The sequence below is a fragment of the Litorimonas haliclonae genome (genome assembly GCF_965138505.1).
In the GTDB taxonomy this organism is placed as follows: Bacteria; Pseudomonadota; Alphaproteobacteria; order Caulobacterales; family Maricaulaceae; genus Litorimonas; species Litorimonas haliclonae.
This window is the reverse complement of the sequence record NZ_CBCSCO010000003.1, coordinates 167,619-225,289: the sequence shown is the minus strand read 5'-3', so window position 1 is coordinate 225,289 and position 57,671 is coordinate 167,619. Positions and strand designations below refer to the sequence as shown.

At 50.2% G+C, this 57,671-nt stretch carries 50 protein-coding genes (2 of these 50 cut by a window edge); 19 read left to right on the top strand and 31 right to left on the bottom strand.

The window, feature by feature from the left end; translation table 11 throughout:
• Positions 1–888: the 5' portion of an alpha-2-macroglobulin family protein gene (locus ACNA05_RS08430; protein WP_415811010.1), read on the bottom strand. 4,050 nt of this gene lie to the left of the window's left edge; the window shows 888 of its 4,938 coding nt (coding positions 1–888); its start codon is at positions 886–888; its stop codon lies off the left edge, out of view.
• A 137-nt stretch (positions 889–1,025) separates the two neighbouring features.
• A complete protein-coding gene (locus tag ACNA05_RS08425) occupies positions 1,026–1,409 on the bottom strand; it encodes an Hpt domain-containing protein (RefSeq protein ID WP_415811009.1) in 384 nt (127 codons plus the stop codon).
• A gap of 53 nt (positions 1,410–1,462) precedes the next feature.
• Here ACNA05_RS08425 and ACNA05_RS08420 point away from each other — a divergent pair, with 53 nt between their 5' ends.
• On the top strand, positions 1,463–2,602 hold the full coding sequence (locus tag ACNA05_RS08420) for a CPBP family intramembrane glutamic endopeptidase (RefSeq protein WP_415811008.1): 1,140 nt from the start codon (positions 1,463–1,465) through the stop codon (positions 2,600–2,602).
• Here the strand turns inward: ACNA05_RS08420 and ACNA05_RS08415 are convergent.
• Positions 2,553–2,825, bottom strand: a complete 273-nt coding sequence (locus ACNA05_RS08415) for a hypothetical protein (protein WP_415811007.1) — start codon at positions 2,823–2,825, stop codon at positions 2,553–2,555. The two genes, ACNA05_RS08420 and ACNA05_RS08415, sit on opposite strands and share 50 nt — an antisense overlap.
• Positions 2,826–2,943: 118 nt before the next feature.
• Between ACNA05_RS08415 and ACNA05_RS08410 the strand changes: the two genes are divergently transcribed.
• Positions 2,944–4,977 (top strand): coiled-coil domain-containing protein, encoded by a 2,034-nt coding sequence (locus tag ACNA05_RS08410; protein ID WP_415811006.1) that lies wholly within the window; start codon positions 2,944–2,946, stop codon positions 4,975–4,977.
• 108 nt (positions 4,978–5,085) lie between these two features.
• Here the strand turns inward: ACNA05_RS08410 and ACNA05_RS08405 are convergent, their stop codons facing one another.
• The gene (locus ACNA05_RS08405; protein WP_415811005.1) at positions 5,086–7,710 is read right to left on the bottom strand and encodes a TonB-dependent receptor; all 2,625 of its coding nucleotides are present in this window, start codon (positions 7,708–7,710) and stop codon (positions 5,086–5,088) included.
• Positions 7,711–7,863: 153 nt separating this feature from the next.
• Between ACNA05_RS08405 and ACNA05_RS08400 the strand changes: the two genes are divergently transcribed.
• The 3 genes from ACNA05_RS08400 to ACNA05_RS08390 all read left to right on the top strand — a co-directional run bounded on the left by ACNA05_RS08400 (position 7,864) and on the right by ACNA05_RS08390 (position 10,532).
• Entirely contained in the window at positions 7,864–8,928 is a 1,065-nt protein-coding gene (locus ACNA05_RS08400) for an RluA family pseudouridine synthase (RefSeq protein WP_415811004.1), read from the top strand.
• Positions 8,929–9,032: 104 nt separating this feature from the next.
• On the top strand, positions 9,033–9,998 hold the full coding sequence (gene rpoH / locus ACNA05_RS08395) for an RNA polymerase sigma factor RpoH (protein WP_415811003.1): 966 nt from the start codon (positions 9,033–9,035) through the stop codon (positions 9,996–9,998).
• Positions 9,999–10,076: 78 nt separating this feature from the next.
• Entirely contained in the window at positions 10,077–10,532 is a 456-nt protein-coding gene (locus ACNA05_RS08390) for a hemerythrin domain-containing protein (RefSeq protein WP_415811002.1), read from the top strand.
• A 63-nt stretch (positions 10,533–10,595) separates the two neighbouring features.
• Here the strand turns inward: ACNA05_RS08390 and ACNA05_RS08385 are convergent, their stop codons facing one another.
• From ACNA05_RS08385 to ACNA05_RS08320, 14 genes are all read right to left on the bottom strand, one after another.
• Entirely contained in the window at positions 10,596–10,805 is a 210-nt protein-coding gene (locus tag ACNA05_RS08385; RefSeq protein WP_415811001.1) for a helix-turn-helix transcriptional regulator, read from the bottom strand.
• On the bottom strand, positions 10,798–11,247 hold the full coding sequence (locus ACNA05_RS08380) for a hypothetical protein (protein WP_415811000.1): 450 nt from the start codon (positions 11,245–11,247) through the stop codon (positions 10,798–10,800). The genes ACNA05_RS08385 and ACNA05_RS08380 overlap by 8 nt, the downstream gene beginning before the upstream one ends.
• A 115-nt stretch (positions 11,248–11,362) precedes the next feature.
• The gene (locus ACNA05_RS08375; RefSeq protein WP_415810999.1) at positions 11,363–12,253 is read right to left on the bottom strand and encodes a fatty acid desaturase family protein; all 891 of its coding nucleotides are present in this window, start codon (positions 12,251–12,253) and stop codon (positions 11,363–11,365) included.
• 547 nt (positions 12,254–12,800) lie between these two features.
• Entirely contained in the window at positions 12,801–13,181 is a 381-nt protein-coding gene (locus ACNA05_RS08370) for a HesB/IscA family protein (protein ID WP_415810998.1), read from the bottom strand.
• A complete protein-coding gene (locus ACNA05_RS08365; protein WP_415811268.1) occupies positions 13,178–13,528 on the bottom strand; it encodes an SUF system Fe-S cluster assembly protein in 351 nt (116 codons plus the stop codon). Before ACNA05_RS08365 ends, ACNA05_RS08370 begins: the two co-directional genes overlap by 4 nt.
• A 149-nt stretch (positions 13,529–13,677) precedes the next feature.
• Positions 13,678–14,895: an aminotransferase class V-fold PLP-dependent enzyme gene (locus ACNA05_RS08360; protein ID WP_415810997.1), complete on the bottom strand. Its 1,218-nt coding sequence runs from the start codon at positions 14,893–14,895 to the stop codon at positions 13,678–13,680.
• Between the two features lie 611 nt (positions 14,896–15,506).
• Entirely contained in the window at positions 15,507–16,553 is a 1,047-nt protein-coding gene (gene sufD, locus ACNA05_RS08355; protein WP_415810996.1) for a Fe-S cluster assembly protein SufD, read from the bottom strand.
• A complete protein-coding gene (gene sufC / locus ACNA05_RS08350) occupies positions 16,534–17,280 on the bottom strand; it encodes a Fe-S cluster assembly ATPase SufC (protein ID WP_415810995.1) in 747 nt (248 codons plus the stop codon). Before sufC ends, sufD begins: the two co-directional genes overlap by 20 nt.
• An 87-nt stretch (positions 17,281–17,367) precedes the next feature.
• A complete protein-coding gene (locus ACNA05_RS08345) occupies positions 17,368–17,766 on the bottom strand; it encodes a RidA family protein (RefSeq protein WP_415810994.1) in 399 nt (132 codons plus the stop codon).
• Between the two features lie 14 nt (positions 17,767–17,780).
• Positions 17,781–18,311, bottom strand: a complete 531-nt coding sequence (locus tag ACNA05_RS08340) for a hypothetical protein (protein WP_415810993.1) — start codon at positions 18,309–18,311, stop codon at positions 17,781–17,783.
• A complete protein-coding gene (locus ACNA05_RS08335) occupies positions 18,311–18,850 on the bottom strand; it encodes a hypothetical protein (protein ID WP_415810992.1) in 540 nt (179 codons plus the stop codon). The genes ACNA05_RS08340 and ACNA05_RS08335 overlap by 1 nt, the downstream gene beginning before the upstream one ends.
• The gene (gene sufB / locus ACNA05_RS08330) at positions 18,850–20,346 is read right to left on the bottom strand and encodes a Fe-S cluster assembly protein SufB (protein WP_415810991.1); all 1,497 of its coding nucleotides are present in this window, start codon (positions 20,344–20,346) and stop codon (positions 18,850–18,852) included. Before sufB ends, ACNA05_RS08335 begins: the two co-directional genes overlap by 1 nt.
• Positions 20,343–21,551, bottom strand: coding sequence for a cysteine desulfurase family protein (locus ACNA05_RS08325; RefSeq protein WP_415810990.1), 1,209 nt, complete (start codon positions 21,549–21,551; stop codon positions 20,343–20,345). The genes sufB and ACNA05_RS08325 overlap by 4 nt, the downstream gene beginning before the upstream one ends.
• On the bottom strand, positions 21,548–22,003 hold the full coding sequence (locus ACNA05_RS08320) for an Rrf2 family transcriptional regulator (RefSeq protein WP_415810989.1): 456 nt from the start codon (positions 22,001–22,003) through the stop codon (positions 21,548–21,550). Before ACNA05_RS08320 ends, ACNA05_RS08325 begins: the two co-directional genes overlap by 4 nt.
• 200 nt (positions 22,004–22,203) lie before the next feature.
• Here ACNA05_RS08320 and ACNA05_RS08315 point away from each other — a divergent pair, with 200 nt between their 5' ends.
• A complete protein-coding gene (locus ACNA05_RS08315; protein WP_415810988.1) occupies positions 22,204–22,881 on the top strand; it encodes an alpha/beta hydrolase in 678 nt (225 codons plus the stop codon).
• A gap of 67 nt (positions 22,882–22,948) precedes the next feature.
• On the opposite strand, the gene ACNA05_RS08310 is transcribed toward ACNA05_RS08315, so the two are convergent.
• Positions 22,949–24,874: a M1 family metallopeptidase gene (locus ACNA05_RS08310; protein ID WP_415810987.1), complete on the bottom strand. Its 1,926-nt coding sequence runs from the start codon at positions 24,872–24,874 to the stop codon at positions 22,949–22,951.
• Between the two features lie 36 nt (positions 24,875–24,910).
• On the bottom strand, positions 24,911–26,026 hold the full coding sequence (locus ACNA05_RS08305) for an anhydro-N-acetylmuramic acid kinase (RefSeq protein WP_415810986.1): 1,116 nt from the start codon (positions 26,024–26,026) through the stop codon (positions 24,911–24,913).
• 50 nt (positions 26,027–26,076) lie between these two features.
• Between ACNA05_RS08305 and tyrS the strand changes: the two genes are divergently transcribed.
• Positions 26,077–27,342 (top strand): tyrosine--tRNA ligase, encoded by a 1,266-nt coding sequence (gene tyrS, locus ACNA05_RS08300; protein ID WP_415810985.1) that lies wholly within the window; start codon positions 26,077–26,079, stop codon positions 27,340–27,342.
• On the opposite strand, the gene ACNA05_RS08295 is transcribed toward tyrS, so the two are convergent.
• The gene (locus tag ACNA05_RS08295) at positions 27,325–30,795 is read right to left on the bottom strand and encodes a YhdP family protein (RefSeq protein WP_415810984.1); all 3,471 of its coding nucleotides are present in this window, start codon (positions 30,793–30,795) and stop codon (positions 27,325–27,327) included. The two genes, tyrS and ACNA05_RS08295, sit on opposite strands and share 18 nt — an antisense overlap.
• Positions 30,796–30,877: 82 nt before the next feature.
• Here ACNA05_RS08295 and bcp point away from each other — a divergent pair, with 82 nt between their 5' ends.
• The 4 genes from bcp (at position 30,878) to ACNA05_RS08275 (ending at position 33,944) form a co-directional block, all read left to right on the top strand.
• Positions 30,878–31,345 (top strand): thioredoxin-dependent thiol peroxidase, encoded by a 468-nt coding sequence (gene bcp, locus ACNA05_RS08290; protein WP_415810983.1) that lies wholly within the window; start codon positions 30,878–30,880, stop codon positions 31,343–31,345.
• 15 nt (positions 31,346–31,360) lie between these two features.
• Positions 31,361–32,176 (top strand): ferritin-like domain-containing protein, encoded by an 816-nt coding sequence (locus tag ACNA05_RS08285; protein ID WP_415810982.1) that lies wholly within the window; start codon positions 31,361–31,363, stop codon positions 32,174–32,176.
• A gap of 114 nt (positions 32,177–32,290) precedes the next feature.
• Positions 32,291–33,505 (top strand): M23 family metallopeptidase, encoded by a 1,215-nt coding sequence (locus ACNA05_RS08280; protein WP_415810981.1) that lies wholly within the window; start codon positions 32,291–32,293, stop codon positions 33,503–33,505.
• On the top strand, positions 33,495–33,944 hold the full coding sequence (locus ACNA05_RS08275) for a bactofilin family protein (protein ID WP_415810980.1): 450 nt from the start codon (positions 33,495–33,497) through the stop codon (positions 33,942–33,944). The genes ACNA05_RS08280 and ACNA05_RS08275 overlap by 11 nt, the downstream gene beginning before the upstream one ends.
• Positions 33,945–33,999: 55 nt before the next feature.
• Here the strand turns inward: ACNA05_RS08275 and prfB are convergent.
• The 3 genes from prfB to ACNA05_RS08260 all read right to left on the bottom strand — a co-directional run bounded on the left by prfB (position 34,000) and on the right by ACNA05_RS08260 (position 38,941).
• Positions 34,000–35,113 (bottom strand): peptide chain release factor 2 gene (gene prfB, locus ACNA05_RS08270; RefSeq protein WP_415810979.1). Its coding sequence is split into 2 segments (ribosomal slippage): positions 34,000–35,043 and positions 35,045–35,113, totalling 1,113 coding nucleotides; the frame shifts between segments, so codons are not numbered across the junction.
• Positions 35,114–35,127: 14 nt separating this feature from the next.
• Complete coding sequence (locus ACNA05_RS08265) at positions 35,128–37,875, bottom strand: penicillin-binding protein 1A (protein ID WP_415810978.1); 2,748 nt, start codon at positions 37,873–37,875, stop codon at positions 35,128–35,130.
• A 145-nt stretch (positions 37,876–38,020) separates the two neighbouring features.
• The gene (locus ACNA05_RS08260) at positions 38,021–38,941 is read right to left on the bottom strand and encodes an N-acetylmuramoyl-L-alanine amidase family protein (protein WP_415810977.1); all 921 of its coding nucleotides are present in this window, start codon (positions 38,939–38,941) and stop codon (positions 38,021–38,023) included.
• Between the two features lie 423 nt (positions 38,942–39,364).
• Between ACNA05_RS08260 and ACNA05_RS08255 the strand changes: the two genes are divergently transcribed.
• The 7 genes from ACNA05_RS08255 to ACNA05_RS08225 all read left to right on the top strand — a co-directional run bounded on the left by ACNA05_RS08255 (position 39,365) and on the right by ACNA05_RS08225 (position 49,171).
• A complete protein-coding gene (locus ACNA05_RS08255; protein WP_415810976.1) occupies positions 39,365–42,373 on the top strand; it encodes an Rne/Rng family ribonuclease in 3,009 nt (1,002 codons plus the stop codon).
• 107 nt (positions 42,374–42,480) lie between these two features.
• Complete coding sequence (locus ACNA05_RS08250) at positions 42,481–43,905, top strand: M48 family metalloprotease (RefSeq protein ID WP_415810975.1); 1,425 nt, start codon at positions 42,481–42,483, stop codon at positions 43,903–43,905.
• 63 nt (positions 43,906–43,968) lie between these two features.
• The gene (locus tag ACNA05_RS08245; protein ID WP_415810974.1) at positions 43,969–44,694 is read left to right on the top strand and encodes a DsbA family protein; all 726 of its coding nucleotides are present in this window, start codon (positions 43,969–43,971) and stop codon (positions 44,692–44,694) included.
• Between the two features lie 144 nt (positions 44,695–44,838).
• The gene (gene radA, locus ACNA05_RS08240) at positions 44,839–46,260 is read left to right on the top strand and encodes a DNA repair protein RadA (RefSeq protein ID WP_415810973.1); all 1,422 of its coding nucleotides are present in this window, start codon (positions 44,839–44,841) and stop codon (positions 46,258–46,260) included.
• A 20-nt stretch (positions 46,261–46,280) separates the two neighbouring features.
• Positions 46,281–46,955 carry a CvpA family protein gene (locus ACNA05_RS08235; protein ID WP_415810972.1) on the top strand — a complete coding sequence of 225 codons (675 nt, stop codon included), beginning with the start codon at positions 46,281–46,283 and terminating at the stop codon, positions 46,953–46,955.
• Positions 46,952–48,445 (top strand): amidophosphoribosyltransferase, encoded by a 1,494-nt coding sequence (gene purF / locus ACNA05_RS08230; protein WP_415810971.1) that lies wholly within the window; start codon positions 46,952–46,954, stop codon positions 48,443–48,445. Before ACNA05_RS08235 ends, purF begins: the two co-directional genes overlap by 4 nt.
• 9 nt (positions 48,446–48,454) lie before the next feature.
• Positions 48,455–49,171 (top strand): SDR family NAD(P)-dependent oxidoreductase, encoded by a 717-nt coding sequence (locus tag ACNA05_RS08225; RefSeq protein ID WP_415810970.1) that lies wholly within the window; start codon positions 48,455–48,457, stop codon positions 49,169–49,171.
• Positions 49,172–49,208: 37 nt separating this feature from the next.
• Here ACNA05_RS08225 and ahr read toward each other — a convergent pair whose 3' ends face one another.
• The 3 genes from ahr to ACNA05_RS08210 are packed head-to-tail and all read right to left on the bottom strand — an operon-like array spanning position 49,209 to position 50,937.
• Positions 49,209–50,213, bottom strand: a complete 1,005-nt coding sequence (gene ahr / locus ACNA05_RS08220) for an NADPH-dependent aldehyde reductase Ahr (protein WP_415810969.1) — start codon at positions 50,211–50,213, stop codon at positions 49,209–49,211.
• Between the two features lie 17 nt (positions 50,214–50,230).
• The gene (locus ACNA05_RS08215) at positions 50,231–50,458 is read right to left on the bottom strand and encodes a helix-turn-helix transcriptional regulator (RefSeq protein WP_415810968.1); all 228 of its coding nucleotides are present in this window, start codon (positions 50,456–50,458) and stop codon (positions 50,231–50,233) included.
• 2 nt (positions 50,459–50,460) lie between these two features.
• A complete protein-coding gene (locus ACNA05_RS08210; protein WP_415810967.1) occupies positions 50,461–50,937 on the bottom strand; it encodes a DUF2178 domain-containing protein in 477 nt (158 codons plus the stop codon).
• A gap of 129 nt (positions 50,938–51,066) precedes the next feature.
• Between ACNA05_RS08210 and ACNA05_RS08205 the strand changes: the two genes are divergently transcribed.
• Positions 51,067–53,037, top strand: a complete 1,971-nt coding sequence (locus tag ACNA05_RS08205; RefSeq protein ID WP_415810966.1) for an alpha/beta fold hydrolase — start codon at positions 51,067–51,069, stop codon at positions 53,035–53,037.
• A gap of 23 nt (positions 53,038–53,060) precedes the next feature.
• On the opposite strand, the gene der is transcribed toward ACNA05_RS08205, so the two are convergent.
• The 4 genes from der to panB all read right to left on the bottom strand — a co-directional run.
• Positions 53,061–54,512, bottom strand: coding sequence for a ribosome biogenesis GTPase Der (gene der / locus ACNA05_RS08200; protein WP_415810965.1), 1,452 nt, complete (start codon positions 54,510–54,512; stop codon positions 53,061–53,063).
• 12 nt (positions 54,513–54,524) lie between these two features.
• Positions 54,525–55,988, bottom strand: a complete 1,464-nt coding sequence (locus tag ACNA05_RS08195; protein WP_415810964.1) for an outer membrane protein assembly factor BamB family protein — start codon at positions 55,986–55,988, stop codon at positions 54,525–54,527.
• Positions 55,985–56,797, bottom strand: a complete 813-nt coding sequence (locus tag ACNA05_RS08190) for a tetratricopeptide repeat protein (protein WP_415810962.1) — start codon at positions 56,795–56,797, stop codon at positions 55,985–55,987. The genes ACNA05_RS08195 and ACNA05_RS08190 overlap by 4 nt, the downstream gene beginning before the upstream one ends.
• Positions 56,798–56,946: 149 nt before the next feature.
• Positions 56,947–57,671, bottom strand: the 3' portion of a protein-coding gene (gene panB / locus ACNA05_RS08185) for a 3-methyl-2-oxobutanoate hydroxymethyltransferase (RefSeq protein WP_415810961.1). It continues 94 nt past the right edge of the window; the window shows 725 of its 819 coding nt (coding positions 95–819); its start codon lies off the right edge, out of view; the stop codon is at positions 56,947–56,949.

The window sequence follows — 57,671 nt, the reverse complement described above, 5'->3', positions numbered from 1 at the left end:
CCAAGCTTGGGCAACGCGGTTGTCATTTTCCTTTTCCGTCGCGCGCTTGGCCGTAACAATATAGGCCCCATAATCTAAGTCTTTGGTAATTTGCTGGAGCGGGAAAATGGTTTTTACGGCAGTATTGGACTCGTTCGCTACGTCCAGTTCGCCCGACCAAACCTCAACCTTTTCATCCCAAGCCTCATAGCCATAGCTATACTCCCCTTCCAGAGATTGAGACCCGGCATTTGGTTCTGTCTGGCTCAGGATGCGGTGGTTGACCCGCTCAACAGTTATGTCGAGTGTATCAATATTAACCGTTTCTATGGAAAGGCCGCCTGTGTTGGTTTTAGGCAGAATAATTCCGTTGTCGGTAAAGCCGATAAAGGCGGGTTTATCCCCAAATGACACGGTCACATTTTGATCTGCCCCGAGAACGAGATCCGACTTATTCGACGGCAAACCCTCCTTCAGGGTCAAATTATATTCGGTATCAAACGACAGTCCCCCGACACAGAGCGATTTTCCGCGAACAGACAGCGCTACCGCGGTCTCCGGAGCAATATCGATATAAGGGCGGAGTTCGACTTCTTGTTCTTGGGCAACTGGGCGATTGAATTCCAGACAGGCATTTAATCGGCCATTGGCGGTTTCATCGGGATACCAACGCATATACCGAAAAATCGAGGTCGTGGGATCATCGGTTTGCGCCTCAATTTCTGACTGCGGTTTGCCATCTGTAACGGGTTGAACTTCAATCCCAGCAGAGCTTGATCTCGTGCTTGATGCAGGAATGTCTCCGCCTATTCCGCCTGCAGGGTAAAATACATAGCCTGCCCATCCTGCCAGAGCGAAAGCCCCGATCCCAGCCAGTGTCGCGAAAATCCCTAATAACTTGCTTTGCATGAGGCACCCTTTGTTAGTTGTCTTTAATTAACGAGAGTTCATGTCTGAACTGTGTCACGTGTTTGACAATTTACGGGTTTTTTAACGGAAGTTTTGCGCCAAGGCGAGGCGGATTTCGCCCGAAGAAATTATTAAGCCTAACTTCGCCGCATATCGTTCAAAGTTTGACGATATTCCCAGCGTTGAATTTCTGCCAAGGTTCTTGATATTCGAAACTCGATATCTTGAACTGCGACTTGGCGCGCCCCAGCCGTCTTAGTTTCGCCTGTCAATGTTTCTGCGCGCTCGCACCTTTCGGCCAAGGCTCGCGCCCCGACCGCACGCGCGGACCCTTTTAAAGAGTGTACAACCGACGCCCATGTGTCATCATCAGCGCCTGGAGTAAGCGCTCTGCCCCACATTTCAGTCTGGTGTTTGAACAACCCAAAAACCTCACGCGTGAGGTCTATATCCCCCTGAACATAAAGGTTCAGATGGTCGAAATCGATTTCCGCTTCCATCTCTGAAGGAGTGTTTGTCATTTCGGCAGTTTAACGGCATATAAGATTCGAAACAGCTATTTTTCGAGTCCTTCATGCAATATTTTAGAAACACCCGACTTCATGGTGTCTCCAACTGGTGGAGCTGGATTTTTGTTTTCTGGCTGACGCTTTTGGGCTGGATTCTCGCCCAGCTCTTTCTAACCAGCCCGCTACTTCCGATCGCCCAAGAAATCGACCCGGAATTGGGCCAGGCTTTTCTTGAAGCTTCGGCCACTGCTTTCGATGACGTCAACATGGCGGTTATTGGGCTCGCCGCTTTGGGGTTTCTTGTCACAACGGCATTCGGTCTTATATTTTCTCTCATTGCCCTGACTACCAAGAATAATAGTTCAAAAGGGTTTGGCATTGCAGGCGGGATCGCCATAGCCGGATCGTTTTTATGTTTATTCCTTTTGTCTCCTCTGGCGTCCTCCCCAGAAAGCACAGATGTGCTGAACCGCTTACTCGCGCTAAGCCCTTTGTCTTATGCCTTGATTTTATTGACCTTTCCTGCATCTCTGGTAATGCTTTATATTGGGCAAAAGTTCATCCACAAACGAACCATCCTGTCCTTGCATACCGCATTTTCTAAATTTCGGTTCGCCCGGGCGTTTCAAGCCATTGTTGTCACTTGGGTTGTTTTGGGCGTTTTGGCATTTGGTTTGAACGCCTTTGGGATAACGCCGCTCACCTTTACCTTTGATGCGACGCGTTTCTTTGTTTACGCGGCGATCTCTCTTGCCTTTATCCCCCTTCAGTCCGCTACAGAAGAAATTGTCTTTCGAGGGTATTTGAATCAGGCCGTTGAAAATCTGACCCGTAATAAATGGGTGGCTTTTATCCTGACCAGCCTGCTCTTTATGGCCATGCACCTTGCAAACCCTGAAGCTTTGTCAGGCGCAGAAGCCGGCATTTTGCCAATTGTGATGAGCAGCTATTTCTTTTTCGGATTTGCGGCTTGTTTATTAGTCTGGATGGATGATGGTTTGGAATCAGCCATTGGCGTTCATGCCGCAAACAACACGTTTGCCGCCGTTTTTGTTAATTATGAAAATTCGGTTCTGCCGACACCGTCGATTTTTCAAATTCAGGCCAGTCCGGGTCTCGACAGCGTTTTCACGATTTTAACCTTGGCGATCATCCTTATCGCGCTTTACGCCCTTCGGCCAAAACCTGTCGTCCGAGCGGCGTAAGCCGGCACACCATCCAATCCGGCCGCATTGGATTGGCAAACCAGCCTTCGGCCCATCCCTGAGCAATCGCAGCTCTTTGAATAGACGCGCTGACACGCTGCCCTGTGCCGTCAAACAGGGCCAATCGCCCGTCTTTCTGCTCCAGGCCTGATTGCAGCCAAGCGAGTACCTCACGCCGAAGCGCGGAATTATTTCGTTTTTCGGAGAGCACAGCCCACCCCATTTTTCACTTTGGGGCGTATCGGTCTTCGCCGCTTTCCCCTGACAAGGGAAACTGATACAGTTTTTCACTCTATATTCCGTTAAGACGATATTCGGACAATTTTAATAAAGAGGTGTGCGTGTCAGACATTTCAAAAAAAATTCTGAGTATTGATCCGGACGAGCAGGATTCGGCCTCAAAAACATCTCCGTCCTCGCCTGCTACCTCAGGCGCAGAGACATACCCGGCTTTTGTTCACCGCACTTCCCCAATGCCTACACCTCAGAAAGATCAACAAAGTAGACGTTGGATTATTTGGATCGGAATTATACTAGCTATTCTATGGAGCGGGCTTAGCGCTTCATTTCTATTTTTGCAGCCTTCGAACACGGTGGGTTTGTTCACGCCGATTGGCCTTACAATTAGCGGGCTTATCATTCTCTTTCCTGCTTTGGCTTTGCTAATGTTTTGCATGGCGGTCTCTAAATTAGGTCAAGTGAGCGCCAGAGCCGATAGTCTCTCTTATGCGAGTGAGAGGCTGTTACAGGCCGACCAATCATCAGCAGAGCAAGCAAAAACTCTCGCCGAAGCCATTCGCGGGCAAATAAATAGCCTTGATAACGAAATGACTGTTTTGGCGGATCGATTTGAAGCTACTCGCGATATGGCTCAGGCTCATTCAATAACCTTAAATGAAGCGTCCTCCTCTCTCCTCTCCACAAACCAGACACTTGAGCAAAGTCTGATAGAACAACGGAGGGCGCTAGAGTCGATGATGAAGATTGCCGAAGAAAAATTTCAGCAAACGGAAAAAACCTTAGAAGAGCAAAAACACTCCCTCTCCGAAATAATGGATCACGCTACGCTTAGTCTGAACGAAGCCGGTCAGAAATTGGAAGATAAAAGTCGTGCTTTTGATAGTTTCATTTCGGAGTCCGAAGCTCGTTTGACGTCAATGACCGAAAAATTCTCTGATACGGAAGAAAGGTCTATCGTTATTTCAGACAAGCTCAAAGGTCATGTCGAAGCTTTGACACAAAAAATTTCAAATTTGCAGTCGCAAAACGTTCGCCTATCTGAAACTTTAGAATCCCGAATGCCCCTGCTGTCTTCCCTCTCGGACTCAGCAGATGCTGCGAAAGACGAACTCTTTGGCGTTATCAGCAAAAGTGTAGATGCAACCGACGCGCTGCGCGCAGAAGTTAAATCCGCTAGCGACCTACTTTCAGAAAAGTTTCAAGACCTCAATTCAGGTCTGACCGAACGTCAAAACTCCACCCGCGAAATCATAAAGCAGGCAGAAGACTCTGTCTCGGCAAGTCAGGAAAAGGCAGAAAAAACTCTTCAAGAAATCGAAGCGCGCTTAAAACGTCTCCAAGAAATTTCGGCCGGTATTGAGGCGGTTCAGACCCTCAAAGGAAAAGTAGAGAATAATAATCCTGTAGCCTCTACCAAACCCTCGGAAAAACTTTCCTCCGAACGATTGCATCTGCGACCACTTGAAGAAGACCTTCCTAACGCCCCGGACTCCTCTTCTTACCCATATGATTTGGAACTAGACCCGTTGGATTTAGAGGCTGATATGTCTATTCCACTTCCAGAGGTCGAAGCACATGACGCGCAGTCTGGGGATGCGGACGTTGTTAAGCCCGTGACGGAATCCGCTCCTTTATTCGGCCGCGCAAAGCCAAAAGAGAAATCACCTTGGCGTTGGCGCGATATGATGGGCGGGTTCGATAGTCCTGACAGCGCCGAAGATTTAAACAAAGACGGTTTGAACAAAAGAGGTTTGAACCCAGACGATATACATCACGATGTTTCCGCGCCGGATGCCGCAGCGTATCCGGAGGCGCCCCGGCCCTTCGATCTCTGGATAGGTCACCTTGGCATTGATCTTGATGATGGCCTTAATCACGGAACGGTTCTCGACGCAGCGAATGCTATCGTCATGAAGTCAGAAACTATTTCAACCGTTCTTTGGCGGCGCGTCCCTCACCTTGCCGAGGAAATTTCAGCCGCAACCCAAACCCATGAAGGGTTCGCGGAAGCGGCCCATCACTATCGGGAACGTCTTTCGGACTCTATTAATCCGGAAATCATGAACCGGGATGCGATTCGAAACCGTCTAAACACGACAGATGGAAAACTCTATCTCCTCAGTTGCTTGGTATAGACATCATTTTAGCTCCGCCGATTACCTAAAAGTAGTTTCTGGTAATAACGTTGAACACAAAAAAACCGGGCACGAGGCCCGGTTTCTCATTCCGTAGAACAGACGTCTTTAGAAGCTGTACCGAGCAGCCACGCCGTAAGTCCGTGGCTGGTTCGGATAAGTATTAACCGTGCCAGCTTGAACTACACCTGGGAAAGCACTTGTGTATGTTTCATGGTTGAACAGATTACGTCCCCAGAAACGAAGTTCTACACCATTATCGAAGTCAAAGCCGAGTGAGCCGTTAAACAATTGCGTATCCCGTGTCAGGCCTGCAATGTTGTCAACGATCTGCACTTCATCTTCATACTGATAGTTACCGCGAATATAGGCTGACATGCCGTTTTCAAATTGGTGCGTGTAAGTCGCTGACGCCGTTAGAGCGATCTCATTAATACCAGCAGGTTTTTCACCAGACAGGTCGACTGTCGTTCCATTCGGCCCTGGCGCACCTACAAATGAGTCATAAACCGGATCTTGAATAACCGCGCCAAGAGTCAATGTTAATGGATCAAAAGGCGTGAAGGTTGAGTCAAACTCGATGCCCTGAGTGGACTGCGCTCCGGCATTAGCCAGAACAAAACCTGTGCCTTGGAAGATTGTTGACTGGAAATTGTCAACTGTTTGATCGAAGAGAGCGATGTTTATGGCGCCTCTTTCAAATCGGGCTTTCAAACCGATTTCAAAGACTTCCACAGTCTCTGGGTTAGAGAAGCGTGTCCCGAAATTACGTCCTGTTGAAGGCACGTAATTATTCGGCAATAACCCAGCCGCCTGTAGCGCTGCGGCATCTTCAATGAATGGACGAGAGTCACGGGTCAGGTTCCAAGACGATGCTTTAAATCCAGTAGCGTAACTACCATAAACATTGAGGTTATCACTGACTTCATATGCTGCCTTCAACGTATAGGTAAAGTCGTCATCCTGCGTACGGCCTTCTTCAACAGAGTTCGGAAAGTCCACGAACTGAGGCTGGAACTGTAATGCAAACAATGGAGCAAGCGGGTTCGTAGCTGGATTAGAAACGGCAGCTTGTGAGAAAGCTTGAACACCAGCATTATACTGACCAAACGCTGCTTGCGCTGCCATACCAGCGCCGCCGCTTGCGATTAAGTTTATATTCTCTGGGGTTGGCGGGAGACCGAAAGCGGCCATAAAGCTTGGAATTCCCCCTGGAAGAACCCCTGGTATAGGCGCTTGACCATTTAAGAAGACAGTTGTTGAGACAACTTGAACGCCGTCAGCACCTTGGAAATCCAGATTACTAAAGACGTCGCCATTAACCGCGCTGGCTGAGACATTTTTTTCATCGTTAGTATAGTTACCGCCTACCGTCAGAGTAAGCCGGTCTGTAACATTAAAGTCAAGCGTACCAAAGGCTGAATAGGCTTTGTCTTCCTGACGGGAGTTCTCAATAATTGCTGTCTCATCTGCAAAGAACGTGCCTGGAGCAAAACCAAGAATTTGCTCTATGCCGCCTAATTGTCCACCTGATAATATATCAAGGTAGCTCCGGAGGTCTTCACCGTAGATTAGTCCAGATTCCTGCTCAATTGTTTCGTCAAAGTAATAGCCGCCGATCATCCACTCCAGACGGTTGCCGCCATTGGATGACAAACGAATTTCTTGGGTAAATGTATCAAGAATGTTTTCTTGGTTCGTATCGGCCAAAAGGTCGAGAGAGTTGAAATCTGAGTCACTTACAAAAGACGAATCCGTCTTCCTAATTGCCGTAATGGATGTCAGCGTCATATTGCCAAAATCATAATCGATTTGACCCGAGAAACCGCTATCCGTGATCTGGTTCAATGTCTCGCTATTCGTAAATGTTTGATAGGAGAATTGGTTATTGGCGGACGGTTGCTGCCCACCTAATGAAGCAATAACTTGTCCGGCAGTCGGTTGACCCGCGCCGAGAGGGCCTTCAATCGCGACGCCTGTGCCGCAGCAATTTTCTGACAAATCACTTAAATCACCAATCAAACGAACAGAAAGCGCGTCGGTCGGCTCCCATAAAATCTGCCCGCGAAGGTTGAAGCGGTCAACATTATTGAGCTCATCGCCGCCGCCGCCAGTGTTGTCAAAGTATCCGTCACGTTTTTGATAACCGCCGCCTAAGCTTACAGCAACGTTCTCAGCAACGGCCCCAGTAATATATCCCTTAGCATAATTCTGGTTGTAATTGCCGTATCCGCCTTCAACATAGCCCTGAGTTTCAAACTGAGGCTTTTCAGTCACAATGCTGACAACACCGGCAGACGCGTTTTTACCAAATAAGGTAGACTGAGGGCCGGAAAGGACTTCAACACGCTCAAGCGCTGGAAGGTCACTAATCTGCGCTGCGGCGCGAGAGCGATATACTCCGTCGATGAAAAGTCCAACTGCCGGCTCGATGCCGTAATTGTTGCCGCCGTTACCGAAACCGCGGATAGTCAGCGTTGTATTGGCCGTATTCTGAAGTTGTGAAACACGAAATGTCGGAACAACGGATTGAAGGTCTTTAACATCAAGAATTTGTGCTTTCTCAATTGTATCAGATGAGGTCACAGTTACTGCAACAGGGGTTTCTTGAAGAGTTTGTGTTCGCTTCGTTGCCGTTACGATAATTTCATCGTCGACTTGCGCGTAAGCTGGCGCGGCAATTGTAGTGGCAAGAAGCGTTGCACCACTGATAAGAAGTGATTTCTTAAACATGTTTCCCGGATCCTTATTGTTGGAACATTATATCGATTCAGATGACCGATAATTAATTTAATTGCTATCGAAAGCTCTGAATCAACGCAAGTCCAATGTTGATTGATTTCAATGGAGTGTTGCGAATTAGCCACAAGCGTATAAACCCTTTTTATGACTGATCGGCCCACTCCTATTTCTTCTGATAAACCCCGCTGGCAATCGCTAGAGGCCACATCGGATGTGGCCGGAGAGCGATTGGATAAATGGCTTAGCAACTGGACAGGCCTTTCCCGTTCTCGCGTCAAAGACCTTCTCCAAGCGGGTCATGTTAGAATAGATGGGGACATACTGACCAGCGGGACACACAAAGTTAAAGCGGAGCACGAATACGCCCTCCTCGTTCCGGCATTGGTGGACGACACGCCGACCCCTGAAGACATCGCTCTTGATATCGTTTTTGAGGATGACCAACTCATAGTTGTCAACAAACCCGCGGGAATGACGGTGCATCCGGCCCCCGGCTCCCGTTCCGCGACCCTAGTGAACGCACTACTTTATCATTGTAAAGATACGCTTTCCGGTATTGGCGGAGTGATGCGTCCCGGGATTGTTCACAGATTGGACAAGGACACATCCGGGCTTTTAGTCGTGGCAAAAACGGATCGGGCGCATCGCTATCTCTCAAAGCAATTTGCTAAACATACGATTGAACGGGTCTATACCTGTTTTGTGAGGGGCGCGCCGAAACCGCGCTCCGGAACGGTTGAGAGTCGCTTGGCAAGGTCTGCTACCGATCGAAAAAAACAAGCCGTTGTTAGGGGGACTCTAGGCGCCATCGATATGTCGGAGCATGGCCGTCATGCAATAACGCACTACAAATATGTAAAAGGATTTGGCCAAAAAGCCCATGCCGCTATTGGCACCCCTAAGGTCAGTCAGCTAGACTGTCAGTTGGAAACGGGACGCACTCATCAAATCCGGGTTCACATGGCCGCCATTAATGCCCCGCTTCTAGGTGACCCATTATATGGAAACCAGCGCGGTTTCCTGACGGCCAACAAACCAGACGAAGCCGCGCTGAGAGAAGCGATCTTCGTATTCAAAAGACAGGCTCTGCACGCCAAACATCTCGGATTTCTTCACCCGCTCACAAAAGAGTTGATGACATTTGATGCTGATCTGCCCCCTGATATGCTAAGCTTATATGAAGCGCTTTCGGGTTTAGAGAGAGGGTAATCCAAGCGAATGGAAAAGCGTTCGTCAATTAATCGCCTTTGAACCTTTAAACGCCATTTGCGTATCTTATATGTAAGCCTCAATTTCTCTACTGGGAGCCCTAAATGGCGGATGCCAAAACCACATTACCAGCCGGCAAAGACACGACCGATCCAAGCAAAGGCGACGCGGCCTATACAGGCAATTTAAGCCTTTCTACGGCTTTGTCTCCAGAACAGGGCCTGAATAGCTATTTACAAGAAATCCGTAAGTTTCCAATGCTAGAGCGCGATGAGGAATTCATGCTCGCTAAGCGCTGGACGGAACGCGGCGACACAGAGGCTGCGGAGAGGATGGTAACCTCCCATCTTAGATTAGTGGCAAAAATTGCTATGGGGTACCGGGGATACGGCCTTCCTATCGGAGAAGTCATTTCCGAAGGCAATGTGGGCCTTATGCAAGCAGTCAAGAAGTTCGATCCGGACAAGGGTTTTCGTCTCTCTACTTATGCAATGTGGTGGATTCGCGCCGCTATTCAGGAATACGTCCTGCGGTCTTGGTCACTTGTTAAAATGGGCACAACCGCCGCGCAGAAAAAATTATTTTTTAATCTCAGACGCTTGAAGGGCGAAATGAAGGCAGTTGAAGACGGTGACCTCACGCCTGAACATGTCGAGAAGATAGCAACAACCCTCAATGTGAAGGTGGATGAGGTTCACTCGATGAACCGTCGTATGTCCGGAGGGGGGGATGCGTCTTTGAATGTAACTATCGGCGGCGATGATGGGACCGCCGAATGGCAGGAATGGTTGCAAGACGAGGCAGATTCCCAAGAAGAAGAATTGGGTCAATCCCAGGAACATGATGAGCGTATGGAGCTTCTCCACGAAGCCATGGCCGACTTAAATGATCGGGAGCGCGACATTATCATGAAGCGAAAACTTTCTGACGAGCCTATGACATTAGAGGATTTAGCCGGGATTTATGACGTCAGCCGAGAACGGATTCGCCAAATCGAAGGGCGTGCTTTTGAGAAGCTTCAAGAAGCCATGCTCGCTGCAACAGAAGCCAAAGGCTATATTGAAGGGTAAGTCTAATATTTCGTGATTTTGGGAACTACGCCCTTCTCTGCCCGTTCTTTTCGCAAGCAGATATTTAGAGGAGTAGACATGTCAATTTATACTAGACTTGAAAAAGATCACGACAAACAACGCGACCTGATAGAGAAAATCAAAAAGACCCAGAACGGGTCGAAGAATCGTTCTGAACTTTGGAGAGATCTAAAGGTCGAACTGGAAGCTCACGCTTCAGCTGAAGAGCAAGCTTTTTATTCAGAATTGATGCGAGACCCTGACGGCACAGACGAAACGCGCCATGCGGTCGAAGAGCATCAAGAAATGCACGAAATGATCTCGGAATTAGACATCATGGATCAATCTGAAGATCTATGGCTGAAGAAATTCGAGAAACTCGCTCACAAGGTTATCCATCACGTCGATGAAGAGGAAGCCGGGTTCTTTCCAAAGGCCAAGAAACTCTTCAAGAAATCCGAAGAGAAAGAAATGCTTGAAGATTTTAATGAACGAAAACCCAAAGAAGAGAAAAAGCAGGAATCTGCTGCGTAAGTTTAGCTAAGCATAGTTACTTTAAGCCCCGCTAATGCGGGGCTTTTTTATAGCCGGAACGCGTTACGGAAGTTGGAAGAGATCTTCGACGCTAACTTCCAATGCCCGGGCCAATTTTAAGGATAAAATTGTCGTTGGGACAAACACCCCGTTTTCTACCGTATTGATCGTCTTCCGGCTCACGCTGACTTTGTCTGCCAAGTCGCTCTGAGTCAGCCCGGCCGCTTTGCGGTATTGGGTTAAAGTATTCACGAGCTCGGGATGATTAGGCACCGTGAAGTTCCAAAAAGGCAAAAGTATAGAGCGGGGTGGCAACGCCTATGGCCATAATCAGCCGTGACATGTCGCTGCCTGTCATTGGGATGAAGCGGGTCATAAGGAACAAACCTAAAATGGCCATCATCAAGATGAGGTAACCTATTTTTAGTGATGTATTGCGGTGTGCTTTCACGAGGTCATCTTCCAAGACGGCCTGAGCGGACGAAGACAAGCGTTTGAACATCCGTTTTCCTCTGACCACTAAGACCAGTAACGCTAAAGCCCATAAAATTTGACCAGCATCGGCGATGTTATCCGCCCAGCTCCGTGTGGCCGAGTTTGCATCTGCGATCCAATCCATACTTGGCACCTGCCAAACGAGATAGGTCGAGCCGAGAAACATGAGGATCAGCGCCCTCTGCCGTGATAAATTTTCTGTATTTTCAACCTTTGCCATGAGAGCTCCTTTGTGTAACGTATAGGTTACATATAAAGAGCCCGTATTGTAACGTCAAGGTTACATTTATATTTTTGATGACCCTCCCTGTTCAGGCAATCCCTGTCAAAATCTATCAAGCAAATCGTGGAGCGATTTTTAAATCTTTGACCCACCCCAATTTTTCAAATACCAGCAATATCGTCCCATTATAATCGAAAACCCGGTTCCAGAACCCTTTGCGCGGCAAATGCAGCGCGGATTGCGGCTCATCATGGTGGTGATCGTGAAAGGCTTCCCCGCCTGTCAAAAGCGCCATGGCGTAATCCGCCCATTTCGGAGTTGAGAGGTGTCCTAATACGTTAATGCCATAAGTGGTGGCGTGGAACTGAATTGCCCGCCCAATGATGACGCAGCCATGTAAGATTCCGGTCAGAATAAGAGACCCGCCGCTCATCCAGACAATAAGGTATATAACCGCGGGAATGGCTAAATGGACAATGAGCGAAATCGAATGATAAAACCGATCCATCCAGACCACGATCGGATTTTGCCGAAGCCACAAAGCCATGGGACGACGATTGTCATTTTCATCCCGCCACAGGATCCAGCCTATCCACGCCCAGAACTTTCCCTCAAACGGGTTGTGGGGGTCGCCTGGCTTGTCCGCAAAGCTATGATGCTGGCTGTGATAATTGACCCATTCGCGCACGGTTCCCTGCATGGCGATGACGAGGTTGAGCATAGTGAGAATTTGAGCCGGCGCCCGAAGTTCCCCGGCCTTGTGCTGCATAATTCGGTGCAGCGGCCCGATGCCTGCATTACAAACAAAGATAGACAGAGCCACGACGGCGAGCCCCAATGGCAAATACCACCACACCATATCCAGGCTCTGGACTAATAAGCCCACCAGAATAAGCGTAACTAAAAGTGCCAACCCTAGAACAGGATAAATGACAGCAGAAAAAAGACTCCCGAAACTTAGCGTTTTCCAGCTTTTCGGGATCGTCAGGGATCGCGCGTTCATACAGCCTCCATGCGAATCTATAATCCTTGATAGCCGCAAATAGCTGGCTGAGGTGCCTAAATTATTGTTTAAAAAGCAGTAGAGGCATTTAGAAAATTGACGACCTAAGCAATAAGAATTTCAGCTCTCTTTTTAAATTTTCGATATGTTTGAACGAATATAAAAAGAAAAATAGACAATTAGACCCTAAAGCTATCATCATCGTTGACCAAAAATTACGGTGAAAGCCATAAAACGCCAATAGCCCACCCCCTAAAGCGATCAACAAGCCGCAAAATGCTATGATACCCGGAGGTCCATAGTTTTTAACATTCTGCCGACGGCCTGAATAATCACTGCCATGAGAGTTAAACAGCTTTGAAAACAGAAAATGAATTATAAGCAGACAGGCAAATACAATTAAGAAAAAAATTGCTTTCGGGGCTGTTGTAAAAACGCCTAAGCCCAATGCAACGATTGCTAACTCTCCGTATAAATATTTCAGAAGTTGAAAGCGTTTTATAATCTCATCTTTAGCGTTTTATAATCTCATCTTTTTTGTCGACCATTAAAACTCAGCAGGTGTAATCGTCACACTCTCTCCGCATCCACACGCATCGGTCTGGTTCGGGTTTTTGAAAGTGAATTTCGCCGACAGGATATCAACTTCATAGTCAATAACAGAGCCTAAGATGAACAGGACCGCCTTTGCATCGACGACAATAGTCACGCCATTATCTTCGACGACTTCGTCAAATTTCTCGATTTCGGGAACATAATCCATCATATATTCCATGCCGGCGCAGCCGCCATTTTTGACGCCAACGCGCAGATAGCCTTGATCGCGTTCGGCGAGAATAGATTTCACCTGTTCAGCCGCTGCATCTGTCAGTGTCACAAGTTTCGGACGCGGGCGACGGGTACGGGTTTTTGTGAGAACTTTGCTCATAACATATTCAATTCAAGTTTCGCTTCATCGGACATCCGGTCAGGCGTCCAAGGCGGGTCAAATGTCATGTGTACATCTACGTCACGAACGCCATCTACAGCGAGACAGGCATCACGCACCCATAACGGCATTTCTCCGGCCACGGGACAGCCAGGTGCTGTCAGGGTCATCGTGACGTTTAACAGCCGATCGTCTTCTAGCTCGACCTTGTAAATCAAGCCAAGCTCGTAGATATCCGTCGGAATTTCCGGGTCATAAACGGACTTGAGCTGTTCAATCACGTCATGTGTGATGGTCGCAATTTCGGCGTCAGTCGGTTTTGTCGTTGGCGCGCCAGAAACGTCCATTACGTCGCGTTTCTTCGCAGGCGCTTCAGTCGCACTGCCCTTTTCATTCTCGGACGTCATTCCGGGAATTTGAGAGTTCGCCAAGGCTTCCGCCTCGCGCTGTCTGTCAGTCATGTTTTCCATTTCGACTCCTATATAGTCCTTTTCGACTAGGATAAAAAGAGGCTCGCCTTATTCAGACCTGCAATCAGTCGGTCGGCCTCGTCTATTGAGTTGTAAATCCCAAAACTCGCCCGCACGGAGCCGTGAATTTCGAACCGTTCCATAAGCGGCTGCGTACAATGTTGCCCGGCCCGCACGGCGACCCCGTATTTATCCAGTATCTGGGCCACATCATGGGCATGAGCACCTTCAAGGTTAAACGCTAGAACAGGCCCCTTCTCCGGCGCGTCGCCTAGCAATTTGAAGGAACTCATCTCCTGCAACCCTTGCAGAGCATGGTTATAAACGGCCATTTCATGTTTGTGCACGGCGTCAAAATCAAATTGCGAAACCCAGTCAATTGCCGCACCGAGAGCGATTGCCTCTAGAATTGGCGGCGTTCCGGCTTCGAACTTATGCGGTGGTTCATTATAGATGACGCGGTCTTCAAAGACGTCTTCAATCATTTCCCCGCCGCCGTTAAAAGGCTGCATACGCTCCAACTTATCAGTCTTGCCATAAAGCGCGCCAATTCCAGTCGGGCCGTAAAGCTTATGTCCCGTCATGGCAAAGAGGTCAGCGTCAATATCAACAACATCAACCTTTTGGTGAACCGCGGCTTGCGTGCCGTCGACAATAAAGGTCGCGCCCGCCTCGTGCGCCCACTTTCCGATCTGCTTAACCGGATTTACTGTGCCAAGCACGTTGGACATATAAACGACCGAGACGATTTTCGTCTTGGGCGAGAACATCGACTTAAAAGCGTCGATATCTAGCGTGCCATTTTCAAGAACCGGCACAAATTTAAGAACTGCGCCCAGACGTTCTCGCATAAAATGCCAAGGCACAATATTGGAGTGATGCTCCATTTGCGTAACGATAATTTCGTCGCCGGGCTTAATCGTGTGCATCAGACCGTAAGCGGCCAGATTGAGCGCTTCGGTCGCGCCTTTGGTAAAGACGATATTGTCCGGCGACGGCGCGCCCAGAAATTTTGCGACTTTCTCCCTCGCCCCTTCAAAACCTTCCGTCGTTTCATTGGCCATTGTGTGGAGACCGCGGTGCACATTGGCATATGACGTTTCCATTTGGCGGCTCAGCGCGTCAATCACGGCACGCGGCTTTTGCGCCGACGCGGCATTATCGAGATAGGCCAGCGGATAACCGTTCACCTCGCGCGAAAGGATCGGAAATTGTTCGCGTATGGCGTTAACGTCAAAACTCATGAAAAATACCCAAATGCGATTTTTACAACACTGAAAAGTAAAATAAGAATTCCAGCAAACCGCAAATACCGAAAGAGAGCCTTATCGCCCTTGTATCCCGCCAAAAGGCGGCCGAATAAATAAAGGTTAGCCCCTAAGAAAGCCGCAATAATGTCTGCTGTCGAGATCATTTACACATCGCCCTTCAAAAAGTGTGCTCTAAAAAAGGTCATCCTATAAACCGCCTGACAAAATATACAGCTGCAAGCGTTAAAGTTATGACGGTTAGACCTTTGATAAAACTTTGCAGTTTCGGATTACTTCCCGCGCGCCGCCTCGAAATATGAGACGCAATAAACAACGTCACGGCACAAACGAAAAGCAATATGGCAAGGTTGGAGGACGTCATCCCTCTTTTCCGCCTTTTGAGCCCTTACTTAAATCGCCGTGAACCATCTCTGTGCCGAACATCTAAATTCCAAAAACGATTTTAAGGGCGCCGTAGAAAACGAGCGTCAAACCGAATATTCGCATAAAACTTGTAACTCTTGACCGGCCCTTACTCCGTTCGGAAATGCGGCCTGCTAGAAACAGACCAATTCCGATAAGGATTATGGCAGTTACGGCCAGTGTCACTCAGCTGTCTCCAACCACTCCCGGATCTGCTCGCTTAAGGAATCGCGCAAGTCTTCGTCTGTCAAGCTGTCAAATGCCTCGGCGACAAAAGCTTCGGTCAATAGCGCCCGCGCCTGCTTCAGTGGAATACCTCGCTGACGCATATAAAACAGCGCGCTGTCATCTAAGGCTCCGATCGTGTTCCCGTGTTCACAAGCGACATCATCAGCGTAAATTTCCAGCTCTGGCTTGGCGCGGACTTCGGCGTTGTCAGACAGCATGAGCGCGTCATGGCGCATGGCCGCGTCTGTGTGTTGTGCAGGACGTTCGACGAGGAATTTGCCTTGAAATACGCCGCGCGTTTTATCTGTGACCACGCCTTTGACGGCTTGGCGGATATGGCTATCGGGCTGCTTCAATCGAATGAAGCTGGTCATGTCCGTGTGACGTTTATCGCGGAGCAAGTAAGCGCCATTCAATACCGCTTTCACGCCCTCACCTTCACAGGTCAGATGCGTTTCCAAACGGCTCAACGCACCTCCAAATGAAAGGCAATGTTGCGTAATCGTCGTGTTCACCTCTGCCGCAATATGTGCATGGGAAATACGAATATGGCTATCCGGGTCGCGGTGAATAATTCGGCGGGAAAGCGTCGCGCCTTCGGAGAGATGTATTTGCAGATCCAGATTGGAAAATCCATTCTCGGCGCCTTCATAATTCTCTGTGATCGTCAGGCTCGCGCCTTTATCGACCATGATGGCGATACGGGCATGGCCTTGGGTCAAACGGTCAATGGCCAAGTCGCTTTTGGGATGGGTATCCGCCGGAACATAAACATTCCAGCTTTGCCCGCCAAATTGCGCAGCAAGCTCTGCCATGGCTCCGTGGCCTTTTTGGCCTTCGCCCTCAGAGAGTTTCACGCCTTCAGGGACTTCAAATTCCGGAATAGCAGTTCGAGTCAGACCATTCTGGTCGTCACTGACCTTGGCCTGAACGTCCGTCCATTTCCACGCTTCCTGTCGGCGATTGGGTAATGTTTTAAGATCAAGCGGCATAGGCGTCATATCCTTCCGCTTCGAGTTTCTTGGCAAATTCCGCATCGCCTGAGTCGGCAATTTTACCGCCTGCGAGGACGTGGACTTTGTCCGGTACAATATAGTCAAGCAGACGCTGATAATGGGTAATGACCAGCATACCGCGATCTTTGGAGCGCAACTTGTTCACCCCGTCGGCGACGATACGCATAGCGTCAACATCAAGGCCTGAATCAGTCTCGTCCATAACGATAAAGCGCGGCTCCAGCATCATCATCTGGAATATTTCCATACGCTTCTTCTCGCCGCCGGAAAAACCGACATTGAGCGGGCGTTTTAGCATTTCCGGCTTCATCTTCAGCTCCGCGGCCAAAGCCTTAGCCTTTTTCAAAAACTCCGGCGCTTTCATTTCTTCTTCGCCGCGCGCTTTGCGCTGGGCATTTAGCGCGGTCTTTAGGAATGTCATAGTCGGCACGCCGGGAATTTCCAGCGGATACTGAAATGATAGGAACAGGCCTTTTGCCGCGCGTTCTTCCGGGTCCATATCGAGCAGGTCTTCGCCTTCAAACTCGATAGAGCCGTCCGAAGCCTCATAGCCGTCACGGCCCGTCAAAACATAGGACAAGGTCGATTTGCCGGCCCCGTTCGGTCCCATAATCGCATGAACCTCCCCCGCCGGAATCTCCAGCGAGAGGTCCTTTAATATTGTTTTCTGACCGTCATCAACGGTCGCGGATAAGTTATTGATTTTTAACATTTTTATACTTCTCATCAATTCTTCAGTTTACCCCCTATCATTCCGCATTTGCTCTTCGCGCCATGCGAAATGAAAGGGTTAAATTTGTTACGCGCCTTTAAAACACGTCACTTCGATTTCAATTTTCATTCTCTCATCGACCATTCCCGCGATTACCATGGTGGCCGCCGGCAGAATGGCGCCGAAATGCTTACGCAAAACGGGGAGCACTTCTTCAACATATTTGCGGTCAGACACGGTGTATTGCACCCGGATTGTATGGCCGAGTTCAAACCCGGCCGCTTTCAGCGCCGCCATGATATTCGTGAAAGTGTTCTGCGCCTGCTGCGCCGCGCTTTCCGGCAATTCACCTGAATTATAATCATATCCGACTGTCCCGGAGACAAAGCACCAATCGCCCTGCACTACAGCGCGGGACATCGCATAGGTCTTCTCTCCCTCAGAGAGTTGGATAAATTTCCGTTTTGCGTCAGGCTTTTTAGCCATTGTTAGGTCCTTCATTAGGGGCAGGCTTCCGTCTGCCAGTCTGTTGTGTTTTCGCCGCGCCAACATTTGATGCGCGAGCCGAAAGCCGCTAATTTTTGATCGTTCATAGGCCCTGATAATATCAGATAGATTTCTTCGCCTTTGATCGCATCATCGGCAAATCCCTCAGCGGAAAAAATCAGCACCGACCCATCTTCTCGGTCAAACTGGCTGGACGAAGTTTGCAAGATTGTGTCGGCATTCTCCGGTGCGAAATAAAGCCGGACTTGATCTATTGCTTCTATGCGCGACTGACCCACTTTCAAACCCGTATACTTCGCCAGATCCTGACTATAGGCGGTAAAATCAATATCCTCTAAATTACGCTTTTCCCGCACAATCGGGGCTGCAGGCGGCGTTTCCGTTCTTCCTTCCACTGAAGCCGGGTCGGTCGGGTCTGTGACGGCCGCCGTCTGCGCCTCAACGATTGCTTCAGGCGCGCTGGGCGTGTCCGGAGAACAAGCGATAAGCGCCGCCATAGCGGGTATAATAAGGAAAAGCCGCATTACGGACAGACCTGCTGTTGCCAATTTCCGGCGTTAGAGCCCCTGCGACATTGAACGCGAACATTATACTCTGACAGCACGAAGTTATCGCTTTCGCCCGGGCGGAACATGGCTGTGATTTCCTGTGCTTTTACAGAATCGTCCATCAAATTATGTGCTGTCGCAATGAGGCTATAACCATTCGCGGTTTGCGGAGTCAGGCGCATATCGAAGCTTTGATTCCCTTCATTCGTCTCTGGTTCAAATCGGTCTTCCAAGAGGTTTTCAACCTCGGCATAAGACATCCCCAATTCCATTCCCGGAATGGTGATCTTCTGCGCAGATATTACCCCTTCGGGCTCCGTCGGTTCAGCCGTTTTATCCGGAGGTGTCAAATCACCAGGCTGTGGGTCGAGGATTGTTTCCTCAGACATCTCTACAGGTGGAGTATCGTCTGAACGCAACACGACACTCAAGGACAAGCCCACGACAATCAGCGCCACAAGAACGGAGAAAAGGGCAATCCATACGGCCTTATTCGGCGTTTCTTTTTGTGCCATTACCCGACACTCCCTTCCAGACTGATGGCGACCAGTTTCTGCGCCTCAACCGCAAACTCCATAGGGAGTTCTTGCAGCACGTCACGGCAGAACCCATTGACCAACAGCGCAACAGCTTCTTCTTCTGACAGGCCGCGTTGACGGCAATAAAAGAGTTGATCATCCGATAGTTTGGACGTTGTGGCCTCATGCTCAAACTGCGCACTCGGCGTATTACTTTCAACATAAGGCACAGTGTGCGCGCCGCATTCATCGCCAATCAGCAAAGAATCGCATTGTGTAAAGTTCCGGGCATTCGTGGCTTTCTTATGAGCGCTAACGAGACCTCTATAGGTCGAGTTGGATTTCCCGGCGCTGATGCCTTTGGAAATCACGCGGGATTTTGTATTTTTGCCCAAATGGATCATCTTCGTGCCGGTATCGGCCTGTTGATAGCCATTGGTAATCGCGATGGAGTAAAACTCGCCCTGGGAATTATCGCCGCGAAGGATGCAGCTTGGGTATTTCCAGGTCACAGCAGAGCCAGTTTCAACTTGTGTCCATGACACTTTGGAGTTGTCACCGCGGCAATCGGCGCGCTTAGTCACAAAGTTATAGACCCCGCCCTTGCCTTCGCTATCGCCCGGCCACCAGTTCTGGACCGTAGAATACTTCACTTCCGCATCTTCGTGCACAACAATCTCAACAATCGCCGCATGAAGTTGATTTTCGTCCCGCATAGGCGCCGTGCACCCTTCCAAGTAAGAGACGTAAGAGCCCTTATCCGCAATGATGAGCGTGCGCTCAAACTGGCCCGTCCCCTGCGCGTTCATCCGGAAATAGGTTGAAAGTTCCATCGGGCATCTCACCCCTGGCGGAATATAAACAAAGGATCCGTCAGAAAAGACAGCATTGTTGAGCGTCGCGAAATAGTTGTCTGTAATCGGCACAACCGATCCCATATATTTTTTGACAAGCTCTGGATGGTTTTTAACAGCTTCGGAGAAGGAACAGAAAATAACGCCCTCTTTGGCCAGTTCTTCTTTGAATGTCGTCACAACGGACACAGAGTCGAACACGGCATCTACGGCAACTTTCGGCGCGCCTTCTACTCCGGCCAGAACCTCTTGTTCGCGCAAGGAAATGCCCAGCTTGTCGTAAACAGCCAGAATTTCCGGATCAACTTCATCCAGCGATTTCGGGCCTTCTTTTTTCTTCGGGGACGCGTAGTAATAGGCGTCCTGATAGTCAATTTTGGGATATTTAACCATCGCCCAGTCCGGCTCCTCCAGCGTTAGCCAGCGGCGATAAGCCTCTAGCCGCCACTCAAGCAGCCATTCCGGCTCTTCCTTTTTGGCAGAAATGAACCGAACAATATCCTCGTCCAACCCTTTGGGCGCGAAGTCTTGTTCGATATCGGAATCAAATCCGTATTTATATTTGTCGGCCTCGAGTGAGCGCACACCTTCAACAGTGGATTGCTCAATGGACTCTTTGACTTTTACCTGTTCACTCATGTTGCACCTATCTTGGTTGCAGCTGTCTTTTGTTTGCTCTCTAGAGGTCGAATTTCCGCGAAATCGTTTGGAACGACCTTAAAAGGGAGCGGCTTTCGGCGTATCTTGCTCCACGCCACGAGGAAGTCTTCGACTTCATTCAAGATTGCATTATCGCCGAAACTTATGCGGATCGCGCCTTTCGGGGCTTCGTCGAGCCGTCCCATGGCTTTGATAGAGCGGCTTTCCCCGACCTTGCCAGAAGAACACGCCGTTCCGGTCGAAACGGAAATGCCTTCGAGATCGAGCGCCATCATCAAAGTCATGGAGCTCGCATCAGGAATGGCAAAAAAGCTGGTATTTGGAATGCGGTCAGCGCCCTCACCGAAAATCACCAGATCCGGCTCCATTCTTTTAAGTTCTGCTTCTAAAATAGCGCGTAGTTCGCGTGTATGTTCCAGATTGATGTTCATCTCACAGGCCGCGCCAAACCCAGCAATTCCACCAACATTATGAGTGCCAGAACGGCGGCGGCGTTCCTGCCCCCCACCTGACAAGAGCGGCGTAAAAGGTGCATCCGGGGCCACGTAAAGCGCCCCCACACCTTTTGGGCCGCCAATTTTATGGGCGGAGACAGAAAGGTAATCGGGCATAAAGGTCATAGAAATCTTGCCTAATGCCTGAACGGCGTCGACCAAAATCAGACCTCCGGCTTTGCGAACAAGCTCTGTCGCCGTCTCTACATCTTGAACCACGCCTGTTTCGGAGTTTGCGGCCACGATGGAGACGAAAGGCCGTCCGAGACTTTTGTCCCACGTGCCCAGCTTCTTCGCCAACCAAGTCACATCTGTGCGGCCTTCTCGATCCGCCGGGATGAGCTCGAAAGAAACGCCGAAATTCTCAGCCGCTAATATTGTTGCCGGATGATCCATGGAGGATATTAAGAGGTGTTTGCACCCCGCCTGAATTGCGGACCAAATGGCTGTGTTGTCAGCTTCAGTTCCGCTCCCTGTAAACATAACGTCTTGAGCGCAGACTCCCATCGCCAGACCCACGGCCTCCCGGGCTTTGGACACAATTCCGTTAGCGGCGCGGCCATCGACATGTTGCGCCGTTGGATTTCCGTCCACGGACATGGCCTCGGTGACAGCCTCTATCACTTCCGGCCACGTAAAGGTCGTCGCGTTGTGATCGAGATAAGTTCTATTTTTAGGGAGGCTACTCATTCCGCCGCCTCCAATTCCTGCGTCCGAACAGCCAAGACGGGCAAACGCCCCTCAACGACGTCCTGAACAGTCACAGAAGCCAGAAATTGCTCTATATGGCTTTCTAGGGCGCCCCAAAGATTATGGGTCAGACAACGGCTTGTCCGGCCGGTACATCCGAGTCGGTCATCCGGCGTGCAGCCATGGGCTTTGATATCCTCATTGACGGCATGAATAATACGGTCGAGCGTCAGGGATTCAGCCGGAACATTGAGAATATAGCCGCCTTTTGCCCCGCGCACGGATTTTACCAGTTCGGCTTTGCGAAGTTTGTTAAACAATTGCTCTAGAAAGGTGATAGAAATGCCCTGACGCTCGCTAATATCAGCTAAAGACGAGCGCACACCTTCGCCTTGCGCGGCAAGGTCGGCCATCGCCATTACGGCGTATCGTCCTTTGGCAGTGAGTTTCAAAGCGTTTCAGGCTCCTTTATGAAGGTTTTTCTCGCAATTCGCAGCAGGTCTTGTTAAAGGGCGCGCGAACCGACAATTTACAAGCAGGATGTATGTATCCTGACCTATTTAGTCAAGATTAGAACAGGGTTCTTTCGCGCGACATATCCACCTTTTTACAGGACGTTACGCCGAAGCGACCCATATTTATGTGAGGGTTAATGCCTGAAGTCATTTTTGCCGGACCGGATGGTCGTCTCGAAGGTCGTTATCACCCCTCGGATGACCCGCAAGCCCCTTGTGCGTTGATTCTATCGCCTCACCCGAAAGCGGGCGGTCATATGGATCACCGCATCCCCGTTGCGATGTATGAAAGCTATAAGCGCCGCGGCTTCTCCGTCCTGCGCTTCAATTTCCGCGGTATTGGACGCTCTATGGGCGTTTACGACAACGGTCAGGGCGAGCTGCAAGACGCAGCCTATGCACTTGACTGGCTACAGAGCTTTAACCAGAACGCGCCGTTCTCTTGGGTGTCGGGTTACTCCTTCGGCGCGTGGATTGGCATGCAGCTCTTGATGCGCCGCCCGGAAGTCGCCGGATTTATTTCCATGTCTCTGCCGACCAATACGTATGACTTCGCGTTCCTCGCCCCCTGCCCGGCGTCAGGTCTGGTCACTTATGGATCTGAAGACTCGATTGTCCCTGCCGATGACGTGGACCGGATTGTCGATAAAATCCGCGTGCAAAAGGGTCACAAGATTTCAACGCATGAAATCGAAGGCGCGGATCATTTCTACACCAATCATCTGGAAATTGCTCTAGACGTGATTGAGGACTATCTGGACGAAAATCTCGACCCCCGGTATTCGCCTCCGAGAGCACCGAAACTCATTGAATAAAGCTTACCGAATAAAGAAAAACCCGGCCTTTCGAGCCGGGTTTTTTTATTACCTAATCATAGAAGACCTATGCCTCATTTAAAATATCGTCGATCCGGCGCTGCGCAATGGGATGATATCCGGGACGGGCTTCGGCATAGACGCGCTCCGCCCATTCGGCTTTACCGTTTTCCTTTAAAGCGTCGTAAAGGCGATAGATGAACTTCCCACGTCCAACCGTCATGAGGAAACCTTCAAGATCCGGATACGCCGCTTCATAATCCGTTTTGATTGCAAGCATGTACCAGGCGAAAGCTGTCTCCGCATTTTGCGTGCCTGTCAGAGAAAACGCCTTGTCTAGATCTTCATATTGCTCAGAGGCCAGATCATCCGGCAAACCATTGAGGAAATGAAGCCACTCATGCGTCGACCACTCAGCCGCTATTTCTTCAAGCTCGAAAGTTGATAGCTCTCCCGCCACCCAAGCATCAGAATGGGTCTGAACCGTCTCAAATGCGTCGGATTGGGGGTTCTTAGCGGTGTTTGGCAAGCCTGGCTCGTAAACCCAAGCGTCAATTTCGGCGTCGGTTACAGCATCCGGAAAATCCACCCGCAAATTCTCATTCATATAATTCAGAAAGTCCTCTGTCGTCACACTCTCAAAGGCATGGTCGTTAAACCAGCTTTTTAGGAACGGGTCGAAAGCCGCGCGGCCAAAGCGCTCTTCCAAAAAGATCAAGAAATACTGACCTTTGACATAAGCCACTTGCGAGAACGCATCATCGGGATGGGAAATGTCTGCCGGCAACTTCAACTGCGTCAACTCTGGACGAGCCGCACCCGCGATGTCGCGCTTCAGATCTTCAAGTGCGAGAGCCTGTTCCATGACGGCGCGGCGTTCGCCATAAAGTTTTTCCATCACGCGATTTTCGACATAAGACGTGAAACCTTCGTTCAGCCAGGCATCGCGCCAAGTGGCGTTCGTCACCAAATTACCTGACCAGCTATGAGCCAGTTCATGCGCAACAACATTGGTCAGACTTTTGTCGCCGGCAATCAGGGTCGGAGTCATGAAAGAAAGGCGGGGGTTTTCCATCCCGCCAAATGGGAAACTCGGCGGCAGAACAATCAAGTCATAACGTCCCCAGCGATAGGGGCCATACAGCTCCTCATTGGCCTCTTCCATCATGGGAGTTTCCGAGAATTCTTCCGCCGAGGCGTCGAGAATGTAATCTTCGGCGTAAACCCCGATATGATCATTGATCGCCTTAAACTCGATATCACCTACGGCAATGGCAATGAGGTAGGACGGAATAGCCTGCGGCATATCAAATTGATATTCTCCGTCTTCGTTTTCCTCGCCCTGCGACGCACTCATTAGGGGGCGTAGACCGTCCGGCACGCGTAACGTGGCAGAATAGGTCAGGCGCACGGCGGGGGTGTCCTGTAAAGGGGCCATTGTGCGAGCGTTGATGGCTTGAGCCTGAGAGAAAAGATAAGGGTCTTCTTTTCCCGCGGTTTGTTCAGGGGACAACCATTGCAGGCCTTCGGCAGTGGGCGATGTTGTATAGTCGATAAGGACTTGCTCAGTCTCTTCACCCAGCGGAATACGAAGTTCTTGCCCCAAAACGGGGTCGGCCTCTCCTAAGGTGTAGTCCTCGACTGGGGTGGTCGTTTCGCCGTTTACAAGGCTGATAGAATTGATCGTCAGGTCTTTGGTATCCAGCACCAGAGTTTCAACATCAGGATCAATCCGCTCAAAATCCAGAGTCGCGACGCCGTCCAAGACCTTCTCTTCGAAATTCACATCCAGATTTAAATCTATATGCGTAAGACGGACGTCCTTATAATTCGCATAAGTGAACTTGTCCGTCGTTTCGACAACAGGTCTTTCCGCAAATGTTTCAATTTCAGGCGTTTCTGTTTCCGGTTGCGGCGCCTGACTATCTCCACAGGAGCCAAGAAAGAAGGCCGAAGCAAGAAGGGGAAAAGCGGCATTTTTAAAAGTAGACAAAATATTCTCCAGTATTTTTCATATGGTGTAAGCGAATTAAGGGCGCGCGACAACGCCTCCTGTCATGGGATACGGAACGCCAGTGGTTCCGGGGAAAGAAATCGGCAAACCTTTGACCGTCCGGACCGCCAGATAGGCAAAGGCCTGCGCTTCCAGCGCGTCTCCGTCCCATCCGACGTCTTCTGCGCTTAGTACGTTACCGTCCGTATGCATATCAAGCATCCCCATAATGGCGGGATTATGACGCCCGCCCCCGCAGACGATTATATTGTCCGGCGTAAAGGCTCGAAGATCACGGGAGATGGATTGCGCGCAGAAACTTGCCAAAGTTGCCGCGCCGTTTTCCAAACTCATACCCCGCATGTCAGCCAAAACGTCAAAATCATATCGATCTGCCGAACGAGGCGTGGGTCTCTTGAAGAAATCCCGTTCAAACCACCTGGCGATACGTTTTAAATCAGAATGGCCTTTCATGGATTGTTCACCCGCCAAATCGTAATTCCGCCCCCCCTTAAGTTCCATCCAGCTGTCCAATGGGCCGTTACCGGGTCCGCAATCTGTTGCAATGAGAGGCTTGTTGCCGTCTATCAAGGTCACATTTGAAACGCCGCCAATATTCACGACGGCGATGCGCCCCTTTAATTGGGAGTAGCGGCATAGAGCCTGGTGATAGATAGGCGCCAGAGGCGCGCCCTGCCCGCCCGCTTTCACATCGGCTGTACGAAAATCATACACGCAAGGCACACCGAATTTTGTCGCAAGGGTTTGGCCACTGCCCAGTTGAAGAGTCTGGCCCTTCTCGCCGTTTTGCGCGGGCTGATGGAATACCGTCTGACCGTGATAACCGATGATATCCACATTCTCTATCCCGAGGGATCCGATTGCTTCAATGTGAACCGCGTCAATATAATCAGACCCGATCTGCAGTTTATTGGGGGGCGGACCGTTAAACCGCCAGTTCAAAGCTATTTTCACCGCATCCTTCACAGCCCCCCCGTCATCAGGAAAATCAATGCAAATAGTCCGCCCAAACCTAAAAATCTCTTCCCCATCCGTTTCGATAACCGCCGCATCAACACCGTCCAGTGACGTCCCGCTCATCAAACCTAATGCCATATATCGTTTCGATTCCATCACCTTTGCCTTTGACATGATTTTTCCGCTTGATAGAAGCCGCAAAGTAAAAAAACTAAGATGCTTTTATGACCAATTACAAATCCGATTTAATGAAAACGCTTTCCAAGCGGGGGTTTCTCTATCAATGCACTGATGAAGAGGGGCTCGACAAAGCTGCCTCTACATCCGTTGTGACAGGCTATATCGGCTTTGATTGCACCGCGCCCACCCTTCATGTCGGATCGCTGGTGCAAATCATGATGCTGCGACACCTTCAAAAGTCAGGCGGGCGACCCATAGTCCTACTCGGGGGCGGCACAACTAAAATTGGCGACCCGTCCATGAAGGACAAGACCCGCCCCATCCTTACCGATGAAATGATCGAAGAAAACAAGGCGGGTATCAAACAGGTCTTTTCAAATTTCATTGATTTCGACGGAGATAATCCGGCGATTCTCGTTGATAACGCCGAATGGCTGGACAATCTTGGCTACATTGAATTTCTGCGCTTAGTCGGCACCCAATTTACCATCAACCGCATGGTGACGATGGAAACGGCGAAGCGCCGACTTGAGAATGAATTGCCGATGACGTTTCTGGAATTCAACTACCCGCTCTTGCAAAGCTATGATTTCGTTGAACTCAACAAACGCTATGGCTGCACTCTCCAACTGGGCGGCTCAGACCAATGGGGTAACATTGTTACGGGTGTGGATCTCACGCGCCGTATGGAAGGCAATGAAGTCTTTGGCTTTACCACTCCGCTCATTACGACGGCCTCAGGCGGAAAGATGGGTAAGACGGTTGATGGCGCCATTTGGCTAAACGGCGATCCGGGCCTGAGCGAACACCATTTCCGCACCCCATATGAATATTGGCAGTTTTGGCGTAACACGGACGACGCCGATGTCGGTCGGTTCTTACGTCTTTTCACAGATGTGTCCTTGGACGAAATCGCCAGACTCGAAGCCCTTGAAGGCGCCGAAATCAACATTGCCAAAGCCCGCTTGGCAGATGAAGCGACAACTCTTTTGCACGGCGCAAGCGCGGCAAAAGAAGCCGCTGAAACAGCTAAACAGACATTCGAGCAAGGCATGGCGGCAGAAGGGCTTCCCACATTCGAAATTCAGGAAAATGAGCTTGGCTCTCTTGGAGTTTTAGCGGCCACTGTCACGGCAGGTCTGGCGGGATCAAACGGAGAAGCCCGTCGCCACATCAAAGCCGGCGCGCTCAAAGTGAATGACGAGAAAGTCACGACACATGAGAGAACACTTCAGAGCTCAGATGTGAATGAGGGTATTATCAAACTGTCCGTTGGTAAGAAGAAACACGCTTTACTGAAGATCGTCTAACCCTTCATTTGCCTCTCTAGCGGTCGGCGCGACTTCTTCCGCTTGATCCATTAACTGTTCGACCTCTGGCATATCATCTCGTTTTTTGCGGAATATTCCACGCAAGAAACCAGGTGTCAGAGCCGATAAGGGATTCACCGCAATTTGCGTGGCTTCAAATGGCCCCACCACTTGATAACTTAGAGCAAAAATGCCTTCTCCTTCTTTTCCGACCAGTACATCCCCGATAATTGGCAGATCCCCTAATAGCGAGTTCGCTGTATAGGCCGGAACCAAAGCTCCGTCCAAATCCACAGTTTCATTCCTTAAATCAATATTGCCTTCGCCTGTCATTCCGAGCGCAGGGCCGTAAACACGCGCTTCGCGAATAGTCAAAACCCCTTTGGAAAAGTGGAAAGGCATGACGAGATTCTCGAACATGAGGCCCTCTCCCGAGAGCGTATTAAACAAGCCTGTTAGGGACCCTAGCGAGAGGAGCTGCGCCAGAATGGGCGCCTCTCTAACTCTGAAGTCCGTAATTTCGGCCTGGCCAATAAAACTTCCCTCTTCTCCGGGCAGAGGTAAATGACCTGTCATTGAGAATTTACCGCCCTGGATACTATCGACACTAAGAAAGGCGCTCGCTGCCTGGGATGCCCTAGGAAACTTTACGTCAACCTTTCGGACTTTCGTTACTTCGTCTGTCTCTAGACTAACTCGTACAGGCCCCTCCTCAGTCTCAGCCGAAAGGTTTAACTGCGTCATGTCCTGACCATTATGATTATATAAAAGGGAGGCGTTGCGCGCCTTGAACTTTGGGTCAAGAATAAGTTCTTCCAAATTTGCTTCCAACGAAATCGGAGCCTCAAGAGTGGACGTCTGGGCGGAAAGCGAACGATCTATTACCGAGGATAAATTCAGTAAGGTTCCGTCCAATGTGGCAGCTAGTAACTCTCTTTCTGCATCCGGCTGAATTTGCAGTTGAGTATCAACCAAATTTGAAACTTTCAAAGTCTCAAAAACAAGATTTTTCAAAGCAAGGTCGGACCGAAACGCTATTTGTCCTTCGATCTCTAAGCCGGGCGCTGAAACTACAAGATTCGAAATGTCAAAAGCGTCACCATCCCTAAGCAGAGATGCCGACAGCCGTCCCTCTACCCCCTTTGGTTTATTCCAATAATCGCCCACGCTAATTTCAGTCGCGCTAAGGTCTGCCTCAATAAGAGCGGAGCGAATATTACCCTCAGTCCCGGTAGCCCGAATATCAATCTTTGTTGCGCCATAAAAATACTCTCGAAACCCAACACCGAATTCATCAAGAGTGTTATGATCCATATCTCCGGATAAATGATATTGAGTCGGCGTCAGACCTTCATCAAACGTCTCTTTCCACTCCAGATTTGTTTTCCACGGACCAATTTTAACCGGCCCTGAAGCCTGCAATCCATAATTATCAACATGAAGGGATATTTCTCCCTCCGTCAGCTTATAAGTGCCAATTTTAGACGGTGCAGAGACATCGGTAAAATTCCCCTCTACGTCATATAAAATTCGGCTTTGATCAAAATATTCGAGTAATGGCCGGGTTATAGTAAGTTTGACTTCGCCTTGCCCCTGTACGTCAATCGGATCAATCTCGTACCTGTCGGTAAGCTCAAACGGCGGTTGACCCAATAGGCCCAACATGTCTGATGCACCGCCTTGGGCATTCATCGTGATAATCATATCTCCGCCCTTGGGCTGAAGCACCGGTATTTCGACCTGGCTTGGTAAAACTGTTAAAGCCCCAATCCGCCCGCCATTGAGGTCAAAATTTAGACTATTATTGGCAATCTTCGCGGTGCCAGAGGCCTGGGTTAGTGGCGTCATAGTAGAGATATATTTTACCGTCCCATCGCGAACCGTGAAATCCATATCCATTACATTTTCGACTAACTCTTCCCCTTGCCGCTCAAGATCGGCCTCAAAGCTAAGTGCATCGACTTTTCCAGCTGTGACCGATCGGCCCAGCCAGCGCCTCGCGCCATCTGCAAATTTAACAGGCCAAACGTCTAATAATTCCGGCGTTGAAAGCTCTCCTTGAAGTGCGCCCTTCGCTCTTATCGCTTCGAAGACACCTTCTTCGTTCCTATCCAAAAAGACTGAGGCAACCCATTGATGTGTCCCTCTATCAAGAGTCAGGGTTTCCATGCGGAGCGTTTGGGCGTCCACATCGAGACGTCCAGCTATGTCCAGCCCTTTAAAGGAAAGCCTCTTTTCAAAAACCGGGCGGGCGTCCAGACTTAAATTTTCGAAATTAAGGTCAAAGAAAGGAGAGGAGTTAATATCGCCGTCATTAATCGTATCTAAATCGGATAGCGTCCCCTTGGATTTAAAGCTTAATAAAGGCGCCGCAACATCTAGCCGCTCCACAGTCATCTCGTCTTCCCCGAGATTCAAGAAGGCTTTTGTAGCCACGGATTCAAAATCAAATGTTTGGCCCAAATCCTCACGTTCAAAGCGTCCAGCATCTACCTTAATGTCGAGGTCAGCGGATTGCAGACCGATCTCAGGGCCATAAATAAAATTCATTCTTGACGTAACAGGCGCATTTATATCCCGGATCTCGGAATAACGACCTTTCGTCGGGCCTGAAATTGCAGGGTTAATACCAACTGCCTGAAGAGAGACATCAAAACTATCAAATTCTGTATTCGTCATTACCGAAAGGGATAATGGGATTTGATCTTTGATTTCAGACTGGTTGAGCTGCGCCATCAAGTCGAAACTTAAGTCCTCTCTTTGACGTTGAAAATCCAATGCAACGTCATCAAGGGACAGGGCAAGTCCGTTCACGGAGTTGATATAATATGCACGAGCCCCGGTCACTTCGACCGCTTCAACCCCGTCTAAATCAATAGCAGCTCGTTGACGTGAGCTTGCGCGGCGTCCTTGCCATAACGGTCCTAAACGCCCCAAAGTGTCCGGCGTCCCAAGCCCGGCCCGGATACGACCGTTCTCATCCTCCACCCAACTGACGACCCCCCCCGTCAAAACAACCTTACGCGGAATGAGGCTTCCTTTTCTAAACTCCCCCAGAGGAAAATAAGTCTGCAAAGTCGGAAGGTTTTGAAACTCAGTTCCATCCGTCGTGTTAATGCTGATGTTTTGGCCGGTAAAAACGATGTCATCCGTTGCCGGGTACCAATCCAGACGCATTTTCGGAATTTCCACCCCAGCGCCGGCAACCGCCTCAGCAAAAAGCTGACCGAGAACACCCCGCGCTTCAGATATGTCTACGCTTTGTTGTGATAAAAGCCAGGAGACGCCATAGAGCCAAGCAATGGCTACCCCCATAATAACAACGCCCAATTCTGCAGTCACTCGCCACAGGCGGTAGATAATCCGCTTGGTCCAATATAAAATTCTCGACTCCGCTCCGGTCTGCTCAGAGGGTGAAGCATCAGGCTTTATATGTGGTGCTTCTTCTGTCATGCTGAAAAACGCTCTAGCCTACCGCCTTGTGTCTGGCTATGGGCGCTTCTGTAATTGAACTGCCATAGACCGAAAGCCTAATATGAGTGACTTAAAAATTGGTGATAATGCACCGGACTTTAACCTAGAAAGCGACGGCGGAGACACAGTGAAATTAAAAGACCTCAAAGGTCAATCTGTTGTACTGTATTTTTACCCCAGAGATGACACGCCGGGTTGCACCAAAGAAGCCATCCAGTTTTCTGAACTAAAGGAAGAATTTGAAGCGCATAATTGCGCCATTATCGGAATTTCAAAAGACACAGCCCAAAAACATGATAAATTCATCGCCAAACATGATCTAAAAGTTCGGCTCGGGGCAGATGTTGAGGGAGACGTTGTCGAGAAATACGGAGTATGGGTTGAAAAGAACATGTATGGCAAAAAGTATATGGGCATTGAACGCGCCACATTTCTGATCGGACCTGATCAAAAAATTCAACGCATCTGGAGGAAGGTTCGCGTTAAAGGTCATGTCGACGCCGTTCTTGAAGAAGTCAAAGGCAAGTAGCCTTTCTTTTAGACGATGACTTTCAATCCGATCGAACATGCCTGTGACGTTCTGCACCTGACTTCGCCGAATGAAAAAGCGGCTGCCGCTCTATCCCTTCGCGAGCACTGGCATTCAAGCTGCCGTGATAAGTATGAGACCGACCATGCGCCTGAAAGCAAACCTGGCAGGCCGAAAAAACCTGACCTTGTCCTTCCAAGCGAAGTCCCGCGCAGACGTTTAGGCTCTCCAGAAGGGCGGGGCGCCCTCCTCCACGCTATCGCCCATATTGAACTGAACGCAATTGATCTAGCAGCAGATATGATTGCGCGTTTTGCCAGCCACCCGTTGATTTACCCAGACCTTCAAAGCGACTTCATCGAAGATTGGAGCCAGGTTTGCGCCGAAGAGGCGAAACATTTTAACTTGCTTACAAATAGAATGGCATCGCTTGGGGTCGCTTATGGCGACTATCCCGCCCATAACGGTTTATGGGACGCCGCTTTCAAGACCCGCCACGATATTGCGGCGCGGCTCGCTATCGCCCCTATGGTCTTAGAGGCACGAGGTCTGGACGTAACGCCGGGTATGATCGCAAAACTTGAGAAAGTTGGAGACGAGAAAAGCGTCGCTATCCTGAAGGTGATTTACAAAGATGAAATCGGCCATGTCAAAATTGGGGCGAAATGGTTTCAAAATATTGCCCAACTAGAAGGAGAATCACCTCGCCCTTATTTCCACAAGCTAGTAAAAACGCATTTTGCGGGGCGATTAAAACCTCCATTTAATGTGCAAGCCCGCACTTTAGCTGGCCTGACAGAGGATTATTACGCCCCATTAGCAATTTGTTAATATAGTTTAACGACGGTTTACACGAGTATAACAGTTCTTAACGTGTAAAAGCTCTTGAACTGATTATGACCTTTTGGTCTAAGAGGGAAATTATTCACATGCGGATGGGGAATTATGATAAATGACGTCGTGGCGGATGCGCGCCAACGCATTCTGCAACAGTTTCCGGAACGTCAAATTTATCTCCGTTCCGGAGGTGAAGTGAAATACTATGTCTTCACTACTCGTTTCCAACTTATCGCAGTCACGGTTCTCTCTGTGATGATGCTTTGGTGCTTGGCCACCATGGTTAACCTGTTTTGGGGCCATAACCCGCTTCGTGCACCAGCAAAGGAAGTCAAACGGGTAGAAGCAAAATATGAGAGAATGCTAGCCGACCAACGGGCAAAGCAGCTTAACGCAGAACTTTTACTCGCCGAACAAAAACAAAGCTTCGAAACGATGGCCAAAAGCTTTGAAGAAAAGCATATGGCCATTTCTCAGCTTGTTCAGGCTTCCGCCCCTGTCAATCAAACGGTTTTACCTACTGTCAAATATGCGTCGAACCGGGTATTAATGTCTCCGACCCTTAGAGATGCCAGTCCCCGGGTGCCGCGCAAGGCGATAGTTCCGAATGCTATGGCTGAAACAGGCCTCAACATTGATAAATCTCTGAACACGATCGACCAAACACAAAACAAAATCCTAATCTCAGCAGAAGCAGAAACTTTGGATCGGATTGAACGTAACAGAGCCTTGATCCGTGCAACCAATATGCAGGTGGACACAGTCCTCAAAGAAGGCCCATTTGGTAAAGGCGGCCTCTATGTTCCATTAAATGGAGAAGATGTTCCTCTGGCAGACGGTAAATTCGGCTCACGTATGGCCAGTATTCAAGCCAGACTTTCAGAAGCAGAAGCATTGGATAAAGCCGTGCTCTCGCTTCCCCTTGGGTATCCAGTAGGTGACAACACATATCAAACGAGCAAATACGGGGTACGTCACGACCCTTTCACGCGTCGCCCAACTTTCCACGAAGGCACTGACTTTAGTGGACGCACGAACTCACCAATCGTAGCAACTGCAGACGGCGTGGTTTCTTTTGCGGGCCGTAATGGCGGGTATGGCCGCGTTGTCGAGATTGACCATGGGCACGGATTTATTACTCGCTATGCTCATTTGCAGAAATCATTTGTTAAAAAGGGGCAGAAAGTTTCTCGGGGGGAGAAAATAGCCGGGATGGGATCGACAGGACGAAGCACAGGATCTCACCTACATTATGAAGTTCATTTCCAGGGCCGTGTCTATGACCCGGAAAACTTTTTGAGAGCAGGCCTCTATGTTCAATAAAACGAATTCAAACGCCCCGACGCAAGAAGAGGCTAAAAAATCCTCCTCCTCTCCTGCGCCGCGCGTCTCTTCCGGCCCGTCCATATTGGGCCGCGACCTGATTATCACGGGTGACATAAAGACAGATGGCGACGTTCAGATTGACGGCCGCGTTGACGGCAATGTCGATGCCGGAAATATCACCATTGGAGAACAAGGCATTATTAACGGCAAGGTTATTGCCAAAAGTGTGCATGTCCGAGGAAAAATAACTGGAAAAGTGGACGCAGGCTCTATTGAGCTGGCTGAAACCGCCAATGTTCAAGCTGATCTGGTGCAGGATCAGTTGATGATCGCAAATGGAGCCTTTTTTGACGGCAAATGCGCCCGAAAATCAACGCCGACAAGCACGGCGAAAACGTCCGAAACTAAGACTGGCTCGGCTAAAAAAGCCAGCTAAGTCTATCTCACTTATATATCGAAATCAGCCGCCAATAGGTGGCTTTTTTTTATGCTCAGTTTTCTTCTCCGGCATTTACGCGAGCTGACAGAGCAGCCGCCATAAACGGATCCAGTTTTCCATCTAAAACGCCGGACGTATCAGACGTTTCCACCCCGGTCCGTAAGTCCTTCACCATCTGATATGGCTGAAGGACATAGGATCGAATTTGGTGGCCCCACCCAATCTCCGCCTTATTATCAGCTTCGGCCTGAGCCGCCGCCTCTCGTTCCTGGAGCTCTTTCTCGTAGAGCCGCGCCCGTAACATATCCCACGCTTGCGCCCGATTTTTATGTTGGCTCCGGTCATTCTGGCACTGCACAACTATCCCGGTCGGCTCATGCGTAATACGCACGGCAGAGTCGGTTTTATTAACGTGTTGTCCCCCGGCCCCAGACGCGCGGTAAGTATCGACGCGGCAATCACTCTCATTAATTTCAATCTCAATCGAGTCGTCGATTTGAGGATATACCCAAACCGATGCGAAACTGGTGTGTCGCCGCGCTGAGCTATCATAGGGCGATATACGCACGAGACGGTGCACGCCAGATTCAGTTTTCAGCCACCCAAAGGCATTATGGCCTTTCACTTTGATTGTGGCTGACTTGATGCCTGCCCCGTCGCCGTCCTCGTGTTCGATCACTTCGACTTTCATATTTCGTGAATTCGCCCAACGGGAATACATTCGAAGGACCATTTCGGCCCAGTCCTGGGCTTCAGTGCCGCCCGCGCCCGGATGAATTTCAACGAAACAGTCATTAGCGTCAGCTTCACCGGAAAGCAGAGCTTCCAGTTCGGCTTCGGCCGCTTTCTCTTGGACTTTAACCAACGCCTGTGCCGCGGCCTCAAGCATCTCGTCATCGTCGTCCATTTCTGCCAATTCAGCCAGTTCGACGTTGTCTGACAAATCGCTTTGAAGCTTTCCAATCGACTCAAATGCGCTTTCAAGACGAGAGCGCTCTTGCATCAAAGTTTGAGCTTTTTGAGGATCGTCCCAAAAGGACGGATCTTCGGCGAGAGCGTTTAATTCTGCCAAGCGGTGTTCAGACGGCTCCCAGTCAAAGACGCCTCCTCAGCAGCTCTATAGACTGCTCAATTTCAGTTTTCATTTGAGAAATATCGGCACGCATGGCGGTCAAATACCTTAATACAAGCCGTCGTCAATAGTTTCCGGTTCTGGGTCTTCCACATCCGGCGTCTGACTTTGTGAGTCCGGCTCCTGCAGGGAGCCTGTAGGATCAAACACACCCTCTTCGGTCTCACCCTCTCCGCCCTGGCCTGCCCTTCCAAAAACTGCGCCGCCATTTTCAAGAGCCTCCCTTTGGTCAAAACGACGACTCTGACCATAATAAGAGCGAGTATCAGAACCACTGCCTACGCGAATGCTTGAGGATAGCTCCCCGACTCCGGGCTCTGTGCCGGGACGATAGGCTTCCAGTATGAAATTCGGCGCCCCAATGTAAGAGCTCGCTCCGGTATTACGATTGACGGGAGCCAATGTGACGCCTTCGGGAATCCGGAAAGGCACAGGAGACGTACCCTCCAATGCGTCTTCCATGAAGTCTTTAAAAATCGGTACAGCAGCAGAACTGCCGGTTTCCCTCCCCATAGACTCGGGTGTATCCATTCCGACATATACGCCTACAACCAAGTCCGGAGAAAAGCCCATAAACCAAGCATCTTTGGAATCATTCGTTGTGCCTGTCTTCCCGCCTAATGGCCGCCCTAAGCTACGAACAGATCCGCCGGTTCCGTTTTCGACAACGCCCTGCATAATATACGTCATTTGATAGGCCGTAACCGGATCGATAATTTGAGTTCGGAGATCCGGTAACTCCGGTGGAGGATTACCTTCATATTCTTCTTGTTGGCATTCATTACAGTTAACATTGCCATGGACAAAAATAGTCTTCCCGGTTCCGTCTTGGACCCGGTCGAGGATAGTGGGCGTGACCGATTTCCCACCATTTATCATTTCAGAATAGGCAGTCGCCATTTTAAGGAGCGTTGTTTCTCCGGCACCCAGCGCCCAAGCCAGTTCGGGCCGGGGGTTTTCATAAATCCCGAAGCGCTTGCTTATATCCATAATCGGCTCCATGCCGATGTCATTGGCTAAACGGACCGTCATGGCGTTACGGGATTTTTCAATACCCAACCGCAACGTGCTCAAGCCATAAAACTTTCCAGAGTCATAGTTTGAGGGTTTATAATATCTCTCACAGTTCGCTCCCGCGGAGGCCCCTTCCTGACAATTCACGTCGTTGCGTTCAATTACAAAGGGCGCGTCCAGAACCTGACTGGACGGCGTATATCCATTTTCCAGGGCCGCTGCATAGACGAAGGGTTTAAAGGCGGAACCGGGTTGTCTCTGGGCTTGTGTTGCGCGGTTAAACTGACTTTGTTCAAAGCTATAGCCCCCGACCAAGGCCAGAACCCGACCGGTATGTGGGTCCATCGCGATTAAGGCTCCATTGATCTTTGGAACTTGGCGCAAATTATACTCGTCAGTGTCTTCCTTGCGCTGAACAAGAATGATGTCGCCCACGGAGACGACTTCTGTTACGGATGCTGGCTGATTGCTATAACGCCCATTTGGCAGAGCTTCCCCGGCCCATCGGATATCTTTTAGCCACATTGTCCCTGAGGTGTCTTGGTCTTGAAGTAACGCATTCTCTGCTGAATCTTCTCTTGCCTCGGTTGCGACCTCAGCCGTGACCGCCGTTACAGTCTCGCCTATGTTTTCCGAAGCTGTCGCTTCTACTTTAGGGGGAGAAAACCCTAAGTCTGCCTTATCTTCTTCGACAGCCAGTACGATAGCGACGCGCCAATCCTCTACATCTTTGGGTCCTTCATATTCTCTCAAGCGGGCCTGCCAGTCGTCGAGATTGTCCCAATGCGTGAGAGGTCCGCGATAGCCATGCCGACGGTCAAACATTTCCAGGCCGCGGCGCAAAGCCCGGCGGCCGTTGAGCTGCATTGAGGTGTCGAGCGTCGTACGGATCGACAACCCACCGGTGTAAAGTTCATCATAGCCATACATTTGCGAGATTTGCTTTCGCGCTTCTTCAACAAAATATTCAGCCGCGAGATATTCTTCGCCTTCGAGCCGATCGGTCAAAACAATATCTGTCGCTTTGGCCGCTTCGCCCTCAGCTTCCGTGGCGTATCCGTCCTCTACCATACGGCTGATGACATAGGCTCGGCGATTAAGAGCCCGTTCTTTTTTGACTGGGTCATGTATTTGGTAATTTGACGGCGCTTTTGGAAGTACGGCCAAATAAGCCATCTCTTCCAAACTGAGGTCTTTCATCGGCTTCCCGAAGTAATTCAAAGACGCCGCTGCGACGCCATAAGCGCCCCGGCCAAAGTAAATATCATTAAGGTATAGCTCAAGAATTTGATCCTTGGTCATTGCTTTTTCGATACGGCGAGCAATAACAACTTCCCGGATTTTCCGGTCAATATTCCGCTGGTTTCCTACAAGGAAGTTCTTGGCGACTTGCTGGGTCAGTGTGGACCCGCCCTCTAGTCGGCGGTTATTCAAGACATGCCCAACATTGGCGATCATCGCGCGGGCGAAGCCACGTTCATCGAACCCGTCATGCTTATAGAAACGCTGGTCTTCGGCCGCGACGAAGGCATGTTGAAGTTGGAGTGGGACGCTTTCAATAGGTACGAACACACGCGCTTCAGTCCGGAATTCACTGATAAGTTTTCCGTCCCCGGCATGAACACGGGACATCACCGGCGGCTGATATTCTTTTAAAACTTCAAGGGTCGGGAGGTCTTTGGTCGCTTTGACGACATAAACAAACGCGAAAATTGCCAGGGCCACCGCAAAGCCGAAACCAATTGCGATTACCCATTTCAATATACGGAGAAACTTAGTCATAGACAGCCAGATACCCTTCGAATCGGCCCTTAGTTTGGCAACCAATTCTGTCGAATGTAAGACTTTAATGTGAGAGATTGAAGGCGCAATTATATTCTTCAGTCAGGCCCTGCGCCTTAGACCTCAAAAAGTTGTTTAGCAGAGCTTATCTCTCTTCGGCAAAATACCGATCAATTGAGCTAACAACAGACCTCATCATCTTATCTCGATGTGAGGATTGAAGTAGGAGTGTCTCGTCCTGGGGGTTTGATAAAAAACCAAGCTCTAATAGAACCGCTGGCACATCCGGGGCTAGTAGCACAAAGTAACCGGCGCGGCGATGTGAGTTCCCGACCAACTCAGTTGAACCAGAAAGTTCGGATAATAAAATATCCGCAAATTGTTCAGATTGGCTTTCAGTCTTCCTTTGTGCGAGATCGACCAAAATATCTCCCACAGGGTCGGACTGTTTGGATAAATCGACATCCACAATCCAGTTTTGCGAGCTACTTACCAGTTTTTTGGAACGTCCCTTTGCGCGATCAGCCAAAGTGTAAACAGAAGCTCCACGAGCGGATCGTGTCCCTGCACTATCGGCGTGGAGAGAAATGAAGAGATCTGCCCCGCCCTCTCTTGCCACGCGCAAACGTAGGTCGTGATCAACATAGACATCCCTATCCCGGGTCATTCTAACGTCATAGCGTCCCGTTCTCTCGAGCAGGGCTTTTAGCGAGTTTGAGGCTTTGGTCGTGATCTCTTTTTCATACGTCCCCTTTACGCCGATCGCTCCTGGGTCGCGGCCTCCATGGCCGGGGTCAATGAAAATAACAGGTTTACGCGAAAATTCCGACTGATCGATTGCTCCATTTATGTGGGGGGCCAAACGGGGGTGCGGAACACTGTTTTTAAAGTAACGTGGTTCTGTAACTATAGGCGCCCGGCGCGGCGCGGGAGCCGCCACGGCTTGGCTCAGTGTTGGTTTCACGCGGGGAGTCACATTCGGCCCCGCGCACGCCGACATAGGCAAGAATAGGGCGGTCGTTGTCAGACCGCCAAGTAAAGTTAATAACTTGCGAATAGAGGCCATACTCACCTTATTTACGGATGGGAGTGAATAAACTCTTACAGTGACATGCGTTTATCACAGCTAAAATCACCTTTCAAAGATATCAATATGAAATAGGCTTTGCAAACCAGTTTAATATGGGGCAAACATGGATTCAGATAAGAACGGCACCGACACATCCGTCGCAAGGTGCGGACCCATTTTTTTCGGCCCTACCCCTGTCCCTATCTTATCTACGCGGTTGGCATATTTTGTGTCTAATATCCGCGATACTGAGAGTTTTGATGCACGCAGGTAAGTTCAATATGACGCACTCCCGGCCAGATGACCCGAAAGGTCAGGCAGGAATGTCTTTGCGCGCTTTTTCACCCTATTCCTTTAATCATTTGCAGCCCCTCTTGCCGCCTACAAGGCCCATGAGAGCGAGGCGCAACGGAGTTTTCCATGTCAAAGAAAATGTTAATCGACGCCTCCCACCCGGAAGAAACGCGCGTCGTTATTGTCGATCACAACCGCGTTGAGGAGCTCGATTTTGAGAGCCGCAATAAGCGTCAGCTGCGCGGCAATGTCTATCTCGCCCGTGTTACACGGGTAGAGCCCTCCCTTCAGGCCGCCTTTATTGAATATGGCGGCAATCGCCACGGTTTTCTCGCCTTTTCAGAGATTCATCCCGACTATTACCAAATCCCTTATGAGGATCGCATGGCGATACTCGAAGAGGAAGAAGAACATAGTTCCGATGAAGACGACCCCGAGGCAGATAACGAAAACTCTAGCGACGACGTTGAACGCGACGAGAATGTCGATCCAGACGCCCAGGACGCGGCCGATGAAAATGACGCCGAAGTTGCGGACGAACAAGCCAAAGTGGCGAGTACGCGCCGAAAGCGTATTTCCCGCCGCCGCTATAAAATTCAGGAGGTCATAAAACGCGGCCAGATTATTCTGGTTCAAGCTGTCAAAGAAGAACGCGGCAATAAAGGCGCCGCGATGACGACTTACCTTTCACTCGCCGGACGTTATTGTGTCTTAATGCCCAACACTCCCCGGGGCGGTGGTATCTCCCGTAAAATTTCCAATGGCTCTGACCGAAAACGTCTGAAGTCCGTCATGGGCGATTTGGATGTCCCGCAAGGCATGGGCGTGATTGTTCGAACCGCCGGGGCTAAACGCACTAAGGCCGAAATTAAACGCGACTATGAGTATCTGTCTCGGCTCTGGGGGGATATTCGCGAAACAACCTTGAAATCCATTGCGCCTGCCCTCATCCACGAGGAAGGCAATCTCGTGAAGCGTTCCATCCGGGATCTTTATAACAAAGACATCGACGAAGTTTTGGTCGAAGGTGAAGAAGCCTATAAAACGGCCAAGGCCTTCATTAAAATGCTTATGCCAAGTCACGCGAAATTCGTGAAGCAGTACAAAGACGACATCCCTCTTTTCCTCCGTTACAACGCGGAAAGTCAGATCGAAAACAGCTTGTCTCCTCTAGTTCAGCTCAAATCCGGCGGCTACCTTGTCATTCATCCGACCGAAGCCCTTGTTTCAGTTGACGTTAACTCCGGCCGCTCCACCAAAGAGCGTAATGTTGAACGCACGGCTCTGAAAACCAATCTGGAAGCCGCAGAAGAAGTCGCGCGCCAAATGCGCCTTCGTGACTTGGCTGGTCTCATCGTGATTGATTTCATCGACATGGATGAAAACAAGAACAACCGTTCAGTGGAACGGAAAATGAAAGATTCTCTGTCTCAAGACCGGGCCCGCATTCAAACCAGCCGAATTTCACAATTCGGCCTTATGGAAATTTCACGTCAGCGCCGCCGTCGTAGCCTGCTGGAAGGCTCCACAACCCCCTGCCCACACTGCGCAGGTGTAGGCCGCAAACGCACTGTAGAGAGCAGCGCACTGGCAGCGATTCGCGCTGTCGAAGAAACAGCGGCTCACGGCGAAGCCGAGCGTATCCGGTTGAAAGTCTCTCCGGATGTCGCCTTCTACCTCGTGAACGAAAAACGGGATCTACTGACACAGGTCGACCAAGATATGGGCGTCTTCACAGAAGTTCTCGCAGATGATGAGCTTATCCGTCCGCATTACGAAATTGAAATTACTGAAAAGAAGGACCGGAAAGGCCCCGATCCTTTGGACGAAATTGAAAAGGAGTTTCGCCGCCAGCGCCAGAAAGCGCAAAACGCCCCAAAAAAGCAATCGTCCAAATCCAAAGATGATGATTCCTCAGACGAAGACGAGTCAGACGAGACTTCGAATGACGCAGAGGAGTCTTCTGACAACTCGGATGAAAAACGGACAGGTCGCCGCCGAAGCCGCCGCGGACGTCGTGGAGGACGTGGTCGTTCCCGGTCTCGTAATGACAATCAAAATGAGGAAAGCGACAACGACAAAACCTCTGAGCCATCCGATAACAAGAAGTCTGACAATGAGTCGGCGCCCGACGGTCTAGAAGTTATCGACCCAAAAGCAGAGTCGGACAGCAAGCCGAAATCACGTCGACGCCGCGCAACTCGCAAAGCTCCGACTCGTAAGTCGGATGATAGCAAATCTGACTCCGATGTATCTCAGAAGAGTAACGAGCTGAAGCAAGAAGCTGACAAGGCCGATCCGAAAGCAAATGAAAAAGATGCGGCGAAAGCCAAATCGCGATCAAGCCGACGTCGTAAAGCTCCGTCTAAGAAATCTTCTTCAGACGAGACATCTCTTAAATCAGATTCGGGTTCAGATTCGGATAAAGGCTCCGCTCCTGTGCAAGAAGAAAAAACGGCAGCCAAATTAAAAGCCTCATCAAACGGTAGACGCCGTGCGGCCCCGTCGCGCAAACCAAAAGCTGATAACGAAGCGGGTACCGAAGCGGACGCAAAGCCTAAACGCAGCCGAAAAGCGCCTGCAAAAAAAGCAGCAACAAAGAAGGCTCCCGCGAAAAAAGCAGAAGGAACGGATGAATCTTCTAAACCGGCTCGGAAACGCAAAGCCCCTACAAAGGCCGCAAAAGCCTCTGATAAAGCTGAAAATGCAACGAAAGAATCGACTGCTAAAACTGAAGCTGTAAAGTCCAGCTCGCGCCGACGCGCCGCACCTAAAAAGAAAGTTGCGGAACCATCGGACTCAAATGACGCGGCGACAAATGAAACCCCAAAAGCAAAGAAAGAGACCGCAAAACGCCGTGCTCCTGCTACAAAGGCTTCAATCGCTAAGTCAGGCGACGCCCCCGCAACAGAGGCTAAACCAGCAAGACGCCGCGCTGCCCCGTCTAAAGCTTCGGACATAGCGACAAAGTCTCCTCGTACGCGTAAGGCTCCTCCCAAAAAGGCCGCAAGTGAAAAGTCAGACCCCAAACCTGACCCTGACCCTGCCCCCGCATCGCAACCTCAGAAAAGCGATCCAAAATCTGAAGCGCCGCCTAAGAAAAAGAAGCGGAGTTGGTTCGGGTTAAAACGATAAACTCTCTGTGACCGCGAAACATTGCAGTCACTGCTTTGTTACGCCTGCGTAACTTGACGGAGTCACACGGTTTTGAAAAACTCACGCCATAACTTAAAGGACTAGGTGTGGCTGTTAGACACTTCATACGCGGGCTTAAAATCAGTGCGATAGCGCTGACCTGCGCGATCATTCCGGTCGCGCAAACCCACGCGCAATCTTTGCTTCGGGACACTGAAATCGAAGAGACTCTCAATGATTTCACGGACCCAATTCTCAGGGTCGGGGGGTTGTCGCCTGCATCTGTCGATATTTATTTGGTCAACGACCCCTCCCTCAACGCATTTGTCACGCGGGGACAGAACATATTCCTGCATAGCGGGCTTATCCTGGAAGCTGAAAACCCGAACCAGCTTAAAGGCGTTATCGCCCATGAGACCGGCCACATTGTTGGCGGACATATCGTTCGATCGGATTACGGCAGTCGAAGCGCTTATGGATCTATGCTGGTCGCGGCCGGGTTAGGACTGGCGGCTATTCTCGCCGGCGAAACTTCCGCCGGAGCGCTTATTTTGGGCGGGTCTTCGCAGTTCGGAACTTTAGAGGTTCTGTCTTACTCCCGCGTCAACGAATCTGCTGCCGATCAATACGCCGCAAGATTTATGGAAGCGACGGGACAATCAGGTATAGGCTTAATTGAGTTTTTTGAGAAATTCCGGGCTCAGGAAGTTTTATCGCAGGCCCGTCGTTATCCCTATTTCCGTGGACACCCTCTTTCATCTGATCGAATTGATGCTTTGCGGGAGCGAGTTGATGAGAGCGAATATCGCACCGTGACCGACCCGCCCGAAGACCAACATGATATGGATATGATGAAGGCCAAGCTGAGAGGCTTTCTTGAAGGGCCTCAACTCGTCTTCTCGCGTTATCCACTCTCTGATAAAAGCCAATATGCGCGTTATGCCCGCGCCGTCGCCTTTTTCCGATCTGCGAGTTTGAACAATGCGATTAAGGAAATCGACTCACTCATCGAGGAAGAACCGGAGAATCCTTATTTCCACGAATTGAAGGCTCAAATTCTCTATGAAAGCGGACAAAGAGAAGACGCCCTGCCCCCAGCCCGCCGCGCCTTGGAATTAAAACCCGATGCCCCCCTGTTAAAGATTGCTCTCGCGCAGTCCCTCATAGAAACACGCGAGGGTCCACAGGTCGAGGAGGCGGTTTCACTTATCAAGTCAGCTTTACAAGATGAACGTGACAACAGCTATGGTTGGTATTTGCTGTCCTTAGCCTATGGGCAACAAGGCAATGACGCCTTGGCAAAATACGCGAGTGCTGAACGCTTTTATGCGATTGGGGATATTCAGCGCGCCCGATCTTTTGCCCAGCGCGCTCAGCAAGACCTTCCCCGCAATGAACCACAATGGCGGCGGGCTTCGGATATCGTCGTTGTTTCCGATGCGCAACTTGCGAGAGAAGGCAAAAGAAGCCGCGGACCAAAGCCGTTCTCTCTTAATGTCTCACAATCCGGTGAGCCCTCTCTTCCCCGTTAAATTTCTGAAGATTTCTTAATCGCGCCCTGATATAGCAGCGAAAATTAGAACAGGTATAGATTCATGAAACGATTTCTCATCGCCGTTTCGGCAACCGCCATGGCATTTTCACTCAGCGCCTGCGCCCAAGCGGGGCCAGGGCCGGATATGAAAGAAGCTGACGTTGAGCGTATTATAAAAGACTATTTGATGGAAAACCCTGAGATCATTCGGGACGCCTTGATTGAACTTGATGAACGCCAAGACCGTGAAGCGATTGCGGCTGTTTCCAATCAAATCTTCAATGACCCGCGCGACATTAGTGTTGGCCCAGACGACGCCAAGGTGACCGTGGTTGAATTTTTTGATTACAATTGCGGGTTCTGTAAAAACTCCACTCAGTGGGTCGAAGATCTGTTAGAAGATTATCCCGATGATGTGCGCGTTGTTTTTAAAGAACTGCCTATCTTGGACAGCCGATCTAAAACTTCCCGCTACGCCGCCAAAGCCGCTCTCGCGGCGGGGCGACAAGATAAATATACCGAAGTCCATTTTGCTCTTATGGATCAACGGAGCCTGACTCAGGAACGCATTCGTCAAGTCGTGAAAGATAGCGGTGCGGACATGAAGAAATTTGAAGCCGACATGAAAGATGTCGCTCTGGACCGTCAAATCGAAGATACGCTTCTGCTCTCCAGCCGCATACCGGCTTTGACCGGCACGCCATTCTTCTTGGTCAATAATGATTTTGTTGCAGGGGCTAATACCAACCGGCTAGACGAATTACTTGCGAAAGCCCTTGAGAGCTAAAGGGCTACCGCTCACCTTTATAACTAACGTCAGACGCCTCACAGATAAATACTGTGAGGCTCAAAAGCATAGAACAAACCATAAACATTTGTTGACATTTATCGCATAGTCTGGCTCTATCCCTAAGAATCGGAGCGAGACCTTATGCCTAAACCGACAACACAATTTGTGTGCCAGTCCTGCGGAACCGTCCATGGGAAATGGGCCGGACGGTGTGATTCCTGCGGGGAATGGAACACCCTTGTTGAAGAGATCACAGCTCAAAATGAACGCCCTGCCCATAAGAGGCGTAAGGGGCGATCCGTCGACTTTGTTGATCTTGGCGGGGAAAGTCGGGACGTCCCGCGCCTGAGTACAGGCATTGCCGAATTAGATCGCGTCACCGGAGGCGGATTGGTCCCCGGCTCTGCCCTATTAGTGGGCGGCGACCCCGGCATTGGGAAATCAACTCTTCTCCTTCAAGCCACAGGCAAGTTGGCCAAAAGCGGTATCAAGACTGCCTATATTTCAGGCGAAGAATCCGTAGGACAAGTGCGGCGCCGGGCAAAACGGCTCGGTTTGGCTGACAGCCCGGTTTCCCTCGCAGCAGAAACCTCTCTTGGCCCGGTCATAGATGGTTTGATGGCTGAAAAACCGGATGTCGTTATCATCGATTCCATTCAAACCCTCTGGACTGACCAACTCGGCGCGGCTCCTGGCACTGTCGCCCAGGTGCGGGCCTGCGCTCAAGAATTGACCCGTTTTGCCAAAAAACGCGGCACTTGTGTCATCTTAGTCGGGCACGTCACCAAAGATGGTCAAATTGCGGGCCCTCGCGTGGTTGAACATATGGTGGATGCCGTGCTTTATTTCGAAGGGGATCGCGCTCATCAATTCAGAATTTTACGCGGTCACAAGAATCGCTTTGGTCCTACAGACGAAATCGGTGTCTTCGAAATGCTCGAAAGCGGACTTGGGGAAGTGCCCAACCCGTCCGCACTTTTCCTCAATGGACGTCGAGATTTATCAAGCGGTGCCGCCGTTTTTGCCGGGCTAGAAGGCACCCGGCCCGTCCTGACAGAAATACAGGCCTTGGTCGCCCCTGCCGCCTTTGGCACGCCGAGGCGCGCTGTCGTCGGATGGGACAATGGCCGCCTAGCTATGGTCTTAGCGGTTCTAGAGGCTCGGTGCGGTGTAAGCTTTGCGGGAAAAGATGTTTACCTCAACGTAGCCGGCGGCTTACGTATCAATGAGCCTGCTGCCGACCTCGCAGTCGCCGCTGCGCTTGTCTCTTCGGCTTTCGATATGCCCCTCCCCGCTGATACAGTCGTCTTCGGCGAAATTAGCCTGTCCGGCGATGTTCGGGCTGTCGGGCGGTCCGACGCAAGGTTAAAGGAGGCCGCAAAATTAGGCTTTAAAAAAGCCATAGCGCCCCGCCCTCTTAAAACTGATCAAGGGAAAACCGACCAAGCTAATGAAAATGCGGCACTGCCGATAATTGCAATCAAGGCTTTGCCCGACCTCGTTCGCCGTGTAGAAGCCAGCGCAGAAGCCGGGAAGGATTGGGAGACCAATTGGGCGGCGTAGACTTATAAAGCGAGCCTCGTATGAGTATTGGACCGTTTGCCTTTAACGGATTTGATGTCGTCGTTCTCGTCATTCTGCTCATATCCCTTATAATTGCCTTACAGCGCGGCTTTCTTCGAGAAGTGCTCTCGCTTGTCGCCCTGTTAATGGCCGGTATCCTAACGCTTTTTGTCTGGGGCCAATTTCGCTATCAGGTTCAAGACTTTATTTCGCCGTCCTGGTTAGCTGACGCGACCCTAGGTATAGGGACATTTGCCATTGTTTACCTGTTGGCCGTTTTTATTCTGTCGAAAATATTCGGCGAGCTGGAAGCCCCGCCGGCAAAGTTTTTCAATCGCTCACTCGGGGCCGTTTTCGGAATTTTCCGAGGACTGATCTTGGCAGCACTTGGCGTAATGGTTTTAACTGCCAGTCACCGCGCCAGCATGGAAGCTCAAGATTTCAAAAGAGACATTTTAGAAAACCCTGGTATTTATCCATCCGACATAATGAACCGAATGCCGGAATCCATGCGAGATCAAATGGAGGCTCCGCCTAAACCGCTTCCGGACTATCTCGAAACCTCTACTTTTTACCCGCTTCTGAACCGCATCGGGAATGTCATCCGAAATCTACCTTTTGCGGAGTGGAAGTCTTACGCAGACCGTATTAAAGACGGCGATATTGACGCTTTCAGCCGGGAGATTAGCGAATGACCGATATATCTACATCAGGACTTATAAATCCTTCCTGTGAGATTGATTTGAATGAAGATAAAATCCGCGAAGAGTGCGGGGTCTTTGGTATCTTTGGTATGGAAAACGCCGCGTCTTTAACGGCTCTCGGCTTACACGCATTGCAGCATCGTGGCCAAGAAGCCTGCGGCATCGCCAGTTATGATGGCAAAAAATTTCATACGGAAAGACATCTTGGCCTAGTAGGAGATAACTTTACCGGCGAAGATCCCTCCGAGCGTCTACCGGGTCATATTTCGATTGGTCACAACCGTTACTCTACGGCCGGACAAACCGTCCTACGGAATGTTCAGCCCCTCTTCTCTGAGCTGCACTCCGGCGGCTTTGCTCTCGCCCATAATGGCCATATTACGAATGCTTACGCCATTAGGGAGCATCTCGTTGAAAAAGGGGCGCTATTTCAATCGACCTCCGATACCGAAGTCGTCATTCACCTCATCGCGCGTAAGAAATCGGGCGAGTTTATTGATCGGTTTGTAAACGCCATACGCCAGGTTGACGGCGGTTACGCTTTTGTCGGCATGACCGAAGATATGCTTATCGGCGCGCGGGATCGTTTTGGCATCCGCCCTCTTTTGATTGGCCGGGTCGGCGACAGCTATATTCTCGCCTCTGAAACCTGTGCATTTGACATGATTGGCGCCACGTTTATCCGCGAAGTTGATGCCGGCGAAGTCGTAGTTATCAACGCCGACGGCATTCGTTCTTTTACCGCCTTTCCAAACGCCCAGTGCAGGCCCTGTATTTTTGAATTTGTCTACTTTGCCCGGCCCGACAGTATTGTCGGCGGGAAAAGCGTCTATGAAGTCCGCAAACGCATGGGCCGACGTTTGGCGCAAGAAACACCGGCGGATGTGGATGTTATCATTCCCGTCCCTGATAGCGGCGTCCCCGCCGCATTGGGGTATAGTCAGGAAACAGGTACCCCGTTTGAGCTTGGGATTATCCGAAATCACTATGTCGGACGGACATTTATCCAACCCACGCAACAAATTCGGGATATGGGCGTGCGGCTGAAACATTCGGCCAACCGCTCTATGATCGAAGGCAAGCGTGTTTTGCTCGTCGACGACTCAATCGTGCGCGGCACGACCTCCACCAAAATTGTCCGCATGATCAAAGCCGCTGGGGCGAAAGAGGTTCATTTCCGGTCGGCCTCACCGCCCATCAAACATCCAGATCACTACGGAATTGATATGCCGACTAAGGACAAACTTTTGGCGGCAAATTATGATCTGAAAGCCATGACTGAAATGTTAGAGGTCGACAGCTTAGGGTTCCTCTCTGTTGAGGGTCTTTATTGGGCCATGGGCGCCGAGAAACGCAACGCGGATGCTCCGCAATTTACCGACCATTGCTTTACCGGCGATTACCCCACTCCATTGATTGACCGAGACCGCGAGGCTAGCGGAGAATCCAAACAGCTCTCTTTCCTCGTCGAAGTTGCGTAAGGTCTGATTATGTCAAAACCTTTGAAAGGACGCGTCACCCTCGTGACAGGTGCTTCGCGCGGAATCGGTTACGCCGCTGCAGAAGCGCTGGCCGAGGCCGGGTCTGACATTATTGCTCTCGCCCGAACACAGGGCGGGCTAGAAGCCCTGGACGACGCCGTAAAAGCCAAAGGGCAAAGCTGCACGCTTGTTCCTATGGATTTAACCCAAACAGACGGAATTGACCGTTTAGGCGCGATCATTAACGAAAGATGGGGCAAACTCGACGGACTTTTGGCGAATGCAGGCATGCTGGGCGAGATTACGCCCGTTCCACACCTTGATCCAAAAACCTGGGACAAACTCGTTAACGTCAACCTAACCGCAAATTACCGGCTTATCCGCTCCCTAGATCCCCTTCTACGAGCGTCTGACTCAGGGCGCGCCCTTTTCCTAACGTCAGGGGTCGCAGCCACACGCCGAGCCTATTGGGGCGCTTACGCCGCGACCAAAGCTGGTTTGGAAGCTTTGGTCCAATCTTATGCCAAAGAAGCAGAGGTTACGGCACTAAAGGTCAATTTACTCAACCCCGGCGCAACACGCACCGCGATGAGGGCGAAAGCCATGCCCGGCGAAGACCCGAGCAAGCTCCCAAACCCTTCAGACATTGCGCCACTGATTGTAAAAATGCTGTCTCCTGAATACTCAGAGACGGACCAGATTATAAATTACCGCGAGACAGTTTAGCCTCGCGCATAATTTCTTTTAATTGGATCAGCTGACCCTAATTCGTCAGCACGACTCGGTAGCGCGCTTTTCCGCTCTCGAGATGCTCCAGGGCTTCATTGACCTTTTCCATTGGGAAGTATTCTACCATTGGTTTGATATCGTGACGTGTACAAAATTCGAGCATTTTTGCGACGCGGTCCGGAGAGCCCGTGTCTGAGCCGCCCACGGATTTACCACCTGAAATCAAAGAGAAAGCGGGGATGCCCATAGGTTTATCTACGGCTCCGACCGTAATCAATCGACCATTAGAGCGTAAAGTGGCAAGGTAGCTAGGCCAATCCAGGCTGACATTAACGGTCGAAAGGATAAAGTCGAACTTGCCTTTCAACTTCTTCATTGAATCGGCGTCACGGCTATTGGCAACATGGTGCGCGCCCAACTCCTTCAATTCGTCTTCTTTATCCATAGACGTCGTAAAGGCCGTCACCTCGCAGCCCCAAGCGCGCGCAAATTGCAACGCCAAATGCCCTAGACCGCCTATGCCGATAACGGCGACGCGGTCTGTTGGCTTCAAATCGTAATCGACGAAGGGCGAAAATACTGTGATACCGCCGCAGAATAGCGGCCCCGCCGATTTTGCGTCCATTCCGTCTGGAATAGGCACAGCCCAAATATCTTGGACACGAACGCGATCTGCAAATCCGCCTTTGGAAATAATTGTCGGGACACCTGTTTGGCAACGCTGTTGCGTTCCAGATAAACACGGCGCGCAATGCATGCAGCTTTCGGCATTCCACCCTACGCCCACGGTTTGGCCTACTTTAAGGTTTTTTACAGCACTCCCGATCTCCGTAATTTCACCTATGGCCTCATGACCCGGCACCATGGGATACTGCCCAAAACCCCAGTCATTGTTAATCATTGAAAGGTCTGAATGGCAAACACCGCAGGCGGACACTTTCACATCGACTTCATGCGCGCCTATTGCCCCCGGATCAAAGCTGTAAGGTTCGAGTTTTGCACCGGCTTCTTTGGCGGCATACGCGTTAATATCAGTCATAGTTTTTCCTTAGTGATTTAGTCGAGATTAGACGGATCAAATACGAAAAGTCCGTCGATAGGTTCCTTTAAGACGTGGGCAATGCGGAAAGCCAATTCAAGTGAAGGCGCATAACGCTCGGCCTCTACCGCTATAATCGTCTGGCGGGTTGCGCCCACCCTTTCGGCCAGCTCGACTTGGGAGTACCCATTTAACACACGTACGCGCTTAATCTTATTTGTTATGTTAGACTTCTTACCTCCCATGTTTAGGCCTTGTAAGCCCACAATATGGTTGCATGACGATACAAATCTGAAAGATATGAAATCACACAGAGCGCAAAGATCATCTCGATGGGCTCAATTACAGAGACAGGTCCTTGATAAACGTCACCAATAACAAATTGAGCTAAGAGGGTAATGATTACGAAGCCTACCCCTAACTGAAGCAAACCATATGCGGCTTGGCTGCCTTTTCGGGATATCTCTATATCTCGTTCATCTTTTTGAAACCGCTCTTTTTTCTTACGAACTTCAAACGCGATAGAGACACCCGCGTGCAGGATGATCGTAATGACGACCAATTTGACAATAACCCCACTCATCTGCGCCGGACTGAAATTCTGTGGAGAAAGCCCAAACCCTCCGGTCATGGCATTCCAGAACCAAATAAGAATTGCCCCATCTGCCAAAATTTTAATCCAGCTCTGACGTTGCGGCTCCGTCATTTCTTCTATGCGTGTCATCTTGCAAACCTCCAAAATGTAAGATATCTTTTACATAAGGAAGGAAAGAGTGAGTGTAAAGTATTTTTTACATTTTCAAGTCTTTTAATCGTGCTATCATCAATGAAATTCACGAACGGGGAGATTAAAATGAAGTACTTTTTACTAACGAGCGCTGCGGTATTGGCACTGGGCGCATGCCAGGCTCAATCGAACGCCTCTACAGCTTCGGAGCCGGTTGCCGAACAACAGGCAGAAAAAGAAATTCCTAAATTCTCAGCCGAAGCCTTTTTTCAAACCACAAGTTACGGCCTCCCCTCTAGTGCGGGGAAGGCATTTGGAGCCTCTAGCGGTGACTTATTGGTGACTTCTGATGAGAGCGGGATTTTCAATGCGTACAGACTAAATGCGGAAACGGGCGAAAAAACCCAACTTACGGACTCTAAAGAAAACCCAATTTCCGCCGTGAGCTGGTTTCCTGATGACGAGCGTTTTCTCTACACCTCCGATGGCGGTGGCGATGAACTCAACCATGTCTATGTGCAAGAGCTGGACGGGTCCGCAAAAGACCTGACGCCAGGAAACCCTGTCAAAGCCAGCTTTATAGGCTGGTCAGATACCGGCGACAGTTTCTTCCTGATGACCAATGAACGGGATGCCAAAACCTTTGATGTTTACCGTTATCAAACGGAAGATTATTCGCGCGAAATGATTTTTGAAAATGACGGCAAACAAGTTGATGCGATCAGCAGAGATGGCCGTTATTTGGCCCTAACGCAGAACCGCACCTCAGCCGATTCAGATATCTATCTTGTAGATATGAAAAGCCGGGATCAAACCCCGACTCTTATCACAGAACATGAGGGAAATATTTCTCACGCCTCGAATGAGTTCTCTCCTAACGGAGAGTACTTGATTTATGCGACTGACGAATTCGGCGAATTTACCCAGGCTTGGCAATATAATATTGAGACCGGAGAGAAATCAGAACTCCTGAAAGCGGATTGGGACGTCTCTTACGTTACTTACTCCCCAAGCGGCCGATATCGCGTGAGCGGCATAAACGATGACGGGTCAACAAAAGTTACAATTCGCGATCTGACAGAAAAAAAAGACGTAAAACTAAATGACCTGCCGGAGGGAAATGTCAATTCCGTCCGCTTCTCCGCTGAAGAAGACCAAGTGGCTTTCATTATGAATGGCGACAGGGCGCCGTCAGACATTCATGTCGCCTCACTTGCCAGCGGAGACGTTAAAGGACTGACAAATGCATTAAACCCAGAAATTTCCTCTGATATGTTGGTTGAAGGCGAAGTCGTTCGATACGAGAGTTATGACCGACTGGAAATTCCAGGCATCCTTTACAAACCACACGGCGCTAGCGCGGAGACGGCCGTCCCTGCCCTTATCATGGTTCATGGCGGTCCGGGCGGGCAAAACCGCAAGGGCTACAATGCAACCATTCAGCATTTGGTCAATAATGGCTACGCGGTTTACGCCATGAACAATCGTGGCAGCTCCGGCTATGGTAAGACCTTTTTCCATATGGATGATAAAAAACACGGCGATGTCGATCTGAAAGACGTGATCGCGTCTAAGGATTTCATGGCGGAGTATGAGTGGGTTGATGGAGAGCGTATCGGCATTATAGGCGGGAGTTATGGCGGCTATATGGTTGCCGCGGCTCTAGCCTTTGAACCCGAGGAATTTGATGTTGGCATCAATATCTTCGGTGTCACCAATTGGGTACGGACGCTGAAATCTATTCCGCCCTGGTGGGAAAGCTTTCGGGAATCCCTCTATGATGAGATGGGAGATCCGGCGACCGACGAGGAGCGTCATCGCGCTATTTCACCGCTTTTTCATGCGGAAGATATCAACAAGCCTCTCTTAGTCGTTCAAGGCGCTAACGATCCACGCGTGTTACAAGTTGAAAGTGATGAATTGGTAGAGGCCGTTCGAAAAAATGATGTGCCAGTCGAATATATTATTTTCGAAGATGAAGGGCATGGCTTCAGAAACAAATCCAACCGAATCGAAGCCTCAAATGCCTATGTCGAGTTTCTCGATACTTATCTGAAATCGGCTTCTGATCCGGATCCGGTAGCAAGCCAAGAATAGCCTTAATCAAAGTAGCGGCGCAGCTATCTGTTGCGCCGACTATTTTCTCTAAGTGGTTCCATGCCCTGCTTTCGGACCGTATTATCATAGGGGTTTTCATCCGCTTTGACATAGAGACGAATGGGTATTCCAACTAATTCAAAGTCTTCACGTAATCCATTGATAAGATAGCGTTTATAGCTCTCCGGAAGCTTTGTTGCACGGGAGCATTTCAAAACAAATGTTGGCGGCCGGGTCTTGGTCTGACTAATATATTTCGGCTTAATGCGCTTGCCGTTCACGGCGGGCGGCGGGTGACGCTGAACTTTTTCAACCAACCAGTCATTTAGCTCTGACGTCTTCACCTTAGCGGACCAATCAATCTGAACCCGTTCGATCGCTGGCAGAAGACGGTCCACGCTTTTCCCTGTAAGGCCGGAAAACATAATGACCGGAACGCCTTTCAATTGCGGTAGAAGGCGCGCGGCCTCTTCTCGGAGATATTTGGCCATTTCTGATTTGTTCTCGACCAGATCCCACTTGGTGACGCCAATAACCAGAGCGCGGCCTTCGCGTTCACAAAGGTCGGCAATTTGCAGGTCTTGCTTATCGAATGGTTTTTCGGCGTCCATGAGCAGGACGACGACCTGCGCGAATTTAATCGCACGTAGGCTATCCTGCACTGAAAGGCGCTCTAAAGTCTCTTGCACTTTGGCTTTCTTGCGCATTCCGGCAGTGTCATGAAATTGTACCCGGCGGCCTTGCCAGACGAAATCAATGGTGATTGAATCTCGGGTAACTCCGGCCTCGGGCCCTGTTAGCAATCGGTCTTCACCGATAAGCGTATTGATAAGCGTCGATTTGCCTGCGTTTGGGCGTCCAACTATGGCAATTCGGACTGGCGCTTCAGATTCGTCGATAACCTCATCTGGCATGTCGAGCTTCACGCCTCGAAGTGCTAGCTCAATCGCATCGTCAAGATCAACAAACCCGATATTGTGCTCAGCAGCCACTTCAATTGGGTCCCCCATACCGAGAGAATACCCTTCCGTCACTCCGACATCTCCGGCACGGCTTTCGCACTTATTCGCCACGAGAACGACGGGTTTACCTGTCTTGCGCACAAATTGCGCGAATGTACGATCTAGCGGCGTTACGCCGTCCCGGGCGTCATAAACAAACAAGCAGATATCAGCATCCATGACGGCGGCTTCCGTCCGCTCGCGCATTCTGGCTTCAAGGACATCGCCTTTGGCCGTCTCAAACCCAGCCGTATCCATCAAGGTCAGGTCATGCCCGCGCATTTTGGATTTAGTTTCACGGACATCCCGTGTCACTCCAGGCGTATCATTTACGATAGCAAGAGCTTTCCCTGCCAACCGATTGAATAAAGTAGATTTTCCGACATTGGGGCGGCCGATAACAGCGATCTTGGCAGACCTTTTCTGACCTGGATCTTCGTCTTTCCAATCATCATCTTTGGCGCGGCGCACCATAACAGGTCCTGACTATCTTAGAGCGATGAGCTTAGCGTCATCGGTCACGACATAAATCGTTTCATTCGCAATGATGGGCGAAACGAATACATCGCCACCCACTTCACCCCTGCTCATGATATTTCCATTTTGAGGGTTCAGAGTAACCGTTTCTCCACGTGATGACGCCATGAAAAGACGCCCTCCGGCCATTATCGGTCCCGACCAAACAATGCGCGTTTTCCGTTTTTCGGGGTTTTTGAAAGCATCCAGCTGTTGAAGCCAAACAACAGAGCCATCAAGCTTTGAAAGACAGACAACCTGTCCTTCTGTCGTGACGGCAAAAACAAAATCCCCAACAATAAGAGGAATGCCAAGCGTTCCGGCAGGCTGACGCCAAATACGTTGTCCCGTACGGAAGTCAAAAGCGCTCATGACGCCGCTCTGCGCAGAGGCTATAACATAGCCGTCCGCGACAGCCGGACCACTCGAAATATCATTCAGAGAAGCCAACGGTGTCAAACGCGCATTTGAACTCAGTGAGTCTTGCCACAAAACGCCGCCATTCTGAACGCGTAAGGCGACAATTTCACCTGAAGAAAACGGCGCGAGAACGACATCATCAACGACAGCAGGGGCAGGAGATGTCAGCATACGGGCACTTTCAATAATACCCTGATAGGTCCAAAGCACTTCGCCTGTATTCGCGTTAAAAGCATAAAGTTCATTATCGTCAGAAATGACAAACACACGCCCGTTATTTGCCACGGGGGCAGAATGCATAGGCACACGGGCTTCATATTTCCACTTTTCAGTCCCGGTAGAGGGATCTAGAGCTGCAATAGCGCCTAACCCTGAACTTACAAAAAGAGTGCCTCCGTCAAAGGTAACTCCTCCGCCGACACTTTCTTTATCTGTGCCGGAATTATCCCGGAACAGAGCTAAAGGATTTCTGATCCGTTCAATTATTCCTGCACGGCCTTCACGCGTGCGTTCCCGTTCAGAAACTTTGATCTCATAGCTCCAGAGTTTATCCCCTGTTGTTTCACTTACCGCAGTGACTTCATTATCTCCGTCCATCGTGTAGATCACACCATTAACGATAATGGGGGACGCGACCACTCGGGTTTTTCGCCCTGATCCTTTCCCAATGTCTTTGGACCAGACCTTGGAAAGAGAGCCCGAAGCCGCTGTATTCTGCACCACATGAGACGCGTTCCCGCCAACCTGAGGCCAATCCGTATTTACATATGCCGGAGGCAAACTCACTTGGTCCGGCGTTACCGTGCCTGATACACTTAGTGAATCCGAAAGTTCGAGAATGGAAATGCGTTCATTTTCTCCTGCAACGTCACCTTGCTCAGCACGTTTTTCAGCATCTGTTTTATCAAACGGGTTGATAGCGTCTGTTACGCTAGAAAGCGTAGAACAACCGCTCAACAAGAGAGTAGTCAATGCAAGAGCAGACAGTTTTGTCCGGGCAGTCAAATTGCTCACGGGGCGTCTCCGGATTCGGTTTGGTTCGTTGGTTCTGGCGCGGCCTCAGCTGGCTCTAACGCATCAGTTTCTGTTTCATTAGGCGGGGGTAGAGCGGCGCCGCTCTCCGAAACGTCGTCCCCAGAATTTGGCGTGACAGGCTCTGGAGCCAGCGCCTCACCTACTTCAGCCGCTGGAACAAGGGTCAGGAATTGTCCCGCGCGCTCGGCGATTGAGGGCGGGACCCCCGGAATACTTTCCAAGTAAGTAAATTCTTGTCGCGCTGTGTTCATATCGCCCGTTTGATAAGCGACAAACCCGGCCAGCTCCCGCGCCAGAAACTCATAAGGCGCATCTTTTGCAGCCAAAGGGTCTAGACGGGCCTGAACGTCCGCATACGCACCCTGATCGGAAAGAATGTAGGCTGCTTTGAGTTTCGCAAGGTCTTTATGTCTGGCTAGCTTAAACTTTTCCGCCGCCTGATCATAGAGATCAACGGCCTTAGCTGAGTCGCCTCCCTCTAATTCAACGGCCGCTGCCCGCATCAAAGAAAGTCCGGCATATCCACTCGGGGCTTTTTCAGAAAGAGCGACAAAAGAAGAAACAGCTCTTTCTGACTGTCCATCTGCCGCCAAATCAGAAGCACTGACATAGCTCGAAGACGCGGCCCGCGCCATGCGGTCGTCACTGGATTTACGCCATTCCAGAAACGCGGTTCCCGCAATGATAAGCGCAATTACCGCCGCAATCGCCGGTCCATATTTTTTGAGGAGTTTATTATAGTCGTCCTTACGGAGTTCTTCCTCGACTTCATTGATAAAATCGACCACGGCGACCTGTTCTCTTGCTAATGCCGCGAGTCAACGCCGGCTTACTCTTAAAATCCGGCGGAACCTATCGCTTCGACCCGCCCGCCGCAACAGCAAAGGGCATTAACAGGGCGTAAGCTAACCAGGTCCGCCACATTGATATTTAAAGGTTATTTTTTGAAGTGATAAACGTTTTCCATGCGAGGAAAACTGCGGTCTTTCACGTTCGACGCATATTCAGACGCGGCCTTTTCAACCAAGGCTTTCTGATCCGCAAATTTGTGGACAAATTTCGGCACGCGATCGAACAGGCCGAGCATATCGGGCGTGACCAGTATTTGCCCATCACACTTCGCCGAAGCCCCAATCCCGATTGTAGGAATAGAAACAGCTTCCGTGACTTTATCGGCTATATCTTCAGAGACGCCCTCAACAACAACGGCGAAAGAACCTGCCTCGGCGGCGGCTTTTGCATTCTCTACAATCTCATTGGCAACAGATTCCCGTCGGCCGCGCGCGCGAAAACCTCCCAACACGTGATGACTTTGCGGACGTAGTCCAACATGGCTCATCACCGGAATACCGCGTTCAACAAGGTATCGAATAGTTTCCGCCGCGTAAGAGCCGCTCTCAATCTTGATTGCTTGGCAGCCGGTTTCCATCATCATACGCGACGCATTTTGAAAAGCCCGCTCTTTACCATCTTCATATGAGCCAAAAGGCATATCCACCACGACTAAGGCTTTCTGAGAACCCCGCATCACCGCTTGCCCGTGTAGAATCATCATTTCCATTGTCACGCCGACAGTGGAATTCAGTCCGTGAATAACCATCCCGACACTGTCCCCCACCAGAATCAAGTCGCAATACTCATCCAAAATGGATGCAGTCGGCG

Coding starts and splice junctions, on each gene's coding strand:
- ACNA05_RS08425 (WP_415811009.1), bottom strand. CDS start 1,409: ATGACAAACACTCCTTCAGAGATGGAAGCGGAAATCGATTTCGACCAT.
- ACNA05_RS08420 (WP_415811008.1), top strand. CDS start 1,463: ATGCAATATTTTAGAAACACCCGACTTCATGGTGTCTCCAACTGGTGG.
- ACNA05_RS08415 (WP_415811007.1), bottom strand. CDS start 2,825: ATGGGGTGGGCTGTGCTCTCCGAAAAACGAAATAATTCCGCGCTTCGG.
- ACNA05_RS08405 (WP_415811005.1), bottom strand. CDS start 7,710: ATGTTTAAGAAATCACTTCTTATCAGTGGTGCAACGCTTCTTGCCACT.
- ACNA05_RS08400 (WP_415811004.1), top strand. CDS start 7,864: ATGACTGATCGGCCCACTCCTATTTCTTCTGATAAACCCCGCTGGCAA.
- rpoH (WP_415811003.1), top strand. CDS start 9,033: ATGGCGGATGCCAAAACCACATTACCAGCCGGCAAAGACACGACCGAT.
- ACNA05_RS08390 (WP_415811002.1), top strand. CDS start 10,077: ATGTCAATTTATACTAGACTTGAAAAAGATCACGACAAACAACGCGAC.
- ACNA05_RS08380 (WP_415811000.1), bottom strand. CDS start 11,247: ATGGCAAAGGTTGAAAATACAGAAAATTTATCACGGCAGAGGGCGCTG.
- ACNA05_RS08375 (WP_415810999.1), bottom strand. CDS start 12,253: ATGAACGCGCGATCCCTGACGATCCCGAAAAGCTGGAAAACGCTAAGT.
- ACNA05_RS08370 (WP_415810998.1), bottom strand. CDS start 13,181: ATGAGCAAAGTTCTCACAAAAACCCGTACCCGTCGCCCGCGTCCGAAA.
- ACNA05_RS08365 (WP_415811268.1), bottom strand. CDS start 13,528: ATGGACGTTTCTGGCGCGCCAACGACAAAACCGACTGACGCCGAAATT.
- ACNA05_RS08360 (WP_415810997.1), bottom strand. CDS start 14,895: ATGAGTTTTGACGTTAACGCCATACGCGAACAATTTCCGATCCTTTCG.
- sufD (WP_415810996.1), bottom strand. CDS start 16,553: ATGACGCCTATGCCGCTTGATCTTAAAACATTACCCAATCGCCGACAG.
- sufC (WP_415810995.1), bottom strand. CDS start 17,280: ATGTTAAAAATCAATAACTTATCCGCGACCGTTGATGACGGTCAGAAA.
- ACNA05_RS08345 (WP_415810994.1), bottom strand. CDS start 17,766: ATGGCTAAAAAGCCTGACGCAAAACGGAAATTTATCCAACTCTCTGAG.
- ACNA05_RS08340 (WP_415810993.1), bottom strand. CDS start 18,311: ATGCGGCTTTTCCTTATTATACCCGCTATGGCGGCGCTTATCGCTTGT.
- ACNA05_RS08335 (WP_415810992.1), bottom strand. CDS start 18,850: ATGGCACAAAAAGAAACGCCGAATAAGGCCGTATGGATTGCCCTTTTC.
- sufB (WP_415810991.1), bottom strand. CDS start 20,346: ATGAGTGAACAGGTAAAAGTCAAAGAGTCCATTGAGCAATCCACTGTT.
- ACNA05_RS08325 (WP_415810990.1), bottom strand. CDS start 21,551: ATGAGTAGCCTCCCTAAAAATAGAACTTATCTCGATCACAACGCGACG.
- ACNA05_RS08315 (WP_415810988.1), top strand. CDS start 22,204: ATGCCTGAAGTCATTTTTGCCGGACCGGATGGTCGTCTCGAAGGTCGT.
- ACNA05_RS08305 (WP_415810986.1), bottom strand. CDS start 26,026: ATGTCAAAGGCAAAGGTGATGGAATCGAAACGATATATGGCATTAGGT.
- tyrS (WP_415810985.1), top strand. CDS start 26,077: ATGACCAATTACAAATCCGATTTAATGAAAACGCTTTCCAAGCGGGGG.
- ACNA05_RS08295 (WP_415810984.1), bottom strand. CDS start 30,795: ATGACAGAAGAAGCACCACATATAAAGCCTGATGCTTCACCCTCTGAG.
- bcp (WP_415810983.1), top strand. CDS start 30,878: ATGAGTGACTTAAAAATTGGTGATAATGCACCGGACTTTAACCTAGAA.
- ACNA05_RS08285 (WP_415810982.1), top strand. CDS start 31,361: ATGACTTTCAATCCGATCGAACATGCCTGTGACGTTCTGCACCTGACT.
- ACNA05_RS08280 (WP_415810981.1), top strand. CDS start 32,291: ATGATAAATGACGTCGTGGCGGATGCGCGCCAACGCATTCTGCAACAG.
- ACNA05_RS08275 (WP_415810980.1), top strand. CDS start 33,495: ATGTTCAATAAAACGAATTCAAACGCCCCGACGCAAGAAGAGGCTAAA.
- ACNA05_RS08265 (WP_415810978.1), bottom strand. CDS start 37,875: ATGACTAAGTTTCTCCGTATATTGAAATGGGTAATCGCAATTGGTTTC.
- ACNA05_RS08260 (WP_415810977.1), bottom strand. CDS start 38,941: ATGGCCTCTATTCGCAAGTTATTAACTTTACTTGGCGGTCTGACAACG.
- ACNA05_RS08255 (WP_415810976.1), top strand. CDS start 39,365: ATGTCAAAGAAAATGTTAATCGACGCCTCCCACCCGGAAGAAACGCGC.
- ACNA05_RS08245 (WP_415810974.1), top strand. CDS start 43,969: ATGAAACGATTTCTCATCGCCGTTTCGGCAACCGCCATGGCATTTTCA.
- radA (WP_415810973.1), top strand. CDS start 44,839: ATGCCTAAACCGACAACACAATTTGTGTGCCAGTCCTGCGGAACCGTC.
- ACNA05_RS08235 (WP_415810972.1), top strand. CDS start 46,281: ATGAGTATTGGACCGTTTGCCTTTAACGGATTTGATGTCGTCGTTCTC.
- purF (WP_415810971.1), top strand. CDS start 46,952: ATGACCGATATATCTACATCAGGACTTATAAATCCTTCCTGTGAGATT.
- ACNA05_RS08225 (WP_415810970.1), top strand. CDS start 48,455: ATGTCAAAACCTTTGAAAGGACGCGTCACCCTCGTGACAGGTGCTTCG.
- ahr (WP_415810969.1), bottom strand. CDS start 50,213: ATGACTGATATTAACGCGTATGCCGCCAAAGAAGCCGGTGCAAAACTC.
- ACNA05_RS08215 (WP_415810968.1), bottom strand. CDS start 50,458: ATGGGAGGTAAGAAGTCTAACATAACAAATAAGATTAAGCGCGTACGT.
- ACNA05_RS08210 (WP_415810967.1), bottom strand. CDS start 50,937: ATGACACGCATAGAAGAAATGACGGAGCCGCAACGTCAGAGCTGGATT.
- ACNA05_RS08205 (WP_415810966.1), top strand. CDS start 51,067: ATGAAGTACTTTTTACTAACGAGCGCTGCGGTATTGGCACTGGGCGCA.
- der (WP_415810965.1), bottom strand. CDS start 54,512: ATGGTGCGCCGCGCCAAAGATGATGATTGGAAAGACGAAGATCCAGGT.